Origin of the sequence: Myroides sp. DW712, assembly GCF_046557355.1 — a bacterium.
In the GTDB taxonomy this organism is placed as follows: domain Bacteria; phylum Bacteroidota; class Bacteroidia; order Flavobacteriales; family Flavobacteriaceae; genus Flavobacterium.
Window position 1 is genome coordinate 57672 of sequence record NZ_JBKFDO010000013.1, and the last position, 55607, is coordinate 113278.

47 protein-coding genes, 4 tRNA genes and 2 pseudogenes (1 of these 53 only partly in view) are annotated in these 55607 nt (G+C 37.4%); 33 read left to right on the top strand and 20 right to left on the bottom strand.

The annotated features are described in order from the left end of the window. From ACLJX0_RS11350 to hmpA, 6 genes are all read left to right on the top strand, one after another. On the top strand, positions 1-883 hold the 3' portion of the coding sequence (locus tag ACLJX0_RS11350; protein ID WP_410880565.1) for an Atu1372/SO_1960 family protein. The gene continues 263 nt to the left of window position 1, outside the view; only the last 883 of its 1146 coding nucleotides appear in the window; its start codon lies beyond the left edge, outside the window; it ends in the stop codon at positions 881-883. Between the two features lie 405 nt (positions 884-1288). Then, entirely contained in the window at positions 1289-2260 is a 972-nt protein-coding gene (locus ACLJX0_RS11355) for a hypothetical protein (RefSeq protein WP_410880567.1), read from the top strand. Between the two features lie 6 nt (positions 2261-2266). After that, entirely contained in the window at positions 2267-2935 is a 669-nt protein-coding gene (locus ACLJX0_RS11360) for a hypothetical protein (RefSeq protein ID WP_410880569.1), read from the top strand. 14 nt (positions 2936-2949) lie between these two features. Beyond that, entirely contained in the window at positions 2950-3378 is a 429-nt protein-coding gene (locus ACLJX0_RS11365; protein WP_410880571.1) for a GNAT family N-acetyltransferase, read from the top strand. A gap of 98 nt (positions 3379-3476) precedes the next feature. Beyond that, entirely contained in the window at positions 3477-3914 is a 438-nt protein-coding gene (locus ACLJX0_RS11370; RefSeq protein ID WP_410880573.1) for an RrF2 family transcriptional regulator, read from the top strand. 144 nt (positions 3915-4058) lie between these two features. Continuing rightward, positions 4059-5258 (top strand): NO-inducible flavohemoprotein, encoded by a 1200-nt coding sequence (gene hmpA, locus ACLJX0_RS11375; protein ID WP_410880575.1) that lies wholly within the window; start codon positions 4059-4061, stop codon positions 5256-5258. A 104-nt stretch (positions 5259-5362) separates the two neighbouring features. Here hmpA and ACLJX0_RS11380 read toward each other — a convergent pair whose 3' ends face one another. From ACLJX0_RS11380 to ACLJX0_RS11390, 3 genes are read right to left on the bottom strand one after another with little or no spacing between them, the layout of a single operon-like run. Continuing rightward, positions 5363-6952 (bottom strand): MFS transporter, encoded by a 1590-nt coding sequence (locus ACLJX0_RS11380; protein ID WP_410880576.1) that lies wholly within the window; start codon positions 6950-6952, stop codon positions 5363-5365. Further along, positions 6949-8001, bottom strand: a complete 1053-nt coding sequence (locus ACLJX0_RS11385; protein ID WP_410880578.1) for an HlyD family secretion protein — start codon at positions 7999-8001, stop codon at positions 6949-6951. The genes ACLJX0_RS11380 and ACLJX0_RS11385 overlap by 4 nt, the downstream gene beginning before the upstream one ends. Positions 8002-8007: 6 nt before the next feature. Further along, complete coding sequence (locus tag ACLJX0_RS11390; RefSeq protein ID WP_410880580.1) at positions 8008-9336, bottom strand: TolC family protein; 1329 nt, start codon at positions 9334-9336, stop codon at positions 8008-8010. Between the two features lie 91 nt (positions 9337-9427). Between ACLJX0_RS11390 and ACLJX0_RS11395 the strand changes: the two genes are divergently transcribed. After that, positions 9428-10237 carry a helix-turn-helix domain-containing protein gene (locus ACLJX0_RS11395; protein WP_410880582.1) on the top strand — a complete coding sequence of 270 codons (810 nt, stop codon included), beginning with the start codon at positions 9428-9430 and terminating at the stop codon, positions 10235-10237. Between the two features lie 107 nt (positions 10238-10344). Here ACLJX0_RS11395 and ACLJX0_RS11400 read toward each other — a convergent pair whose 3' ends face one another. Further along, positions 10345-10758 carry a PH domain-containing protein gene (locus ACLJX0_RS11400; RefSeq protein ID WP_410880584.1) on the bottom strand — a complete coding sequence of 138 codons (414 nt, stop codon included), beginning with the start codon at positions 10756-10758 and terminating at the stop codon, positions 10345-10347. A gap of 202 nt (positions 10759-10960) precedes the next feature. Here ACLJX0_RS11400 and glyA point away from each other — a divergent pair, with 202 nt between their 5' ends. The 4 genes from glyA to ACLJX0_RS11420 all read left to right on the top strand — a co-directional run bounded on the left by glyA (position 10961) and on the right by ACLJX0_RS11420 (position 14744). Further along, on the top strand, positions 10961-12244 hold the full coding sequence (gene glyA, locus ACLJX0_RS11405) for a serine hydroxymethyltransferase (RefSeq protein WP_410880586.1): 1284 nt from the start codon (positions 10961-10963) through the stop codon (positions 12242-12244). A gap of 274 nt (positions 12245-12518) precedes the next feature. Then, complete coding sequence (locus tag ACLJX0_RS11410; RefSeq protein ID WP_410880588.1) at positions 12519-13670, top strand: DegT/DnrJ/EryC1/StrS family aminotransferase; 1152 nt, start codon at positions 12519-12521, stop codon at positions 13668-13670. Positions 13671-13715: 45 nt separating this feature from the next. Then, on the top strand, positions 13716-14558 hold the full coding sequence (gene pdxY, locus ACLJX0_RS11415) for a pyridoxal kinase (protein ID WP_410880590.1): 843 nt from the start codon (positions 13716-13718) through the stop codon (positions 14556-14558). A gap of 116 nt (positions 14559-14674) precedes the next feature. Continuing rightward, positions 14675-14744, top strand: a tRNA-OTHER gene (locus ACLJX0_RS11420). Between the two features lie 95 nt (positions 14745-14839). On the opposite strand, the gene ACLJX0_RS11425 is transcribed toward ACLJX0_RS11420, so the two are convergent. The 3 genes from ACLJX0_RS11425 to ACLJX0_RS11435 form a co-directional block, all read right to left on the bottom strand. Then, positions 14840-14920 (bottom strand) — tRNA-Tyr (locus ACLJX0_RS11425). Between the two features lie 40 nt (positions 14921-14960). Then, positions 14961-15041 (bottom strand) — tRNA-Tyr (locus tag ACLJX0_RS11430). Positions 15042-15093: 52 nt separating this feature from the next. Next, a tRNA-Tyr gene (locus ACLJX0_RS11435) sits at positions 15094-15174 on the bottom strand. A gap of 315 nt (positions 15175-15489) precedes the next feature. On the opposite strand from ACLJX0_RS11435, the pseudogene ACLJX0_RS11440 reads away from it, so the two are divergent. Next, a pseudogene (locus ACLJX0_RS11440) lies at positions 15490-16089 on the top strand (GrpB family protein). 12 nt (positions 16090-16101) lie between these two features. Beyond that, complete coding sequence (locus tag ACLJX0_RS11445) at positions 16102-16944, top strand: GNAT family N-acetyltransferase (RefSeq protein WP_410880592.1); 843 nt, start codon at positions 16102-16104, stop codon at positions 16942-16944. Between the two features lie 21 nt (positions 16945-16965). On the opposite strand, the gene ACLJX0_RS11450 is transcribed toward ACLJX0_RS11445, so the two are convergent. Together ACLJX0_RS11450 and ACLJX0_RS11455 are read right to left on the bottom strand one after the other, a co-directional pair. After that, positions 16966-17523 (bottom strand): GNAT family N-acetyltransferase, encoded by a 558-nt coding sequence (locus ACLJX0_RS11450; RefSeq protein ID WP_410880594.1) that lies wholly within the window; start codon positions 17521-17523, stop codon positions 16966-16968. 75 nt (positions 17524-17598) lie between these two features. Next, positions 17599-18390 carry a carbon-nitrogen hydrolase family protein gene (locus ACLJX0_RS11455; RefSeq protein ID WP_410880596.1) on the bottom strand — a complete coding sequence of 264 codons (792 nt, stop codon included), beginning with the start codon at positions 18388-18390 and terminating at the stop codon, positions 17599-17601. 436 nt (positions 18391-18826) lie between these two features. On the opposite strand from ACLJX0_RS11455, the gene ACLJX0_RS11460 reads away from it, so the two are divergent. Further along, complete coding sequence (locus ACLJX0_RS11460) at positions 18827-19483, top strand: DNA-binding response regulator (RefSeq protein ID WP_410880598.1); 657 nt, start codon at positions 18827-18829, stop codon at positions 19481-19483. 261 nt (positions 19484-19744) lie between these two features. Here the strand turns inward: ACLJX0_RS11460 and ACLJX0_RS11465 are convergent, their stop codons facing one another. Continuing rightward, on the bottom strand, positions 19745-21736 hold the full coding sequence (locus ACLJX0_RS11465; RefSeq protein ID WP_410880600.1) for an ATP-binding protein: 1992 nt from the start codon (positions 21734-21736) through the stop codon (positions 19745-19747). Between the two features lie 91 nt (positions 21737-21827). Beyond that, complete coding sequence (locus tag ACLJX0_RS11470; protein ID WP_410880602.1) at positions 21828-22130, bottom strand: hypothetical protein; 303 nt, start codon at positions 22128-22130, stop codon at positions 21828-21830. 193 nt (positions 22131-22323) lie between these two features. On the opposite strand from ACLJX0_RS11470, the gene ACLJX0_RS11475 reads away from it, so the two are divergent. From ACLJX0_RS11475 to ACLJX0_RS11485, 3 genes are all read left to right on the top strand, one after another. Next, positions 22324-22968, top strand: coding sequence for a response regulator (locus ACLJX0_RS11475; protein WP_410880604.1), 645 nt, complete (start codon positions 22324-22326; stop codon positions 22966-22968). 81 nt (positions 22969-23049) lie between these two features. Beyond that, positions 23050-23379 carry a DMT family transporter gene (locus ACLJX0_RS11480; protein WP_410880606.1) on the top strand — a complete coding sequence of 110 codons (330 nt, stop codon included), beginning with the start codon at positions 23050-23052 and terminating at the stop codon, positions 23377-23379. An 81-nt stretch (positions 23380-23460) separates the two neighbouring features. Then, on the top strand, positions 23461-23964 hold the full coding sequence (locus tag ACLJX0_RS11485) for an META domain-containing protein (RefSeq protein ID WP_410880607.1): 504 nt from the start codon (positions 23461-23463) through the stop codon (positions 23962-23964). Positions 23965-24021: 57 nt separating this feature from the next. Here ACLJX0_RS11485 and ACLJX0_RS11490 read toward each other — a convergent pair whose 3' ends face one another. Next, the gene (locus ACLJX0_RS11490) at positions 24022-25488 is read right to left on the bottom strand and encodes a TonB-dependent receptor (RefSeq protein WP_410880609.1); all 1467 of its coding nucleotides are present in this window, start codon (positions 25486-25488) and stop codon (positions 24022-24024) included. Between the two features lie 83 nt (positions 25489-25571). Between ACLJX0_RS11490 and ACLJX0_RS11495 the strand changes: the two genes are divergently transcribed. From ACLJX0_RS11495 to ACLJX0_RS11505, 3 genes are read left to right on the top strand one after another with little or no spacing between them, the layout of a single operon-like run. Beyond that, complete coding sequence (locus ACLJX0_RS11495) at positions 25572-26339, top strand: MBL fold metallo-hydrolase (RefSeq protein ID WP_410880611.1); 768 nt, start codon at positions 25572-25574, stop codon at positions 26337-26339. Positions 26340-26341: 2 nt separating this feature from the next. Beyond that, positions 26342-26836 (top strand): hydrolase, encoded by a 495-nt coding sequence (locus ACLJX0_RS11500; protein WP_410880613.1) that lies wholly within the window; start codon positions 26342-26344, stop codon positions 26834-26836. Positions 26837-26846: 10 nt separating this feature from the next. Continuing rightward, positions 26847-27383 carry a hypothetical protein gene (locus ACLJX0_RS11505; protein WP_410880615.1) on the top strand — a complete coding sequence of 179 codons (537 nt, stop codon included), beginning with the start codon at positions 26847-26849 and terminating at the stop codon, positions 27381-27383. 34 nt (positions 27384-27417) lie between these two features. On the opposite strand, the gene ACLJX0_RS11510 is transcribed toward ACLJX0_RS11505, so the two are convergent. Together ACLJX0_RS11510 and ACLJX0_RS11515 are read right to left on the bottom strand one after the other, a co-directional pair. After that, positions 27418-28080, bottom strand: a complete 663-nt coding sequence (locus ACLJX0_RS11510) for a CatA-like O-acetyltransferase (protein ID WP_410880616.1) — start codon at positions 28078-28080, stop codon at positions 27418-27420. Position 28081: 1 nt separating this feature from the next. Continuing rightward, entirely contained in the window at positions 28082-28849 is a 768-nt protein-coding gene (locus ACLJX0_RS11515) for an enhanced serine sensitivity protein SseB (protein WP_410880618.1), read from the bottom strand. 179 nt (positions 28850-29028) lie between these two features. Here ACLJX0_RS11515 and ACLJX0_RS11520 point away from each other — a divergent pair, with 179 nt between their 5' ends. Together ACLJX0_RS11520 and guaB are read left to right on the top strand one after the other, a co-directional pair. Then, entirely contained in the window at positions 29029-29895 is an 867-nt protein-coding gene (locus ACLJX0_RS11520) for a hydroxymethylglutaryl-CoA lyase (protein ID WP_410880620.1), read from the top strand. Between the two features lie 58 nt (positions 29896-29953). Continuing rightward, entirely contained in the window at positions 29954-31426 is a 1473-nt protein-coding gene (gene guaB / locus ACLJX0_RS11525) for an IMP dehydrogenase (RefSeq protein ID WP_410880622.1), read from the top strand. Positions 31427-31552: 126 nt separating this feature from the next. Here the strand turns inward: guaB and ACLJX0_RS11530 are convergent, their stop codons facing one another. After that, positions 31553-32155 carry a hypothetical protein gene (locus ACLJX0_RS11530; protein ID WP_410880624.1) on the bottom strand — a complete coding sequence of 201 codons (603 nt, stop codon included), beginning with the start codon at positions 32153-32155 and terminating at the stop codon, positions 31553-31555. A gap of 109 nt (positions 32156-32264) precedes the next feature. Between ACLJX0_RS11530 and ACLJX0_RS11535 the strand changes: the two genes are divergently transcribed. Further along, complete coding sequence (locus ACLJX0_RS11535; RefSeq protein ID WP_410880626.1) at positions 32265-33113, top strand: alpha/beta hydrolase family protein; 849 nt, start codon at positions 32265-32267, stop codon at positions 33111-33113. Between the two features lie 30 nt (positions 33114-33143). On the opposite strand, the gene ACLJX0_RS11540 is transcribed toward ACLJX0_RS11535, so the two are convergent. Genes ACLJX0_RS11540 through ACLJX0_RS11555 form a run of 4 tightly spaced genes read right to left on the bottom strand, consistent with a single transcriptional unit; the run spans position 33144 to position 35812 of the window. Further along, positions 33144-33815 carry a response regulator transcription factor gene (locus ACLJX0_RS11540; protein WP_410880628.1) on the bottom strand — a complete coding sequence of 224 codons (672 nt, stop codon included), beginning with the start codon at positions 33813-33815 and terminating at the stop codon, positions 33144-33146. After that, positions 33812-34489 (bottom strand): sensor histidine kinase, encoded by a 678-nt coding sequence (locus tag ACLJX0_RS11545; RefSeq protein WP_410880630.1) that lies wholly within the window; start codon positions 34487-34489, stop codon positions 33812-33814. Before ACLJX0_RS11545 ends, ACLJX0_RS11540 begins: the two co-directional genes overlap by 4 nt. Positions 34490-34542: 53 nt before the next feature. Next, positions 34543-35193, bottom strand: a complete 651-nt coding sequence (locus ACLJX0_RS11550) for a hypothetical protein (protein ID WP_410880632.1) — start codon at positions 35191-35193, stop codon at positions 34543-34545. Positions 35194-35203: 10 nt separating this feature from the next. Then, positions 35204-35812, bottom strand: coding sequence for a hypothetical protein (locus tag ACLJX0_RS11555; RefSeq protein WP_410880634.1), 609 nt, complete (start codon positions 35810-35812; stop codon positions 35204-35206). A gap of 691 nt (positions 35813-36503) precedes the next feature. Between ACLJX0_RS11555 and ACLJX0_RS11560 the strand changes: the two genes are divergently transcribed. Both ACLJX0_RS11560 and ACLJX0_RS11565 read left to right on the top strand, forming a co-directional pair. Continuing rightward, positions 36504-37307: a DNA alkylation repair protein gene (locus ACLJX0_RS11560; RefSeq protein ID WP_410880636.1), complete on the top strand. Its 804-nt coding sequence runs from the start codon at positions 36504-36506 to the stop codon at positions 37305-37307. A gap of 81 nt (positions 37308-37388) precedes the next feature. Continuing rightward, positions 37389-38516, top strand: a complete 1128-nt coding sequence (locus ACLJX0_RS11565) for an FAD-dependent monooxygenase (protein WP_410880638.1) — start codon at positions 37389-37391, stop codon at positions 38514-38516. A gap of 54 nt (positions 38517-38570) precedes the next feature. Here the strand turns inward: ACLJX0_RS11565 and ACLJX0_RS11570 are convergent, their stop codons facing one another. Then, positions 38571-39851 (bottom strand): aminotransferase class I/II-fold pyridoxal phosphate-dependent enzyme, encoded by a 1281-nt coding sequence (locus ACLJX0_RS11570; protein WP_410880639.1) that lies wholly within the window; start codon positions 39849-39851, stop codon positions 38571-38573. 737 nt (positions 39852-40588) lie between these two features. On the opposite strand from ACLJX0_RS11570, the gene ACLJX0_RS11575 reads away from it, so the two are divergent. The 8 genes and pseudogenes from ACLJX0_RS11575 to ACLJX0_RS11610 all read left to right on the top strand — a co-directional run. Beyond that, positions 40589-44506, top strand: a complete 3918-nt coding sequence (locus ACLJX0_RS11575; protein ID WP_410880641.1) for a hypothetical protein — start codon at positions 40589-40591, stop codon at positions 44504-44506. A gap of 35 nt (positions 44507-44541) precedes the next feature. After that, positions 44542-49479: a beta strand repeat-containing protein gene (locus ACLJX0_RS11580; protein WP_410880643.1), complete on the top strand. Its 4938-nt coding sequence runs from the start codon at positions 44542-44544 to the stop codon at positions 49477-49479. 35 nt (positions 49480-49514) lie between these two features. After that, on the top strand, positions 49515-51023 hold the full coding sequence (locus tag ACLJX0_RS11585) for a hypothetical protein (protein ID WP_410880645.1): 1509 nt from the start codon (positions 49515-49517) through the stop codon (positions 51021-51023). 374 nt (positions 51024-51397) lie between these two features. Further along, positions 51398-51997, top strand: a complete 600-nt coding sequence (locus ACLJX0_RS11590) for a PKD domain-containing protein (RefSeq protein WP_410880647.1) — start codon at positions 51398-51400, stop codon at positions 51995-51997. A 97-nt stretch (positions 51998-52094) separates the two neighbouring features. Then, positions 52095-52829 (top strand): hypothetical protein, encoded by a 735-nt coding sequence (locus ACLJX0_RS11595; RefSeq protein WP_410880649.1) that lies wholly within the window; start codon positions 52095-52097, stop codon positions 52827-52829. Positions 52830-52849: 20 nt separating this feature from the next. Then, positions 52850-53614, top strand: a complete 765-nt coding sequence (locus ACLJX0_RS11600) for a hypothetical protein (RefSeq protein WP_410880651.1) — start codon at positions 52850-52852, stop codon at positions 53612-53614. A gap of 59 nt (positions 53615-53673) precedes the next feature. Next, positions 53674-54441 (top strand): hypothetical protein, encoded by a 768-nt coding sequence (locus tag ACLJX0_RS11605; protein ID WP_410880653.1) that lies wholly within the window; start codon positions 53674-53676, stop codon positions 54439-54441. Positions 54442-55041: 600 nt separating this feature from the next. After that, positions 55042-55607: pseudogene (locus ACLJX0_RS11610) on the top strand (hypothetical protein); the annotation flags it as partial.

The window sequence follows — 55607 nt, forward strand, 5'->3', positions numbered from 1 at the left end:
GATTGCCTTTGGATCACCAGTGTACTTTGGAAACATTAGTACAGGGATGAGTGCTTTTTTTACACAAACCATCGATTTATGGACCCAACGCGCTTTAGAAGAAATGCCTGCTACTGTCTTTATGTCTGGGGGGAGCGGTGCAGCCAATGAATTGGCCTTACAGTCGTTTTGGAATACGTTATCGGTTCACGGCATGGTATTGATTCCTAACGGTATTCAGGGATTTGAAACCATAGATCGAACGAAAACGCAAGGTAATTCTGTATTGGGAATTACAAGTCCAACTTCTATTGACAAAGGTAATAGACCCACAAAAGAAGAGCGTTTATTAGCGCAAAACCAAGGAGAGAAACTAGCGCGTATTGCTCAGAAATTAAAAGGGATTAGAAGTGTAGAGCCGCTCACTCAAACTCAAGAATCAGCAATTGATTTCGATCAGTTGTTGAAAGACAAAAAGATTGAATTACCCCAATTGCCTAAACCAGTGGGAAATTACGAACTGTATGTACGCAGTGGAAACTTAGTGTTTATTAATCAAGTAGCCTTGAAGGATGGAAAGATATTCAATCCTGGAAAATTAGGGATGGATGTTACGGAAGAGCAAGTAAAGGAAGCAACAAAAGTGACTATGCTCAATGTTTTGGCTATTTTGAAAGAGGCTGTAGGTGGAGACTTGAATAAAGTACAACGTTGCGTGCAGTTAATCGGAGCGTTTAATACGGTGGATACCTATACTCAACACGCGGCATTGATGAATCCTGCATCTGATTTAGTTGTTGAGGTCTTGGACGAAAAGGGAAAACACACGCGAAATATTGGAGGAGCAAGTTCGTTGCCGTTGGGATCAAGTGTATCGATTCAAGCGGTTTTTGAGGTGGAATAGTAAGATTTGGTGAGGGTTTGTTGAGGGTTTGGTGAGATTAGGTGAGGGTTTGGTGTTCGATGTTCGATGAATTTATGCTATGCTACGATTTTCACTTCATTACGATTTTCTTTCTCCATTTTTGTCTTTAACTTTTGTGAGGTTCACACCGTTGTTTAAGTTCTTCTTTTATAAGAAAATTATTCTTTGTAAAAGATAATTTTACCAAAAGCCGAAAACCAAACAACAAAGCACAAAGAGCAACCAACAAACAACAAAAATCAAAGAACAACCAACAAAAAAATAAAAAAATACACCCTCATTTTCCAATATATTGTATTTTTGGAAAGAGAAAATACGAGTATTGCGTTTCGCGCTCCTTCATCACCACCTTACACGAAAAAACGTCAACAAAAAATTACTGCTATGCGTACATTCTTTGGCCTATTTTGGCTACTTTTTTTCCTGTATTTCATTTTTGCTCATCCTGCTATAATTTATTATGGGAGCGAATATCCCAACCATTATCTAGCGCATGAAAATCCAACCACTTCGTTGATTTTATTGGGTATGAGCCTAATCCTGTGGGGGGGAATTTTTCTTGTATTATTGCGTATTATCTATAGATACACGCTTCAATCGAAGTGGAACATCAACAAAATCAATCAAAAAGGGAAGCGACTAGAGGCGCGTATTGTACACGCGAGTTCCAGTGTGGTTTTTCAAGGAAATGAAGCAGTGAAAGCGTTGGATTTAGCCTTGCTTAATTTGGAGGAGGAACCGATTCAATACAAGATGGAAGTACGAGATAGCCGACCCGAACAACGGCGATTTACGGAGGGGAAGACGATTTATCTTCGCGTAGATCCCACCTTTACCCAACAACCCTATGTCATTGTTGAAGGAACCAGAGGAAAAGTAAATCTTATCTTTTTTATCCTGTGGTTGCTTTTGCTTGGTGGAGTTTTCTATTACTATGTTTTTTCGTATCAATTGGAAAGTAATGGATATGGTTGGCGCTTTCTCTCTATTGCGCATCCGTTAGTGAGTAGTGCTTTGTTTTTAATCCTATTTAGTGGAATTTTCTATCTTGTTTTTAAATTTTTGATTTTAAAGAAGATGAATATCGGTGTATCAAGTACGGCACTGAAGTTTAAAGGGAAACGTGCGCTAGCACAGATATTACAACGTAAACAAACGGGAACTTATATCAACGAACAACCAGAAGTTGAATTTACTGTGGCTTATGTGGATGATAGGGGAGTGGAGCAACAGGCGAAAATCAAAAAAATAGTAGCGTTGATTGATTTAGGAGCGATTCACTTGCAAAAGGAAGATGTCATTTTCTACGATCCACAAGATAAGACGAAAGTAAGGTTTGAAGCAGACTTAAAATAATGGATAATGGATAAGATGAAGAGAACTAGTTTAAAATGGAGCGTTTTCTTGCTGTTATTGGTTGGGATGAGCTCTTGTGCGGATTTTATGCAATCCATTGAAGAAACAAAAACAGGTAAAGTAGCGGTAGAAACACCTAAGGTAGCGGAGGAGGTCGCTCAGGAACCGTTGGAGGAAGAAGTGGTGGTTGAACCAAAAAAGAAGGTACATTTCGCGGCACATCCAGAGGATTTGATTGCAGCGGAAGAAGCCTTACGCGCCTTGCCACAGTTTGAAAATAAACAAATAAAGGTCTATCAGTCGATTCACTTTTACGATAATTATCGCGTGTTATTGCGCATTCAAAATCCAGATAATCCCGCCTATATTGACGAGTATTACTATATGGATGGCGCTTGGAAAAATCCTACTCCTGTAGTTCTTTCCAAGCATGATAAAATCGAAAGAGATATCGTATCTTTAGATGATATTCCCTTTGCTCACGCACATAATGTGTATAAAGCGCTAAAGGAAAAAGTGGAAGAAATAGGAGGAGACACTTCTGATTTAATGGTTTATGTGATTACGCGAAATAAGCAGGTACGATGGTATCCTCGAACGATTAGCAATGCGCGTTTTAGGTATGCTATTGAATTTAAAAAAGATGGAACATTGCGCTCTTTTGAACAAGAATAAACAAGGTGATACAGATGCAAATACGAAAAATGAAAGTCGAGGACGCAACAGCGATTGCGGATTTGTTAACCCAAATGGGCTATCCTGATACGGCCGCATTTTTACCCGCTAAAATTGAGCGATTAAATCGTTTGGATCAGGAGAGGCTGTTAGTCGTGGAGCTGGAGGGGCGAATTGTAGCCTTTATTTCCTTGCATATCATTCCTCAATTAGCAGTACAAGGTGACTTTATGCGTATCAGTTATTTTGCTGTGGATACCGCAGTGAGAAGCCAAGGTATAGGGAAAACGGTGGAGGAGTATGTTTCAGCTTTGGCGAGACAAATGGGATGTGATCGCATTGAACTTCACAGCCACCATAGACGAACAAAAGCGCATGACTTCTACTTTCGCCAAGGATATGAAGAGGTATCAAAGTACTTGGTTAAATACCTAAAAGAGTAAGATCAGAGAACAAAGGCAATTCTATAGGATATAACAAGAATGCGGAAGAATTGTCATACCTTTGTTGGGATATAGAGTACACTACAAGATAAAAAGTTATGGGGATTTTTTCAAAAACTTGTGAATATGCATTACGAGCTGTTTTATACATTGCCAAACGAAGTGAGCAAGGGTATAAATCGGGAATTAAGGAAATTGCACAAGAAGTGAATTCTCCTGAACATTTTTTAGCTAAAATTCTTCAAAAACTTAGCAGAGAAGGTCTTATTCAGTCCACGAAAGGACCTAATGGTGGATTTTATCTCGAAAAAGAGGATTTTAATCGCCCCTTAGCCGAAATTGTTGAAGCGGTAGAAGGAAAAGAACTCTTTGTGGGTTGTGCGATGGGACTGAGCTACTGTTCTGAAACCAATCCATGTCCGTTACATAATGATTTTAAACACATTAGAGACAATTTAGCGCATGTGCTGAAAACAACTACTATTGGTCAATTCAATCTTGGTTTGATTGAAGGAAAATTTACCCTAAATAAATAAAAAAAGAAGTAGAAAATAAAGTTGTGTTTTATTTGAATAAAAGAGTTAATTGTCTTTTATTTGTAAACGGATAGGAGAAACCTATTCGAGGTATGAGCAAATAGAAGATAAAAACCTCTTTTTATCTGAATAAAAAAAGTAAACATGACATCCAATCAAAAAGAATTAGTCAAAGCGACTATTCCTGTTCTAAGGGAGCATGGGGTAGTATTAACCAAACATTTTTATCAACGCATGTTCCAGTATAATCCTGAACTACAACATGTGTTCAACAGAGGAAATCAACAGAATGACAAGCAACAAACAGCTTTAGCTATGGCGGTGTTGGCTTATGCGGAGCATATCGATGATCCCAGTGTTTTGTTTCCTGTAGTAAATTCCATCGGACATAAACATGTTAGTTTGGACATACGTCCAGAGCATTACGCTATTGTAGGCAAGCATTTAATTGCTTCTATTCAAGAAGTATTAGGAGATTTAGCGACGACGGATTTACTTGAGGCTTGGGCAGTAGCCTATCAAGAATTAGCTGATTTAATGAGCGGTCACGAGCAGAATATCTACAAGGAAAAAGTAAGTGAAAAAGGTGGCTGGACGGGATGGAGACCGTTTGTTGTGAAAGAAAAAGTAGTAGAATCGAGTGAGATTACGTCTTTTTATCTTTATCCTGCGGATCAAGGGCCTGTAGCTGATTTCAAACCAGGACAATATATCAGTTTGCGTATGTTTTTACCCGAATTGAATCTGTTACAACCAAGACAGTACAGTATTTCTTGTGCACCAAATGGGGTGTATTATCGCATCTCTGTGAAGAGAGAACGTGGAAGTGAACACCCAGATGGATTAATTAGCAACCGTTTACACCAAGTTATTCAACCAGGGGATTTGGTTGATTTATCTTCGCCTTCTGGTGTTTTTGTCTTACAAGAAGATTCTCCAAAAACTAAAGTATTTATTAGTGGTGGAGTAGGGCAAACACCTTTATTGGCGATGTTGGAATCTATTACACAACGAGAAAAGCAAACGGCTGTGAAATGGATCCACGGTTGTAGAGGAGAAGAAGTGCACGCTTTTAAACAACGCGTGACAGAATTAGAAAAAGGTTATCCTCATTTAAAACAACATATTTTTTATGATAGCACAGATGAATCTTCAACCACTACTTACAAAGGGTGGGTAGAACTAGCACAAATTGAAGATGATATCCTGTCGCATGAGGCAGAATACTACATTTGCGGTCCACGAGGATTTATCGAAAAACACTATCAGTATTTAGTAGAACAAAAAGTAGATAAAACTGCAATCTTTTTTGAGGAGTTTGGGCCTGCCTCTGTACAGGTGTAAGTAGTGATGGGGAGATGGGGATTGTTGTTTGGCTTTTGTTTGATTAACATTCTTTAGCAAACCCCGCCCAATCTCCCCAAACCCTCACCCAATCTCCCCCCCAATCAATAAGGAATAAAATTCTTACTCAATCGGGCGAGTATTTTCTTGGTTGGTTTACTTAAGAGTACCACTAGAATAACACCCAGTAAACCCAAAATCGCCCAGCTATAAAAATCCATAGAAGCGCGGGCATTAATCTGCTGAATAATATGGTTGTTGTATAGCTTGGTAGCTAGCTGCATGCCTAAGGCAGAATCTTTTCCATCGGAGATCACTTGCTGATGAAAGTGCTGTAGGGTTTGGTCATTCAGCGGATTAATCGAAGAAATATAGTCTGCTGTTCGGTTGTAATGAACACTTTTATTGAACAGCTGAAAATAGTTCGTTAAGCCGATTGTAACTGAAAAGCTCAAAAAACGGAAGCTAATTCCTAAAAACGAAACAGCATTTGCAATTGCAGGTGGAATGGAAGCTACAGTATAAACGATGAGCGGAATGTGAAGGGCTGCTAAGGCCATCCCTTGAATAAAAAAGGGTAGGATGAAGTGATTGGGATCCCCTTGACTCGAAAACAAAAAGTACACCTGGATGTGATAGATGAGTAAAAGTCCGAAGCCTCCTAAAACCAATTGTTTGATTGCTGTTCCTTGAAGCAATAAACGCGAGGTAATAAGCAACCCTAGAAACGTTCCTGAGAGATTACTGATATAGATAGGTGTTAGGTGAATGGACTCTACGTCAAGGCTTGTTTGCAAATAGGTATAGGCAAATCCCGTTGTCCCCTTGAAAAAGTAGTACACCATAAGCAGGAGTATGCCCAAGCAAAAATCCTTATAACGAAATACACCTAAATGGATAAACGGACGTTTGAGGCGTTGTTGTCTCAATACAAATAGTACCAGTGATACGAGTGTTATTCCTGTTAATCCTTGGATCAGCGTATCTTCGAGGTAGTTAAATTTTTGTCCATACACAAAGATGTAACCAATGGAACAAATGATGATGCTAAAGTAAATATAACTAATCCAATCCACTTGATATAGCGGGAGTCGTGGTTTTAAGTGTATATTATTTGTGGTAAATAGCAGTAAAACAGTTCCTGGTATCTGGCATAAAATAAGTACATACCACAAGAATTCGAAAGAGAACGATTGCAAAATATAGCTACACAGTATGGCACAAAGAGGAACGCATACCAACAGCGTGCCATAAAAAATAGTATAGCCTAACACACGAGCTCTTGCTGCTTGAAAACGAGGAAACATCAAGTTTAAGCAAATGCTACAAAATAGTGCGCATACGATACCTTGAATAAAACGACAGAGTAGCAATACAGCTAGATCTCGTGTTAAGGCACAAATGATATAGGTTATGGCGTTGATAGTTACCCCTAAAATAAGGTATTGATGGAGACTGAAGTACTTGACGAGTCGGTCGTCCAAAGGCAAAAAACAAACCAGAGCTCCATACATCAGCAACACAGAATATTGTACATCTGCGGCTTCTATTCCGTAGTAGCTCATCGTTTCAAGGGCGTTACTGTAGTAAAACGCAAAGACGGCTAAAGCGGGAAATAGAAGCAGAAAGATGGTAATTCGGATGAGGTAATCAGGAACCCAAGTTTTAAAAGTTGGGAGTGGAATAGGTCTCATAATTTATCAATATAAACATTCGCATTCATTCCTGCGGATAGGTTAGCAAGGGTGGATAAATCTTCCGTTAGTTTAATTTTCACAGGGATACGCTGAATAATACGCACAAAGTTTCCTGTGGCGTTATCTGGTGGTAAAAGGGAGTAACGAGAACCTGTAGCAGGAGCAATGGATTCGATTATCCCTTGAAATTCGCGATCAGGAAAGGCATCAAGCGTTACACGTGCCACTTGTCCCACGTGGAATTTGCCAATTTGAGTTTCTTTAAAATTAGCGACAATCCATTTGCCACTTTCCTCATTAACAATATAGGAAAGCGTTTGTCCGGCTTGAATTAGTTGTCCTTCTTGAATCGTTTTTTTGCCAATTCGCCCCGTATAAGGTGCGCGAATAACAGTATACCCCAAATTGAGTTCATCCTTAGCTAAAGATGCTTCTCTCTTTTTAATTTCTGCACTTGCTGCATTTTTTTGGGTTCGGATATCTTCAATCTTAGCTAAGGCTACTTGATGACTATTTTGAGCAACCTGATATTCAGATCGTGCAATATCAAGGGCTGTTTTGATATTATCAAACTGTTGCTGTGTAGTTGATTCTTCTGCGAGTAAATTGGCATAACGCGTATATTCTTGTTGTTGTCGCGTTAATTTTGCTTGGGCCACGTTAATCTGTTCTTGGGTCACTTGGGCCTGATTCATAAGCGTGTTAATATTGGAATCTAGAATCTCCAACTGGGCTTCGGCCTGCTGAAGAGAAGCTTGTGTTTCAGATTGGTTGGCTATATAATCGCGACGATCGAGAAGAAGCAAAGTATCTCCAGCCTGAACCAACTGATTCTCATCAAAGTAAATACGCTGAATATAGCCACTTACTTTGCTATTTATTGGATTGACGTATTGCTCTACTTGAGCATCATTGGTTGACTCGTACTGAATATATGCTATCCCTGCAAGTAAACCATAAAGCGTTAAGCCCCCCAAGATAACAAGGGCTAAAATTTGGGTGCCTTTCAAGATTAATTGATCTGTTTTTGTTGTATGTTTTTTCATGATTTTCTATATATTTCCGATTGTTTTTTGGATTTGATAGTATTCAATTTTGGCATTAATCTTTGCACTTGTAAGATTAAATTGCGCTTGTAAAACTTGTGTTTCTGCATCGAGTAAGTCGAGGAGTAACGCTTGTTGATTGAAGTAACTATTGCGTAAAATGCGCAGTGTTTCTGTGGTTTGGCTGATGGTTTTTTCTGCCAAAGCAATGCGGTCTAAACTTTCTTGATATTGAACAAAATACCGTTGAAGTTCATTTTTAATTTGATCGATTTTCTCTTCTTTTTCTACCTGTTGTTGTTGAATCAATATTTTTTGTTTGCTTTTTTGATGCTGAATGTGGTATAGATTCGATAGCGGAATACTCAATTTTAATCCTACTTGACCTAAGCCATATAAGGCCTGTGTATATGGATAGGATTTGTTTTGAGGAAAGGAAAAACCATAATCAGCAAAAAGCGAAAGTTTGGGTAAAATACGCGCTTGTATTTGTTTCAGTACTAAAGTTCCTTGCTCCAAATGTTGATCTGCCAGTTGAAGAGCATAGGCTTGTTCTAACGCTTGATTCAAGTTTTCGTCATAAGACGCCAATTCTGGTAATGTGTCTAAATCGGGATACAAGGGAGTTAGAATTTCTGTTTCAGTTCTTCCCATCATCAAATTGAGCTGTTGACGAAGTAAAACTAAGTTGTTCTCAATCTCTTTGAGCAACATTTGGTGATTGGACAAGGTGACCTCTGCCCGTAATACGTCACTTTTCAAAATAGTTCCGTTTTGGTATAAACTGATAATGTCACGTAGCTGTTTCTCATCTTGAGCGATCTCTTTGATGACAAGCTCTTTGTAATGTTGATGCAACACTAGCGCATAAAACAATTTTGTGCTCTCTATTTTGGCCTCTGCGGTTGATTTTAAAAGTTGCGTATTGATCGTTTGAAGCCCCACTTTTTCTATTTGAATGGCTCGATTCTTTTGGTTGCCTTCATACAACAGCAAATCCGCAGATAAAGAGGTACCATATTGCGTAGCATGTAGTGGAACTACTGTGGGTTGATGGAGAAAACCATCTTTATATAAGGGCATGTCCGACCGTTTGCTATAGCTACCTTCTAGCTTAATTGATGGTAAGCGACTGCTTTCGATCTGTTTAATATCTTCTTGTTTTTCAGTTGCCTGTAAACGAATAATGGCTAGTTTTTTGTACTGTGCTTCGGTATATTGCCATACTTTTTCAAGGTCAAATGCATCGGTTTGGATTGTATGTTCTTGTCCTTGTATCGATTGATAACTCAACGGTAAAAGGAAGAGCAAAGTGAGGTATTTAGTTCGTTTCATAGTCTTCATACATTTAGTTGATACAAAATTAAATTAGAATGATTCTAAGTGTTTTATATAACTAGCCAATATTTTACTTATTTTAGCCATTATGAAAATCTTACAAGACGCTGAACGTGATATTGATCAATTTCCCCAAAGTATTTATATTATGCGGGAGCAGTTGGAACATCGCTTTCCTCCACATAAGCACAATAAAAGTCAAATTTTATTAGTATCTGGAGGGATTGCTTATTTGAAAACGAAGGAGAGAGAATACTATATTCCCGCTCAACACTATGTTTGGATTCCCAAGGGAATGGTACATAATGTCAAGTCGAATACGTCGGAAATTGTGTTGTTGAATATTTATTTTTACGAAGAGGAGGAAGATCAACAGTACCATTTTATGCAAGAATTGGGTATTTATCCGGTGAGTCATTTAATGTATGAGATGCTGGTATATGCTAGACAGTGGAAGGGGATTATTCAACCTGCTACCTGGGCGTATGAATTCCTTACGACGATGAAGCATTATATTATGCAAGATCCGGGTCAACCTTTTTCCATTCAACTTCCAACAACAGAAGATCGACAGATGATTGCTATCACGGAGTTTATGCATGAGAATGTTGGAGAAGCGTTGACTTTAACCCGTTTAGCCGATACTTTTGGGTATAGCGTACGTTCGTTGACGCGTTTGTTCAAAACGCACTTAGCCATTTCCTTTTTGCAATACCTCAAGATGTTACGCATGATTAAAGCAATGGAACTGTTAATGGAAACCAATAAAAATGTAAGCGAAGTAGCCTTTGAGGTGGGCTATTCTAGTCTGGCTGCTTTTAGTAATACCTTCCAACAGCTGGTGAATGTACGACCAAGTGATTTTCAATTGACCGTACGGAATAAAAAGGTGGAGTAAGGGAGGCGGGTTATGGGTGTAGATGCCTAGCTAATAAGATAAATTGACACTGTACCAAAAAATACGCAACAAAGACCCAAAGCCAAACATCAAAAGCCAAAGATCACCTAATCTACGTATTCAATTTCAGGATTGAGCTCCTGTATATGTGCAATAAACTCTTTTTTATTTTTAGGAGAAATGAGTTGACTGTCATATTTGTTATAATGAATCTCCAAGCGATCGATAGATAGGGCGGGTGCACTTAACACACTGTTAGATTCGGTTATCTTCCGAATGTTGTTTAGGGCTATTTTTTCACGTACAAGAAAACCTCCTTGGATGTACAGTGTTCCTTGCTTGCCATCAATTTCATAATAGGTTTGGAAATACGAATGAAGCAACAGTGCAGTGGTAAATAGTGCAACAAGCCAGCTGATCCAACTTCCTTCCCCAATAGCGGCGAGTATACACAATAGGGGAGTTCCAATAAAGATAATACCAATTAAAACAGAGACTTTACTGTTGTATCTTCTTTTCATTTTTTGGTTCGGTTTAAGTAAGCAAGCCAAAGATAACCAAGTTTTTGATGTGAGCATGAAGATGATAAACAAAACTGGACTACTACCTATTCTTAATCTGTGTGATTTACATCCTCCATCTAACCTGTACTTTTGTGACCAAATAAAACAAGTACATCATTTTTTACTTGTTGAGGTTTAACTACAATCTAATACAACAAACATGGACAACAACATCAACAACAAACTTTTATTCGAATTAATTAAAAGAGAAGAGACGCGACAACGAGAGTCTTTGGAGCTCATTGCTTCTGAAAACTTTGTTAGTCCCGAAGTCTTGCGTGCCAATGGATCAGTTTTAACGAACAAATACGCAGAAGGTTATCCAGGGCGACGGTATTATGGAGGATGTGAATATGTGGATATCGTAGAGAATATGGCGATTGAAAGTATCAAAACCATCTTTGGTGCAACCTATGCTAATGTCCAACCTCACTCGGGTTCCCAAGCTAATTTTGCTGTTTTCTCTGCTTGTTTACAACCAGGAGATAAGATTCTCGGATTTGATCTAACTCACGGGGGACATCTTACCCATGGATCGGCTGTTAATTTCTCGGGTAAATTGTATCAACCTGTTTTTTATGGAGTTAATCAAGAAACAGGGCTCTTGGATTATGAAGCGATTCAACGTATTGCTCTTGAAGAAAAACCCAAGATGATTATTGCAGGAGCTAGTGCGTACTCCAGAGCGATAGACTATAAGCAATTCCGTGTCATTGCGGATAGTGTCAATGCTATTTTACTGGCGGATATGGCACATCCTGCAGGATTAATAGCCAAGGGGTTATTGAGTGACCCTGTTGCACACTGTCACATCGTAACAACAACAACGCATAAGACACTTCGCGGGCCAAGAGGAGGAGTAATTTTAATGGGACATGATTTTGAAAATCCCCTCAAATTAAAATCCCCAAAAGGAGAAATTCGCCTTATGTCCTCTCTTTTAGATTCGGCTGTTTTTCCTGGAAATCAAGGCGGACCGCTGATGCATACGATAGCAGCAAAAGCAGTAGCTTTTAATGAAATCTTGACGGATGATTTTACGAGCTATGCTCAACAAATCCAAAAGAACAGTCGCGCCATGGCAGAGGCATTTTTAGATAGAGGCTATACCATTGTTTCAGGTGGAACTGATAATCACCTGATGCTTGTTGACTTGAGCAATAAGGGAATCACAGGAAAGGAAGCAGAAGTTATTTTGGAGAATGCGGGAGTTACGCTTAATAAAAATATGATTCCGTATGATCAGCAGTCTAATGCAGTGACATCTGGAATTCGCTTGGGAACACCTGCAATTACAACTCGTGGACTCAAACAAAAAGAGATGTATCTCATTGTTGATTGGATTGATGAAGTTCTGAAAAATAAAGATAATGCCTTGAAACACCGCCAGATTAAAGAAGAAGTACAGCAGTTGATGCAACAGTATCCCATGTTTGTACGATAAAAAAGGAGTGTTTGAATAGAAATTCCTCGTCTGATTTGTTATTTTGTTATACCCCGTAATGCTGGATTACGGGGTATTTTTATTGCAAAAGCAGGGGGTTACGTCTAAAGATAAAAACTATCTGGACTATTAATAAGTTTAAAACTGGTGTAGTGGCATAATCCAAATAGGTGTTACTTTTGACCTATAAAATAGAAATACAACTGGTTAAAAGTAGACATTAATGCTGTCATGCGTTAGAGTATTTCAACTGATAATTTAAATAGAGCAAGTCATGGATACCATTCAAATGGTCGATTTAAAAAGACAATACCGCAGCATTCAACCCGAAATAGATGCGGCTATCAAAGAAGTAATAGAAAGTGCAACTTTCATCAATGGGCCTGCTGTATCAAATTTTGCTGTGCAATTGGCGGCCTATACAAAGGCAAAACATGTGATTCCTTGTGCGAATGGAACGGATGCGTTGCAGATTGCACTAATGGCGATGGATTTACAACCAGGAGACGAGGTGATTACTCCTTCATTTACGTTTATAGCTACGGTAGAAGTGGTAGCATTATTAGGATTGACCCCAGTATTTGTTGATGTAGATCCTGATACATTTACGATTAATATGGAAAGCTTAGAACAGGCCATAACATCGAAAACTAAGGTAATTATCCCTGTACATTTATATGGACAATGTTCCAATATGCAACCGATTATGGAGCTAGCACAAGCCCATGATATTGCTGTTATTGAGGACAATGCTCAAAGTATTGGAGGACATTATCAAACCGAAAGTGAACGTAGAAAAACAGGAACCATAGGAACTGTGAGCTGTGTGTCTTTTTTTCCTTCTAAAAATTTAGGTGCCTATGGAGATGGAGGTGTAATTATGACGAACTCCGATGAATTAGCAGTTAAAATGAAAAAAATATGCAACCACGGATCAGAACGTCGTTATTATCACGAAATTATTGGCGTTAATAGCCGATTAGATAGTATACAAGCGGCTATTTTAAATGTAAAACTCAAGTATTTGGATCAGTATTGTGATAAGCGAAGAGCAGTAGCAGCTTTTTACAATCGCACATTTGCAAATCACAAGCATATCCAAACGCCTTTCGAGCCCACGTATAGCCATCATGTGTACCATCAATATACGCTTATACTTGAAGGAGTAGATCGAGATGCTGTACATCAAGTGATGGCAGAACGCGGTATACCAACGATGATTTACTATCCAGTTCCTTGTCATCAACAAGAGATGTTTAAAGCTTTGCAAGAGCGTCAGTATGATTTACCCCATACAGAGTATTTAGTTTCGCGTGTTTTATCGCTACCCATTCATACAGAATTGACAGCAGAAGAATTGGTGTTTATCAGTACACAATTGATTGAAGCTATCGAAGAAGTAAAGAAAAAACAAGCAATTACCTGAAAATAATTCAAAGAAAGAAAGTTTAATCTTTTTTGTATAGGTGTTATGATGCAGAAAAAAACAATTGTCATTCACAGTAAAGTAGCCTATGGTTATGTGGGAAGCAATACAACCTCCCTCGTTTTACAACTAGCAGGACAGGATGTTATTGCTGTTCCAACCGTTGTATTATCTAATCGATATGGACTGCCAACCGTAGGAGGAGGACTCTTACCAGAAACCTTATTTCAAGAAGTGTTAGATGGAATTTTGAAGTTGGATATACTCGATGAGGTGTCTACCATCTTAACAGGATATATTGGATCGGCTGCACTGGTAAAACGAACGGCGGATTTTATTGCTCAGATTAAAAAAAGCCATCCAGATATGGTGTATATATGTGATCCCGTAATGGGAGATCAGCCCCAAGGATTATATGTCAACCAAGAAGTCCCCAACGCTATTGTGCAGTATTTACTGCCTTTAGCGGATGTGTTGACGCCTAACCAATTTGAAATGGAAACCATTTTACAACAAAAGATTAGCACGGAAAAACAAGTGATAGACGCCATAGCCAAACATCATATCCTTCAACACAAAGATATTTTGGTTACGGGGTGTCGATTTGAAGAGGCTGCAGATATACTCCAGATTGTTGTCAAACAAAAGGAGTTTTATGATCGAATAGCAACACCTTATGTACCTGTGGATCCACCAGGTACGGGAGAACTCTTTGCGGCAGTTGTCTTGTTATTAAAATGTAGTGTATATGACGCTTATAGTGACTGTGCAAGAGAAGCAAGCATGTTGATTAATCATGTGCTACAGCAGATGTTGGAAGAGGAGAGAAAAGAGTTTGATTTACGAGATATCGTAGCAGTACACCAGCAATTTCAGTTGATTTATTGAGGGGGCAAGGGTAAATATTTGGAAAATAGTTAATTTTTTCGTATGTTGTAGGAAGATGGAAGATAGGTGGTTTGCTTTAAACTGATAACTGTACACTGTTAACCGTTAACTAATAAGGTTCCGTGGCCGATTGGGAGGCCTGATTACGCAATAATCAGTAGATTGGTTCGAATCCAGTCGGAACCTCGAAATGGAGATAAAGAAAGAAAAGTATAAGGGTTGTGCATTAACCCTTAAACAAAAAAAAGCCTTCTAGTGAACACTAGAAGGCTTTTTTGATGTGGGGAGAGCAGGATTCGAACCTGCGAAGGTTTCCCAACGGATTTACAGTCCGTCCTCGTTGGCCGCTTGAGTATCTCCCCTCCTTATATTGTTAAACTAAAATAGCATAGGTATGTTTTGTGGGGAGAGCAGGATTCGAACCTGCGAAGGTTTCCCAACGGATTTACAGTCCGTCCTCGTTGGCCGCTTGAGTATCTCCCCCTCCGGTATTTTTAATTTTAGCTTAACAATAATGTATAAGATCGTTTGTGTGTGGGGAGAGCAGGATTCGAACCTGCGAAGGTTTCCCAACGGATTTACAGTCCGTCCTCGTTGGCCGCTTGAGTATCTCCCCTTTCAGCGTATGCCTCAGTTCTGATGAATTAGAACGGTGCAAAGATAGCGCTGTTTTGTTAATCTGCAAGAGATTTGTCTCTTTTTTTTGCCTGTGACTAGCGCTATCGGTATTAACTAATTGGTTATAAAAAACTAAGCTTTTATTTTTTTTCTAATCTTTTTTTCTAAAACTATAAAATCAACAGTATTGACTCTCTTTTAGTTTGTTCAATCTTACAAATTGTACATAAATTAGGGGAATTGGTCTGGTTGATTTTTATTGTTTTATTTACATTTGTTTATTCGATATGTAAACCCATAAAAGAATTGAACCATGATTTTACCCTTTGAATCCTATAATCCTGCATGGAAAGATAAGTTTAAACATATTAAGCGTGATTTAAGCCTTTATCTGCAAAAGTTGAACCCACAAATCGAGCATATTGGTAGTACTTCCGTAGAAGGGTTATCTGCTAAACCAATTATTGACATTATGATCGGTGTTCGCGATGAGGAAGAATTAAATCAGGTTTCTTCTTTATTAGCGGGAAAAGAATACGTGTATTATGAAAAATATAATGCTGACATGCCCTAGCGTCGATTTTTTGTTTTGTTAACCGAAAAACCAGCCACTTTAGGACTACCCGAAATCATCGGTGAACAAGGTGTTATTGATGAGAAAATGCAGCAGTATGATTGGCGTGTGGCTCATATTCATGTTATTCCTACAAGTTCAATGCACTGGACGCGTCACTTGGCGTTTAGAGACTATTTGTGTACCCATTCAGAAATAAAAGCAGAATATCAGGCTTTAAAACAACAATTGGTGCAATTGCAATGGGAGGATGGCAATGATTATAATGCTGGGAAGGATGAGTTTATTCAAAGAGAAGAACAAAAGGCTTTGCAGTGGTATAAAGAAAATAAGAAGTAGAACTATAAAAAAATGAAACAAATAGCATTAAGCCAAGTCAATATTGAGGATATTGTACTAGTGTTGAATGAATCTTTTGCAGATTATATCATTCCCTTACAACTCACGGTAGAACAATTGAAAAATAAGATTGAAAGCGAGAATATTCAGCTGAATCTTTCCGTGGGTATTATGGATCAAGAAAAACTGGTGGGGTTTATGCTCCACGCGTTAAATACAATTGATGGTCAATTAACGGCCTATAATGCAGCCACAGGTGTTGTGTCATCACATAGAGGGCAGGGAATTGTTGCTTTGATGTATGCGTGGTTGTTGGAACAATTGAAACCCTTAGCGGTGCAACAACTCGTATTAGAAGTTATTGAAGGCAATTATGCTGCGATTCGAACCTATGAGAAAATGGGATATCACACAGCAAGAAAACTAATCTGTTTCGAAGGGGAAACAGACGTAATAAAGCATAAAGAAGTTGGGGAAATTCGCACATTGCCAGATTTTGATTGGCCAGCGTTTCAATCGTTTTGGGATATTCAACCCGCTTGGCAATATACGATAACAGCCTTAGAAAATAGTAAGTCGCGTTGCCATATACTAGGTGCTTTTAAAAAGGAAAAATTAGTTGGGTATCTTATTTTTAACCCGACGTCAAAACGTGTATTACAGCTGGCTGTAGAATCCAATCAACGAAGAAAGGGTATTGCCTCTCAATTGATACACGAAATGCAGCAAATAACCAAGGCTAGAGCAGTATATGTTTACAATATTGATGATCGCGATATGGCAGTAGCTGCTTTTTTTAAACATCTTGATCTAACCAGTGATCTAGCTCAATTCGAAATGAGAAGAGCCTTTTAATTCACTGTAAATTTGTAGGTGTTAGCGTATTGAATACTCTCGTTTTAGTAGTGAAAAAAGCTCACCATCTACAAATTTTCCTTTTTCAAAAAAATAATCTCGTAATACTCCTTCCGCTTGTAAACCCACTTTCTCAAGTAATTTGCGAGACGAAATATTCGCTGGGTCGATAAAGGCTTCGATGCGATTTAATTCAAATTTTGTAAATCCAAATGGAATAATGGCTGCGATAGCTTCTGTCATAATTCCATTGCGCCAAAAATTAGGGTGCAATTCATAACCTATCTCAGCTCGAGCATTTTCTATAGAAAAATTGTGAAAACCACAGGTCCCAATCAATTGATCTGGGCGTTCTTGTAGGGTAATGGCCCAACGAATCGCCTCTTGATTTTGGTAGCGCTCTTGCCAAGCGAGGAGTAGCTCATGCGCTTCTTCAATCGATTGAAACGTCGGTAAATCGTAAAAATCAGTGACTTCATCTTTAGAAAAATAGTCAAATAGAGCTGGAGCATCTGTAAAATGAAGCGCTCTCAGTAGAAGTCGATCGGTTTGGATGGTAGGAAATTCCTTGAAAAACATGAACTGAATGGAGTTAAAATAAAATTTAAAACGTAAAAGTAAGAAATAAAAAGCGAGCCACAAGATTCGCTTTTGCTATAAGGTAATGTTGTATTTTTCGTGCTCAGATTGAAAATCTTTGGTAATTAAGCTGCCAAAATTAGGGTGATTGACTTCTTGAAGGTTGATAGTAACTAAGGTAAGACTTTCTTCTTGCCCCGCTTTGGCGAGTATTTGCCCATCGGGATTGACAATTTGGCTTTCCCCTCGGTAAGATTCTAACTCGTCTTCAAAATATTCTTCACCAATGCGATTACAACTGATATAAAAGCATTGGTTCTCTAAGGCTCTAATCGGAATAATAGTAGGGGTTACGGAGCCACCAAAACAGGAGGAATGACAAATCACCTCTACTTCTTGTAGCTTTAGGAGTGCCGTTTGTTGAGGAAACCAACAATCAAAACAAATGGATAAACCAATTTTTGCTTGATTGCTAGGATATACAACGGCTGTATCACCGGCTTGAAAGAAGCGTTTTTCATAATCGGGTAGGTGGATTTTTCGATATGAGGCAACCAAGCCTTGTGCACCAACAAGAATGGAAGTGTTGTAGAGTATACCTTGATCAAGTTCGGGAATGGTACCTGAAATATAACCATTGCCCGTTTCGGCTAATATATGCGCTAAATATTGTACCGTCGGACTATGGCGAAGATCTTCTGCAAAAGGCAGAATTTCCTCTTTCGTATCCATGGCATAGCCCGTGGTAAAAAATTCAGGTAAAACTAGTAAATCAAAAGTTTCCTGTTTAATCTTTGCTGCAATATAATCTAGATTTGCCTGTCTGTCACGCCAAATCACGGCATATTGAAAAAAACCTACTCGCATCGTTTTCTAGTATAATTAAAATGGTAAATTTGTGTCAAAGATAGCTATATTTTTTATTGGATGGGACTTGATTTGTCTGGTTTAGCACTGAGAAATACAGCGGCACATCCACGATAATACTCTTTTAAATAGCAGGAACAACAACGCTAATCTACTGTATAACTAAGCTTACAACTATTTTTTCGGACGTGAAAAAATAATAATTAATATTGTGGTAAATATTTGCCATCTTCCTAGGATATAAAATAGTTTAATTAGGTATTTTTCACAACTAAAGGTTTCTATCCTGTGATAATCAGTTAAATAAATGGTTATTTAATTTGATATTTTGGATTATTTTTAAGGATTATTTATTTTTGGAAGCGTAAATGTTGAAATGCTGTAAATTTTATCTAATTTTGCTTCAAAACCTTCTTATTGATAATTACTTCATCCTATGAATTTATATAATCCTGTATTTCTCGTTATTGATGACCATCCGATGATTTTAACTAGCTATATTCGTTTACTTCGAGAAAATTTTTTAGAGAGTACTTTTTACGCAAGTGAATCTATTCCCAAAGCTTTAACGTATATCGATGAATTAGCGAGTATTGATATGCTGATTATTGATTATAATCTGGCAAAGAACTTCGATATCCAGTTGCGAATTTCTGATGGCCAAAAATTAGCGTTGTATGCGAAAGAGAAATTTCCCAAAGCAAAAATTATCATGATTACAGGACATGAAGAGGCACTACTTATTTATAGTATCCACAAAAAGGTAAGACCAGATGGCTTATTAATGAAGGCTGATGTTACAGATGAATTGCTGATTGAAACTATTCGCCAATGTATGATAGGACAGGTGGTATATAGCCAAGGAGTAAAGAATGTGCTGAGTCTATTGGCCAAGCGTCAATTGATGCAGCAAGAACAGTATATTGAAATTCTTATGCTGTTGGACAAAGGTTATAAAGTTCAAGAAATCTGCGAAATTGTATTTAAAAGCCAAAGTACCCTGCAACGCATGTTAACAACGTTGAAAAAAGAGTTTGAGGTGAATGACTTATCGGAACTGTTGAAACAGGTGAAGCTACAGGGTTTTATCTAATTTTAAGAAATCAACGGGGATGATGGAAACAAAATGAATACTCAACTTTCATTTTTGTTAAAAATAGCAATAGAAGTTTTGAATAAAGAGGGCTTATGAGTACTTTAGTTCATGATAAAATCATACAGAACATTTGTTAGGGGCTTTCAGCTGTATATACACCCTCTTTGAGAGGATACCGCTAAAGTAAACAAATGAATAAACATGAGTATCTATTGATTAATTTAGGTAAATAGGGATTGGTTGTGGGGACACCAATCCCTATTTTACTTTTGATAGGATTATCTCTACTAGAGTGCCCTTTTTAGGCGTAGATGTAATGGTAAGAATTCCATTCATTTGATTAACACGGTGCTGAATATTCTTTAATCCAATGCCTTTTTTTACTTCACTTACTTTGAATCCAATACCATTGTCTTGAATTTTGATATGGTAATTGGAGGTAGATTCCACTATAGAAATAATCGCTCGAGTGGCTTGTGCATGTTTGATGATATTTTGAATGGATTCTTGAATAATGCGGTATATATTCATTTTCGTTTCATAGTCAAAGGTACTCCAATCAAAATTACGCGAAATTAGCAAGGTAAAGCTAGGTGATGTAGTGGAGTTCTTCTCCAATAAATTTTCTAAAATAGGAGTAAAACTACCTAGGTTTAATGATTGATCCTGTAAATTATGAGATATTCTTCGAATTTGTTGCTGGGCTTCTTCTATTTCAGAAGCAATTAATTGACGATTTTCTGGCTGACCTTCATTCGATAACATAAGGCGAATATTAAATAGCGTATTGATAATTCCGTCGTGTAACTCCGTACTAATACGCGTTCGCTCATCCAATAGAGTTTTCTTAGCAATTTCTTCTTGTTGTAAAATGAGCTTGTAGATTAATTCGCGGTCATTTTGTTGATGCTGTTCAAACAAAAGCCGCTTTTGGATCATCTTCTGTTTAAATACAATGTAGATTAATACGGATAAGAGTATCCCTAATATAGATAAAATACTGAACACGCTAAGACGTTGTGAAAGCATTTCATTTCTTGCTTCTAATTGAGCGGTCTCATATTCAATACGGGCAAATTTCGTTCTGTTTTCAATTTGTAAGGCCTTCAAACTATCGTTAATCTCATAATAGCGTTGGGCGTATTTTTTTGCGTTTTTTTGATCATATAAGCTCAGGTAACGCAAATTAGTTAAAGCGGTGTTTCGTGCCTTGTATTCTTCCGAGGTTTTAAAGCCTTTTTTCCAATATTCGATGGCTTTGGCTGTGTCTTTTTTTGCTAAATAAAGTTCACCTAAGCGACTATAACTCGAAATTAATCCTTGTGGAATTTGTAAACTATCACGTATTTTAAACGCTTCAAAAACTAAGTGTTCCGCTTTTTTAAGCTGATCGGTCTTGATGTACGTTAAGGCCAAGTTGTTGAGAAGCATCGCGTGATAATTCGATCCCTTCAAACTTTTATCAACAAAAGTTAGTCCTTCTAAAAAAGCTTTTTCTGCTTTTTCATATTCCCTTAGATTGTTATGTAAATAGCCGATATTGCTGTAAATTCCCAATTTAGAGTAGGCAGTATGTTCTTTGGTAGGTAAGGAATTAATCAGGTCTAATACCTGTTGGTTGTAGAGAATGGCTTCTTCTTTTTGAGAATTTTGATCTAATATGCTTGCCACGGTAGAGTAAGCCTCAATAAGCAATTTTTTGTCACTATAGTGGTTGAGGTTTTTTAGAGCATTGAAGGCTTCCACTTCAGCTTGGTTGAAAAGCCCTTCTTCAAAGAGAATAATCGCCATCGATTTTTGCATCATACCAATGTGCAAGGTGTCCTTTTTGACCTGGTAAAATTTAACCGCATAAGAGTAAGAGGCATAAGCACTATCTAACTTTACAATGTCTTCATAATAGTCTCCTAAGTAGTAATAGGCTTGGGCAATATGAGCGGTATCCTTATCTTTTTTGGATAAATCCAACAAATTTTGAGTAATGCGCAAGTACAAATCAAGATGCCTGAGGTTATAAGCGGTATTGGCTGTCTCAAACAAGAGCTCTCGGTGTGAAGCATTGTTAGTTGTACTAACCAAATGCGTATAGATGGAATCCAATAGCTGTTGTTTGGCCTTTGTGGAAAGACTATCACCTTCTAAGGTTGCTAATCGTGTTGAAATGGCGGAATGTCTTGCTGTAAAAGGTTCCTCTGAACAGCTGAATAGACAAAGAAAAAGAGATAAAATAAAACAAAATCTGTATGGCATGCGTAGAAGGATGTGAATACAAATTAACTAAAAAAAAAACAATCCCCAATTTCATTTAGTCATTTGGGGATTGTTTTATTTTCATGGTAATTTATTTTCTCTTGTCTTTTAAGATGGCAATATCGCCATTTTCTTGTGCATAGGAAGCGCTATTAATCTTTCTTTTGTCTTTTAAGATTGCAATATCACCGTTGTCAGCCGATCTACTCGTAATGTCTGGTGTTAGAATAGAGTCTTGTGCTATAGTGTTACTCGTTGTGTTAGCTTCCATTGCATTGAACGTATTTCTATTCGAATTGCCGTTTGTAGCTTCAGTTGGCATATTATCTGTTGAACATGAGGCTAAAGCAAGTAAGGCTAAAACAGATACGGAGGTAAGGATAGTTTTTTTCATAAGTATTAAAATTATATTTGTTTTTTTGAAATTTAAATTAAATAATAGGTAAATTGAATGTATATTTAATGTTTTAAAACAATTAAAATCCTTTTTTGGGATAAAATCCTCTGATTGTCTAACAAACATATTTATATTTTGCTTGGTAGAAGTACAGTAAAAGTATACAATATGTTAACAAAAATAAAGTATTTTGAGCTTTACTCTTTTAATAATTGATGATCATCAAATGATTGTTGATTGGTATAAATACGTTTTACAGCAGGTATATCAAGATGCTATAATATTGAGTGCTACTGTAGTAGAAGAGGGATTAGAGCATGTAAATCAGTGTGAAAAACTTGATTTAGTAGTAGTAGATTACAATTTAGGAAAAAGGGATACAGCAATGCAGATTACGAATGGAGTGGAATTTGTTGCACATGTAAAAAAAAAATTTCCCCAAGTTGACGTGATATTGATTACAGGTCATGAGGGAACTCTAGTCCTGTATACCATCCATAAAAAAATTGTTCCTCAAGCTCTTTTGTTGAAAATTGATGTAACAGAAGGCTTACTCAAAAAAGCCTTACAGGTCGTTGGTTCAGGTGAACGCTTCTATAGTTTACATGCTAATGAAGCATTGAAAGAAGTTTACAAGAAAGAAGCGTTGCTCCAAGAACAAAATGTACAAATTTTATTGCTTTTGGATCGCGGCTTTAAAATTAAGGAAATCAGTGAGACTTTGTTTTTAAGTGAAAGTGCAGTTAATAAGCGTATAGCAGGATTAAAGCAGGTATTTGACGTCATGGATAATGGCGGATTGGTCAAGAAAGTGAAAGAAGAAGGATTTATTTAATAGCAATATTTTGCAATAAATTTTTATCATAGGATAAAATAATATAAATTTTATAAACCGACTTTTGCAAAAAATATAAAAATGAATTGGATTTTTTTAATTATTGGAGGATTTTTCGAGGTCGGATTTACCTATTGTCTTGGAAAAGCCAACGAAAGTAAAGGTACAGAAGCGATGTGGTGGTATGTTGGTTTTTTTATTGCCTTGATTATGAGTATGGCCTTATTGATGAAGGCTACGCAAACCCTTCCTTTGGGAACAGCTTATGCAGTTTGGACTGGAATCGGAGCGGTAGGAACTGTATTAGTTGGGATTTTAGTCTTTAATGATCCTTCAACATTTTGGCGTATGTTCTTTATTGCTACTCTAATCGGTTCTATTATTGGTCTAAAAGTAGTATCGGTATCTTAATAAATTAGGAGCTTTTTAAGGTGTTTTTGTAATTAATATTTATATTTGTTTTGTATAATGAAATATTTAAAAATTGCAAAAATGAAAAGAATCAAATTTTTAACCCTAGGATTACTGTTCATAACAGTAGCTGCTTGTAATGAGAAAAAAAGTGCAGAAAAAGCACTTGAAGCAGAAAATGCTGCAGTAGAAACGACTGTTACGACAAAGATGAACTTAGTTGGAAGTTGGGAGTTAATCGCTATTCATACAACAGATACCGCAGATAAAGAACTAGAAGATTTATTTCCTGGTAAAAAGCCAACCTTAAATTTTGAAGGTAATGCTATGGTACACGGTACAGATGGGTGTAACAATATTACTGGGGAATATGAAATGAAAGAGAACAATGGAATTGCCATTGGTGATAAATTAGCTGCTACGCGTATGTTCTGTGAAGGAGTAGCTGATTTTGCTTTTACTAAAGGTTTAACTGAAGTAACAAGCTATGAAATTACAGAAAGTGCGTTACTCTTTAAGAACGGTGACCAAGTAGTTATGGAGTTCAAACAAATTACTCCAGTAATTGACCAAGAAGTAAAGTAAAAAAATAAAGCATACAAAAAGCGACGCCAGTAGCGTCGCTTTTTTTGTTTATCTAGTTTAGCTGTGAACTTCTTCTTTCGCTTGAGCATAACCAAAAAGTTGTTTCTCTTTAATCATGCTGGCAATACCTTCTGGTAGTTTTTCTTCCCATCCAGGCGCATTCTCCTGAAGGGAACGAAGTACATCGCGAGAAAAAATATCCAAGTTTTTTGGTTCGTAATTTGTTATGTCAACAATTTGATTGTTTTTCTTAAAGAATTTATATAATTCTTTGATGTGTAAATCGACTTTTAAATTGGTTGAATCTAAAAGAGTACCCGCTTCATCATGCATAGGGTACAAGTATATGCGCATTTGATTGCGGAATAATTTACCCAGGGCTTCTAACATACCTCCTGTTAAATTGGCGTAATATTTCTCCTCAAAAATATTTAGTAAACTACTAACTCCCATAGAAAGTGCAATTTTTTCTGTGGTATATTTAGAAAAATAAGCCGTCAGTTTATAGTATTCTTGAAAGTTTGAAATCATTACAGTTTGTCCCAAAGAGCATAATAAATCCGCACGATGTAAGAAGTCATTTTCATCTAGATTTCCCTCCATAAGCAAATTGGAAAGCGTAATCTCAAAAATAACAGTTGTATCTTGACGTTGTAACTGATTCTCGTTGATAAAAGACTCTAATGCCTTTTTGTACATATCCATATTGACTAAGGTAACGGGCCTAAAACTACCGCGTAATGCCAATATGTTTTTGCGGTATAATTCATTAGCCGCAAGGCGACTTTGACCATCAGGACCAAACATCACTGCTTCCGTCATGCCATTTTTAACGAGTAATAAACTCATTAATCGATTATCAATCGTAGCAAATAAATGCCCTGTAAAGCTAATACTGTCAATTTCAATTTGATCTCGATCCAAGTGGTCGTATAAACAACTGATTAATTTTTTGGGATCATGATGTTGATAATAGGCTCCATAAATTAAGTTTACACCTAAGATACCCAAAGTTTCTTGTTGTAGTTTTGAATCCGTTTCTTTAAACTGAATGTGTAGAATAATTTTGCTATACGGCTCGTGAGGTGCCGTTTGAAAAATAATACCTACCCAACCATGGCCTTTATTTTTTTTCGCGTAATCTATAGTTGCTACGGTATTGGCGTAGCTAAAAAAGGTCTTGGTAGGGTTCTCAGCGCGTGGAATACGATCTTCAATTTTTTTTGTTTCATAATCCAACATTTTATTCAAGCGACTCTCCGTTACATAACGTCCATCATCTTCCACACTGTAAATCGCATCACTGAATGACTTGTCATAGGCAGACATCGCTTTAGCAATGGTACGAGAGGATCCTCCTGCTCTAAAAAAATGACGCACAGTCTCTTGGCCAGCTCCAATTTCGGCAAATGTTCCATAAATGTTGTGATTCATGTTAATGCGGAGCGCTTTATCCGAAATAGCCGGTTGCTGCTCTATCATTCGGTCTCCCTCTAGTACTAAATCTTCTGCAAAATATTCCATCTGTAAGCTTTTGAAACAAAGTAACAAATTCTATACAACAAAAAAAAAGATAAAGTGTACTTTTGTATAAAAAGCAATAGGTTTTGGAAATACGATTTTTAGGAACGGGAACTTCACAGGGAGTGCCTGTAATAGCAATAGATCATCCAGTAGGGAATAGCTTGGATAAACGCGATTATAGATTGCGAACATCTGCTTTGATTACTTGGGATGATTTGACCCTTTTAATTGATTGTGGTCCCGATTTTAGGTATCAAATGCTACAGGCGAAATGCAAGCATATTGATGCGATTCTCTTTACACACGAACATGCCGATCACATCGCTGGTTTAGATGAAATTCGCCCCCTAACATTTCTTCATGGTCCCATGCCAATCTATGCCTCAGAGCGCGTCATGCACGCGCTGGAAAAACGATACGAATATATCTTTACCACTGAAAATCGCTATCCGGGAGCACCTAGTGTACAACAACATATCATAGCGCCAGATCAGGTGTTTTACGTCAAAGGAAAACCGATTATTCCTCTGTCCATTCAACATGGGGACTTACCTATTTTTGGGTTCCGACTGAATGATTTAGTGTATATTACCGATGCGAAATACATCGCTGAAAGTGAAATAGAAAAGATAAAAGGATGTAAGGTTTTGGTGGTGAATGCCTTGCGTATCAAAGAACATCCTACACATTTTAATCTAGAGGAAGCCTTGGCATTTATTGAAAAAATCAATCCTTGTCAGGCTTATTTGATTCATATTTCACAAGATTTAGGTTTTTGCGCAGAAGTGGAAAAGATATTGCCAAAAAATGTATCTTTGGCCTACGATGAACAACAAATAAAACTACCCTAAGCATGAGACATAAAGTCTTTTTTTACCTTTTTGTTTTCTCTATACTAATCATAGCGCTTTTGTACAACACCAATCGCAATATGATGAAATCAGAAGAGAAGAAAATTGAAATAGCCCACAAACGCATTGCAATTGTTCGAGATTCACTAAAATTAGTATCGAAAGAATTAAATGAAGCTCAGTATTTTTCATTGGGATACAATGATGATGCCCAAGAATACTTTGATTATAAAACACTTGACCAAGATGTAAATAAAATTCGTGAGGAAATTTTAGCATTAAATCACATAGAAGGTGGAAATCCACTTGTTCCTTATGGTGCAATGAATGGTCAAAAATGTGTGATTAATAAAGTGCAATTTATTAATCATCGATGGATTATAGCAGACTTTTATTCTGGCGCGATTCACGGTGAGGTACTAATTAAGTATTTCTATAATCCAGAACAGCCTACTAACTTCTCCACGATAGAAACGGTTTTGTATTCAACACACTAAAAAAATAAATATGCGACAAATTGGACTAGTACTAGGTATACTTTTATCTGTTAGTTTAGTTTCTTGTGATTTTATTCTCAAGGATAAGAATCCAGCGTCAGAACAAGATAAAACAGTCTCTACAGATGGTGGAACAACCGTTGTTGGCGAGGAAGATGGTTTTGGATGTGCTTATTCTGCAGGATATCGATACAGTTATTTGATGGCAGACTGCATCCGCGTGTTTGAACAAGGATTTCGTTTGAATCCCATTGAAGATGAAGGAAGTTTAGAAAATGATTTAGAAAATAACGAAGTAAGTTGCTTTGTGCTTTTTGCTAAAGATGGGAAAGAAGTGGAAATCTTCTTGCCACAACAAGAGAAAAGTATAGTTTTGGAAAGTGATAGAACAAAAGGAATCTATTTTAAAGACGGATGGCAACTCAATACCGAAAAGGGAATGGTACTGCGATATAAAGATGAAATTAAATTTACAGCAGCTAAAACAATAGATTTGCAATTAATCCATCCCGATCAAGTAATCGAAGGAACAGAAGAGCTTTTTTAATCGGAAGTAATTTTTACTATTCACCTTTATTATTTTAAACCAACCAACGCTCTACATCGTTTGCAATTGCTTCTATATCACGTAAGAACATCGCTGTATGGTAACCATCAGCAATCGCGTGGTTGACGTAAATTGACAAGGGAATGAGAGTCCTTTCTTGTTCTTGGTAGAATTTTCCAAAGCGAATGATTGGTTTTAAGAAATCAGTATCTTCCGTGGTATCTTGACTAATACTTTCGAAACTTATCCAAGGAACACAAGAAATAGGTACAAAATTACCAGGTAAACCGGGTTTAACTTTTAGCCCTTTTACATTTTTATAGTGTTGAATATCCGCTACAATATTTTGATGAAACACAGCAAAATCTGGACTGTATTCACTCCATACATCAGAGAAGGTGTGGTCGTCTTCATGGAAAAGCGTAAATTGAGGAGTTACGTAGCTCCAAACGCCTAATTGCCCCTCGTGTATCGCAGTGCGTAGTGCCTCGCTGTTGTTTAGTGCACACATAATAACATAAAGAAAGGTAGGAAAGAATTTGTAGTTTTTCTCTTTATATCGTGCCATCAACAGACTAATGTCAATCTTTATACTTACCGTGTATTTTGTCTTTAGTACGTTACGATAGTAGTCGTAATAAGGGGTTCGACTCCACGTTTCTTTATCTATAGGCGTAAATATAGCAGGTTGATTCATTTTACTTGGTATAAAAAGGTTGATCATGGTTGTAGAAATAATCGCTAAAATTGCCATTTTTCTCCAAACGGATGATGTCAATATACTCGTGTTTCTTGAGGTGTGGTTTACATAAATTGGAAATCACATCGGCAATTTCTTTAAATTCAGCCCCGTTTTTAATGTCACATTCTATCGCAAAAAGATAGTGTGGCTTTTGATCAATACGCGCATTAAACATCCAACCCAAATAAGCGGAGGAAATAATGGGAATAGAAGAAAAGGTCGTCTTTAAATCCGCTAATAATGCTTGAGGTTCCACTTCGGGCTTGCCAATTTGTACCTCCATCTGGATATGGGCGACATTGTCTTTGATTACATTGAAAATAGAGCCGTTGAGCATATCGGCAATTTCATTGGGAACGAGTTCTTTGTACACCTTAGAAAAAGGATTAACAAGGATGTTATGCCCCATGGCAAGTTCTAGAAAAGCGCGACCATTTACTTTCATATAGCTCATCTCTTCCTGAATTGCCCCTTGATCATAGATGTGTTTCGGATCAGTAAAAATGGGAATTTGTTGATTTTCAAAAGTGATAATCGGCGCATTAGCATTGAAACTGTTGGCTTGGTGATTATCATTGTATCCTTTTTTTACCAGTACGTAAATGTCGCTTTTTAGAAATTTTTCGTAAAACAACGCGCGGTATTCTTTAATCGTACCCGCTTTTTCAATGATATCAGCTAAGGATAAATTTTTGTTAATCGCGGTATCAGTAGATTGAGTCATAGTCTATTTGTCTTATCCTTCAAACTTACAATTAATTCTACGGTATTTCTTTAAAATATTCTTAAAGATTTCTATCTTAATCAACAGGGGGACGCAGAACAATAACGGAATTTTGTTTTTTTTTTAATTTTCGAATTTGTTTTTGAGAATTTCCGGCTTTCTTCTATCTTTGGTGCACTATGAAACCAACCGTAAAAATTATAGAATGTCCTCGCGACGCCATGCAAGGCATTAAAATGTTTATACCAACAGAAAAAAAAGTACAATACATACAGGCTTTATTGCGGGTAGGTTTTGATACCATTGACTTTGGTAGTTTTGTATCTGCAAAAGCAATTCCGCAAATGCAAGATACAACGGAAGTCTTAGCTCAATTGGATTTGAGTAAAACACAAAGTAAATTATTGGCTATTATTGCCAATACGAGAGGCGCGGAAGAGGCTGCTCAACACAAAGAAATTCAGTATTTAGGTTTTCCTTTTTCTATTTCCGAGAATTTTCAAATGCGCAATACGCATAAAACGATTGCAGAATCGTTAATTACCCTCGAAGAAATTTTAGCCATTGCTACTAAAACGGATAAGGAAGTAGTAGCGTATTTATCAATGGGATTTGGTAATCCGTATGGAGACCCTTGGAATGTGGATATCGTTGGTGAATGGACAGAGCGTTTGTCGAAAATGGGGGTACACATTCTTTCGTTGTCTGATACCGTAGGAAGTTCAACACCAGAAGTCATTGATTATCTATACAGTAATTTGATTCCCGCTTATCCAAATATTGAATTTGGTGCGCATTTACACACGACGCCAGACTCGTGGTTTGAGAAGATTGATGCCGCTTATAAAGCAGGATGCTTGCGCTATGATGGGGCAATCAAAGGCTATGGAGGTTGTCCAATGGCGAAAGATGACTTGACGGGAAATATGCCAACCGAAAAAATGTTGAGCTACTTTACTGCTAATAAGATAGATACCAACTTAAGTGCCATGTCATTTGAAAGCGCTTACAACGAAGCGTTAAAAGTTTTTAATTTTTACCACTAGGATTTTTTTAGCTGAATAAAAAAAACTAAATTTGCGTGCAATTCAACTACAATTGCACATGAAAGCACACACAACAAAAATCATCGGTCAAGGATTAACTTACGATGATGTTCTTTTAGTTCCAAATTATTCGGAAGTTTTACCCCGTGAGGTAAGTTTAAAAACAAAATTCTCAAGAAATATTACACTGAATGTTCCCATAGTATCTGCGGCGATGGATACGGTAACAGAAAGTGAAATGGCTATTGCTATTGCTCGTGAAGGAGGAATAGGAGTAATCCATAAAAATATGACCATTGAAGAGCAAGCCAAAGAAGTACGCAAAGTAAAAAGAGCTGAATCAGGGATGATTATTGATCCAGTGACTTTACCTTTAACGGCTACGGTGGGTGATGCAAAGAAAGCAATGGCAGAATACAGCATTGGCGGTATTCCTGTTGTAGATGAAATGGGTATTTTAAAGGGAATTATTACCAATAGGGATATGCGTTTTGAAAAAGAAAATGCAAAACCAATTACGGAAGTAATGACCAAAGATAACCTAGTTACTGCAGCAGAAGGAACAACCTTAGAACAAGCAGAAGGTATTTTACAAGAAAATAAAATTGAAAAATTACCAGTAGTTAATGCAGACTATAAATTAGTTGGTTTAATTACGTTTAGAGATATTACAAAATTAACGCTTAAGCCCAACGCAAATAAAGATCAATTCGGTCGTTTACGTGTAGCGGCAGCTTTAGGGGTTACTCATGATACAGTAGAACGCGCAACAGCTTTGGTAAAAGCAGGTGTAGATGCTTTAATTATTGATACAGCCCACGGACATACTCAAGGGGTTGTAGGTGTGTTACAAGCAGTGAAACAAGCATTTCCAGAAATTGACGTTGTAGTTGGTAACATCGCTACACCTGAAGCAGCTTTATACTTAGCAGAAGCAGGAGCAGATGCAGTGAAAGTTGGAATCGGACCAGGGTCTATCTGTACTACTCGTGTTGTGGCTGGGGTAGGATTTCCTCAATTTTCAGCAATTATGGAAGTGGCTGCAGCTTTAAAAGGAACAGGTGTTCCTGTCATTGGAGATGGTGGTTTACGCTATACAGGCGATATTCCGAAAGCAATCGGTGCAGGTGCTGATTGTGTGATGTTAGGATCTATGTTAGCTGGAACAAAAGAATCTCCTGGAGAAACAATCATCTTTGAAGGAAGAAAATTCAAAGCATATCGCGGAATGGGATCAGTGGCAGCCATGAAACAAGGGTCTAAAGATCGCTATTTTCAAGATGTTGAAGACGATGTGAAAAAATTAGTTCCAGAAGGAATAGAAGGACGCGTTCCGTACAAAGGAGAATTGAACGAAAGTATGTTACAATTTATCGGAGGTTTACGCGCTGGTATGGGATACTGCGGTGCGAAAGATATTCCAACGCTACAGGAAGTAGCTCGCTTTGTGCAATTAACGGCTTCAGGAATTGGAGAAAGTCATCCACATAATATTACAATTACCAAATCAGCTCCTAACTATTCTAGATAGTAAGCTAATCTAAATAATGAAAAGCTATAACAGTAGTGTTATAGCTTTTTCGTGTGCAATAAAAAAACGCCTCCAGCATGGGGCGTTTTTTGTTTTTTCACCAAAGTGACTTGGGAACTCCTTAGGTTACTCTTTCTTCTTTTCTGCTTCTTCAAACAGTTTCATTATCGTTTCCTGTTGTTGTAACATGCTTTCTTGAATAGAGCGCATCATATCCATCATGCTATCACTACCAAACGAATCATCCTCATCTTCGTCATTATTGAAGAAATCTGTGAGGGAAGGTACGCCTGTGCTTTGGTTGTTGGTTGAAAAAGGAGCTGTCGCATTAGCAATTTCCAAATACTTCTGTCTCGTTGCATTTTCGTGTATTTTAACGGAAAACGGACGAATGCCTTGGGAATTATATTCGCTTTTTTTCTGAGAGGAACCTCGTTCATCTTTAAATTCAGTGGTCAGACTAATGATCTCTTGTTTGGCATTGCGTTTTATATTAGAGAAACGCAAGTGAGCCACTTTCTCAGCATTAATTTCTTTTTCAATTTGTTCCAAATCGGCTGCTGTCGTTTCTTTCGTTATTTCGTAGGCGAAAGTTTTGTTTTTTATTGTAACTTGTTCTTTCTCCTGTGCATGGGTGTCCAGTGAAATAAAACATACACTGATACTCAGTACAGCTACATAACAAATTCTAGCAAAAGACAGCGGACTAAAAGAATTTAAAAGTTTCATATTCCTAATTTAAACGTTAATTCAATTGGTTTGTTTGAGCTAAATTAAAATATTTAGTTTTAAGATTGTTTTAAAGCCGTAGTATTAATTGTTAAAATACAGTAAAAAAATGAAAGAATTACAACACACAATATCGATTATCCCAAATGGAACTCCATCTTCTATTTTAGCTGATTGTTATGTAGAATCAGCTGGTGAAAAACGACCTTTAGTGGTTTTCTGCCACGGCTATAAAGGGTTTAAAGATTGGGGAGCTTGGAATTTGGTGATGCAAACTTTCGCAAAAGCCGGATTTGTAGCGGTAAAATTTAATTTTTCACTTAATGGTACTTCCCTTGACCAACCCCAAGAATTTGTAGATTTAGATGCATTTGCAAGAAATACTTATACTCAAGAACAAAAGGATATTGCAGCTGTTTTAGCGCATTATTCGAAGGAAGCATACGTAGACGAAACAAGTGTATTTTTACTCGGACATAGTAGAGGAGGGGGAGCTGTCATCTTACAAGGGTATTACAACGAACTGGTTAGGGGAATCGTATCCTGGGCAGGGGTTGCAGATTTCAAAAAGCGATTCCCTCAACGTGATAATTTTGAACAATGGGAAAAAGAAGGTGTTTTTTATAGTTTGAATGGACGCACGAAACAACAAATGCCCCATTATTTTACGTTTTGGGAAGATTTTGTAGCTCATGAACAAGAATTGACGATTCAATATGCGGCTCAAAATCTTAAAAAGCCCGTATTGCTAGTTAATGGTACGGAAGATCAGGCTGTTAGTGTAAAAGAGGCTGAATTGCTTCACCTCTGGATTAAAACGTCGGAGTTATTTATTGTGGAAGGAGCTGACCACGTATTTGGTGCCAGACATCCACATGAATCCACAGTACTCCCAGAAGATTTAGCCAAAGTAGTTGCCCAAACGATTGCTTTTATGAAACAACAGCTTGCCCCCTAAATGCAATCAAACAAGGACGAAAAGTTTCGTTTAATACAGGGATAGTTCATCTAGGGTAATCAATTTATTTTGAACGGCATAAACAATGAGTCCCACTACATTCTTTGCACCTGTTTTGAGGAATAGGCTGTTTTTATGTCCTTCTACTGTTTTAAGCGAAATAAATAAAAGATCAGCGATTTCTTTACCCGTTTTTTGTTTAGCAATCAGGTGGAGTACTTCGATTTCCCGTTCTGTTAAAGCCAGTTTTAAATCAGTTGTTAGGGGTTGATTCTTAAGTAGCATTTGCTCGCGTAAATGCTCAAATTGAGCAGGTAATAAATAAAAACCTTTGTTGTAAACTTCGTGAATGACTTCAATCAAAGCGCTTGGTTTCATATTTTTAGGTAAAAAAGCAGCAAACCCTGTTTTAACGATAAAACTAATTAAACTGTCGTTATAATGCGAAGATAATAAGATTACAGGTATTTGAATTTCTAAGGTACGTAAGTGCTTAAGTAGTTCCAATCCATCCATATCACCGAGGCGATAGTCGAAGATAAAAATATCCGGTAAGGTTGTGTTTTCTTGGAGCCCATGCAAAAAAGTAGCTCCGCTATTATAGGTGTTTTTTATTTCAATAGAAGGATCTTGTTGTAAGAAGTTCGATAGTAAATCTGTGATGAGTACTTCATCATCCAGAAGGGTTACTTGTATCATCATGCGGTAGTTTTTTGTGGGAGTATAAACAAGAACGCGGTTCCTGTAGGTATTTGTTTCTTGTATTTGAATGAGGCTTTGACTAAAGTAGCCCTAATTTGAATGTTTTGTAAACCCAGCCCTATTTGATTGGAAGGGGATTGAAAACCTTTACCATTATCGCGCATAACAAAGGCAATGGCCTTTTCAGAGAGTCGCAATTGAAATTGAATCTGACTGGCTTCAGCATGTTTGTAAATATTACTCATTAATTCTTGTATAATGCGAAGTAGGTGCATTTTTTGTTCAACGGTTAGTTCAAAAGAAGGGCGTTTGTCAATATGCAATTGAATGGTATAGAAAATATTCCACTGTTGAAACAAGTCTTTAATTAGATTATCAAGAGTCGCATAATCCAGTAAAGGTGGATTTAAATCGTGTGAAATGCGTCGGGTTAGCTGTATGGTTTTTTGAATACTATCAATGAATTGTTCCTCACTTTGCCCCGCCTGCGATTGTAAGAATAATAGATTCAATTCATTAATAACAGAATCGTGTAAATCGCTGCCAATTCGCTGTCGTTCTTTTTCTTGAATGTCAATAGAGGAACGTTGTAGTTTTTTTTTGTGTTTTAGGTTTAATTGATTGATTTTTTGCTGATTATCTAGGTGTTTTTTGTGGTTTAATTTTAACAACATAAGAAAAGCAGTACTAATAACCATAATAAGGACTAGCCCAATAATAAACCAAATTATAATTGTATTTTCTCTTTGCCAGATGTGCTGCATACTACTTTCGTATTTATAATGTAAAACAATAAGTTGATCATGATATTTAGAAACCAAAATAAAAATATGTTTTCAGATCTTCCGTTAATGAGTAAGTTAAGAGGAAGATAGTACAGGCAGGAGAAAGCGGCATAGAGGAGTAAGGTTGAATTAAGCAGGAAAAAAGCGGGGTTATAATTTTTCCAATCTTGCTGTAAGAGCATAAAACAATAGCGTAAGGCTAATAAAAAAAGCGATAGGTTTGCAATAAATCGAGTGTAGGATTCTACTTGCGTTGGCAGATGAAAGTTAATCGTACTCAGTTCATATATTAGGCAAATAAAAGCGGGGATAGAAATGAGATAGTAGTATTTGTTGGCGTTTATTAGTCGGTACATAAAAGAGAACCAACCCAATTCAATCACACCAAAAATGGGAATTAAAATTAAATTATTTTGATAATTTCTTCCTAAATACTCACCTAATAAATAAAAGAGCAAACTTGTTGTCAGGTAACCTAACAAGGCAAATTTTAACGCAGTAAAAGGTGTTTTAGTTCCAGCATAAAGTATGAGGATACTTAAAACTGCTGGAACTAAATAAGTAATATAGGTTACAAAATTAAAAATGGTCATTTTTTGTCTGCTATATGTTCCAGACCATTATTTTCTCATAGAGTGCAAAGTTGTTTACAATGAATGAAGGTTTAAATGGAGGAATAGGTTTACACGTGTTTAAAAAACTGTCGGTATTATTCAGTTGCGTCAGAATTAAATCGGGAGCACCATTATTGATGGCTAAATTCACTTTGATAGGGGTGTTCTCTTCAAAATCTTCATTGGGAATCCAGAAAAGTTGAAAAAGCTCAGGAGCTTGTAAAACCTCATCGCGCATAGTTTTATTTTCCCAATTCATTATGCGTTCTTCCGCTTCTGTTTTTAATACAGGTCCTTTAAAGGAATTGGTTTTCCCTCCAATACAGCTGTATAATTGACAGGGAACATGCATAGAATCTGTAAATGAGGCGGGTACATCTAATGAACTAGGAATAAAATGCATATATAGTGTATCCATATAGCATCCCATATAGGCATGAATATCGTCTGTATCTACAATACCGCGTAAAAAATAAAAGGTACTATCTTCGAAATCAGCAATTTCGATTAGTTTTTTTCGATCATCAGCAAGGTTCGCCCAATTGACTATACTTTGGTAAACCCAATGTAAAGGTGTTAGTGTTTGTGAATGTTTCATAAAAAATAGTTTTTACTTGAATAATTTTTCTAATGAAATCCTTTTAAATAAGCGAACGATGATTTATGACAGTAAACAAATATAAGTTAATTTTTATTATTGTTTTGATAAATTTTGTCAAAAATATACAGGTGCTTTTTTGAATTAGTGAATTTAACTACTAAAAAAATGTATGGTATGGGTAATCATACGCTTTTGGGTTTTGTTTCGATAGTTTCTAGAAGAGTGTAAAACCCTGTTTTTTAAAAATAGGGGTTTTCCATGGCATGAATTCCACTTATAGCTTCTACTTTTGTTTGAGAAAGATAGATAAATAGGTAAACGAAGATGTGATAGTGTTTGTTTTTATCTACCAAAGAGCGAATAAAATCTATATTTCAATTGATTAAAGTCCCCACAACAATTTTAATATCTTAAATGAAAGACGCTGTAGTGTTTTACTATAGCGTTTTTTTATTTGGCTTTTGTTTTTCGAGTTTTTCGTTAGTTGATCATTAATACAACTATTTTTTTTACTAAGATAATTCAGTGCAAAAGAATCATCGTTCTATGGATTGTAGACATGAACAAAAAAACAAAAAGCAAACAACAAACAACAAAGAACAAAAAAACATAGGGGACAAATTTATGCGGTATTGTCCAAATGGGAAAAGTTGCTAATCTTTGTGGCACAATTGGAAAGTAAAACGCGATGGACAAGACTAAGAGAAAAGGATCAAAAACGATACAGAGTATTCCCCCCGAGATTTTAGCACAGTTAAATCAAGGAGTGATAGAAACTGCAAATTTAGTAGAATGGCTGGCAATAGACGTAAATAAAATGCTGGCTATTGTGTTGGAACAAGGAGGGAAAACGAGTTATCTAGTTCCTGTTTTACAAGCATTAGAGGCGATAAAAAAGCCCACCGTTACATTAAAAAATGCAACTATTGGGCAGGTTTTACTTACTCAAGCTTCTGAAGCTGAGGATGAAGAACTCTTTTCTTTTTTGGCAGAACATCCAGCGGATATGCCTCGTTGTTGGGCGACGTATATGATAGGTGGAAATCCGAAATTGAGTCCTACAGCACAGTTACAGGCAATTCAGCCTTTTGCAGCAGATACGCATTTTGGCGTTCGAGAGACGGCTTGGATGGCAGTGCGTCCCACAATTATAGCTAACCTATCGCTTAGTTTAGCAGTTTTAGAACCCTGGACGTTACACGCTGATGCGAATGTGCGTCGTTTTGCTACTGAATCAACACGTCCAAGAGGTGTTTGGTGTGCACCAATTGAACTATTGAAAACTACACCTGAATTGGGGTTGCCCTTATTGGAAAACCTGCGCAATGATCCCGAAAAATACGTCCAAGATAGTGTTGGTAATTGGTTGAATGACGCCAGTAAAAGTCGACCTGATTTTGTGCAAAATCTATGTGATAGATGGCTAGAAGAAAGTAAAACGAAAGCAACAGCTTATATTGTCAAAAAAGCCTTGCGAACGATTAACAGTTAACGGTTGACGGTTGACGGTTGACTGTGCACTGTTCCTTGTTTTCCATTATCTTTACTATGTCAAATGAAAAAATAGCGTAGTATGCAAGTAGCGATAGTAGGAGCAGGTATTGGAGGTTTAACATTGGCGATTGCTTTAAAGAAAGCGGGTATTTCCTTTGTGGTGTATGAAGCAGCAGCTGAAATTAAACCTGTAGGGGCGGGGATTGCGCTTGCAAATAATGCGATGCAGGTGTATCGTCATTTGGGTGTTGCAGAACAATTGAATCACAAAGGGACGCGTATTTCTACAGTGAGGCTGACAGATATGGATTTACGTGTGTTGGATCAAACTTCACTACTTTCTTTTGAAGAATACTATCAGTTGGCAAATATTGCCATTCATCGCAGCGATTTACACCGCGTTTTACTCGATGCAGTAGGAGAAGAGTGCGTTGAACTCAACAAGCGCTTGCAGTACATTACACACCGTCCTAAAGGAGGTTATACCCTTAAATTTACGGATCAAACAACGATGCAGCACGAATTTGTAATTGGAGCTGATGGGTTACGTTCTCAAGTTAGACAATTGTTGTTTGGCGAATATCCATTACGCGATGCACATCAAATGTGTTGGCGAGGCGTACTTCCTTTTGAATTGCCTGAGGGCTATGCGCATGTAGCGATAGAAAGCTGGGGAAAGGGCAAGCGCATGGGATTTGTAGAATTAGACAACCAACAAGTGTATTGGTATTTTTTGGTGGATGAAACGCTGTATCAACGGGCTACCGACGTGGAGCTTTATCTCGCAGGATGTCCACTGTGGGTACAGCGAATGATACAGCAAACCCCCAAAGAAAATATTCACTTGGATAAAATATACGACCTCCAACCTTTTTCGGGCTGGTATAAAGAAAAGGCTTGTCTTATTGGAGATGCCGCTCATGCTACAACACCGAATTTAGGACAAGGTGCTTGTCAGGCGATTGAAGATGTATATGTGATTAGTCGTTTACTTGAGCACTATTCCTTAGAAGAAGCTTTGAGCAGATTTCCTGCTATTCGGCAAGCAAAAGCCCATCGCATTGTACGCGAAAGTTGGGCCTTAGGAAAAATGGCACAATGGCGAAATCCTTTTTTGGTTGGGGTGCGCAACTTGTCTTTTCTTTTGTTACCTGCCTGGATGAAGAAAAAGCAAATGAAAAAAATGTTTACTTTAGATTCGTTATAACGTTCTTGGTATAAAAATAAAAAAACAGCTCTACTGGGAGCTGTTTTTTAGCTGTTATTCTACGGATTGTGCTTGGTTTTTTAGCTGTAATTTGGAGCTTATATATTCAAACACATTCAGCGCTTTATCTAGGTGTTCTTTGGTGTGGGTTGCCATTAAGCTCATGCGAATGCGAGAGTCTTTTAATGATACGGCTGGATACATAATGGGATTGGTGTACACGCCATTTTCCAGTAACAATTTACCTGCTTGACTATTTTTGTACACATCGCCAATTTTAACAGGTATAATAGCAGAATCAGTTGCCCCGATCTCCAGACCAATGTCGCGCAATCCTTTTTTGTAATATTCCACGTTATTCCATAATTGCTTTTGCCAATGCGGTTCCTCGTCGATGAGTTCGATAGCTCGGCTTACTCCTACGATGGCAGGTGTGGCTGCGGCAGAAAAGGCGTATTGTCTCGATTGGAATTGAAGATAGGAAATCAAATCTGGATTATTGGCCACGAGATATCCACCTACGTTGGCAAAAGTTTTACTAAACGTCCCCGTAATGATGTCAACCTGATCCAAAACGTCATAGTATTCCATGGCTCCACGGCCTGTTTCGCCTAGTACTCCAATACCATGCGCGTCATCCACTAAAAGTACACCGCCATATTTTTTGGTAATTTCAAGAATTTCTTTGAGTTTGGCAATATCTCCATCTTGTGAATATACCCCATCGATAATAACCATTTTGGTTCGGTAGGCATCTTGAGAAGCCGCTAAAATGCGCTCTAGGGCTTCTGTATTGTTGTGTAAGAAGCGCTTAACAGTGGTTCCCATAATTCCTTCATACACACTGGCGTGAACCGCCATATCTACAATAGCAATATCCTCTTTTTTTAGCAAACACAAAAGAGAAGCACTGTTGGAGGTATAACCTGTTGTATATACAATGGAAGATCCTTTGGGGCGTTTGAAAAAAGCAGAAATCTTGTCTTCTAATTCTCGGTGGTAATCAAAATATCCTCCAATTAAAGGAGAAGCCCCTGCCCCTGTACCATATTTTTCTATCCCATTAATTACCGCTTTTTTAATTTCTGGATGTTGGGTAAAACCTAAATAATCGTTGCAAACAAAGCTAATATAGTCTCCTTTTTTGATGTAACCATCTTCTTCTAATCCAATCTCAGGTCCACAACCCGAAGTCGCCAACAAGCGATAGTTCATAAATTCATTTTCACGCAGGTAATTTAGATACCCTTCGTGCTTATTTGCTCTTTGATAAATGTCTAAATCGGGGATGTTTTCAAAATCTTTAAAACTCGCTTTCGTAAAGTCCATATGCATACCATATTTTATAGGTTAATACAGCTAAAAATAGATTAATTTCCTTTGGTAGAGAAATATTTAGCCTTTAAAATTACAAAAGGAAGTAATTTTTGATAAATAAAGATTTATTTATCTACATATTGAGAATTACTTCGTATTACTTGTCATACTATTTTTAATATTCAATCAATCATTGAAGATTTTCTAAGTCGCTTTCTGTGGTGTTTTTTATGCATTTTTCTCGCGTTTTCTGTCTATTATTCTGGTCTAAAAGGAAGCTTTGCCTTTGTGCTAAAATTAATTTTTGTCGTTTTTTCACTGTTTATATTAGTAAAATAGATAAGATAATTGGCTTTAATTGAGGAAATATTGGTATTAGTAGTAATCTTATTAATTGTTGTGTTTTATGTAAAATATAATATAATTAACTTATCTTTATGGTAAAAAATCGGGATATGTGATTTTTTTAAATAAAAAAAGATAAAAATGTATTTTTATTTTAATTCTGTTATGAAAAAGATTGGAGCTCATGCTATTTTTATACTCGTAGTTAGCGCAATGTTAACTGGTGAAAGGCTGGAAAGAAGGAGTCAGGATGCTGTTTGAATAAGTTGGAGTTAGATAAAAAAGAAGAAGAAGAAATAAAGTAGGAGAACTCGTAGGGAATAATCATGTTTAATAGTTGTATTATCCTAAAAAACAGGGGCTGCTTTAGGTTGTAAAAAGGAGATATAATTAAGATAATCAAGTTGTTTATGAAAAAAAATGTACTTTCAGTTGCATTACTTATGATGTCAGGTTTTACGTTTGCCCAAGTGGGGATTGGAACTGCAAATCCAAATCCGGCTGCACTTTTAGATGTAGAGGCAATGTCAGGAAGTTTTAAAGGGGTTTTAATTCCGAGAATTCCTTTAGAGTCGTTAGATTCAAAAGCATTCATACAAGGTGGTAAAGTGCCTAATAGCTTATTGGTCTTTAATACTACAGTGAATAGTGAATTAAAACCTGGGTATTACTTTTGGTTTGACACGCGTTGGGTGCGCTTAATTAGCGCTACGGATGATTTCTTAGAAGATGTAGCGAAAAATGAAGAGTTAGCAGTCGATCTAACTAACCAAACTTTATTTTTACGCGATAGCAAAAATAGGGTGGTAGCAGTGCCTTTACAAGAAATCAATCTATTAACCACATTTACTCCTAATGGACAAGGAAAATACACCTATACTTCAGAAAATCAAACACAAACAGAGATTGATGTACCAGCAGATGTGATTCAAAATATTGCACATATTCTGGGGGATACAAATGTGACAAATGAAATTCTTCAAGCTATTAGTGCCAATGCGAAGAGTTTAACTGGTGATGACATTATTACGGTTTCAGGGGGAGAAAAAGCCGTATTGGTTCCTACAACCTTGCGTATTGCTGATCATAGTATTACGACAGATAAAATCAAACCAGGAGGATCGAAAAACCTTTTAATAACGGATGCATCAGGGGAAGTACATTGGGTGAATGCCACGCATGAGGTTATCCAAGAACTTGTGACTCAAAATGAAAAGGTTACTCTATTAGTAGATGGAGACGATGGAACTTTTACCTATTATAATGAAAATGGTATTGATGCCAATGGTCAACTGATTCCTGGAAGTGGTATTCGCTTTGATGCAAATACATTAAACATTAAAGAAAGAGAAGGAGCAGCAGGAAAAGGGATTTACGATTTTTACGATGGAGCTACCTCCTTACAAAATCCGTTAATGACTATTAGTACACGAGCGAGCGCTATTGTGTATGACAATAATTCCACCGTGATTCAGGGAGATAATTTGCAAGAAGTAGTCAATAATATTATTGCAAAAGTAGAAGTAGCCCAAGGAAATTTAGCAGCCCTAAAAGGGAATGGGATTCTCGTGAACGGTCAATCGCAAGTAACGGATGCCGTACTACGAGAAATGACACTAACTATTGCAGATGGAGCGATAACTGAAGGAAAAATAGCCGATAATGCGGTAACTTCCTATAAGATTAAAAACAAAGCTGTGACCACTGAAAAAGTGGCTCCAGGTTCTGATAAGTATATTTTAGTTACGAAAAATGGGCAAGCACAATGGGTACCTGCTACGGATGCAATTATACAAGAAGTAGTATCCCTCAATGAGGTCATTACGCTGATTGAAGACAATGGAGATGGAACCTATTCGTACTATAATGAGGAAGCAATTGATGCTAATGGCCAACCCATCAAGGCAAAGGAAATGCTCATCGATGCCAATACGCTAACTATTGATGAAACTGCGAATGGTACCTATGTATTTAAGGATGGAACTTTTGCTCAAACGGGAGTGCCTTTAGCGACCATTGACATTGCGGGAACTGTAGTGGAAAATATTACAGAGATTTTGCAGGATAGTGTTGTGCAAACCAATGTTTACAATACAGTAGCAGCACAAGGAAAAGCGGTAACAGCTGCAGATACTTCGCTTCAAATTGTCAATGGAGAGCAGGCTGCTTTACATGCGATGCAGCTTTCTGTGGCTAATGAAGGTATTACCACAGCGAAGATAAAACCTGGCGCTGATAAGCACTTATTAGTAACCAAAGACGGTATCGTACAATGGGTACCTATTAGTGATGACGTCATTGGAGAAGTGGTTTCGTTCAATGAAAAAGTGACGATTTTGGACACCAGTGCAGCCAATGGAACTTTTGTTTACTATAACGAAGAAGATATTGATGCCGATGGTCAACTCGTTGGACCAGGGGTTTCCTTTGATGCCAATACTTTAAAAATAGAAGAGCAACCTGGGGGAAGTGGTGTGTATGTGTTTTACGATGGTAAAACCAGTCTTACAGCGCCTTTAATGACGATTGATATTGCGGGAACAGTTATTGAAAATATAACGGAAATTTTAACTGATACAACTGTTCAAAACGATATTTATACTACGGTAGCGGCTAAAGGAAAAGCAGTAACCTCACCCAATGGGTCTATTGCGTTGGGGGGAACTCCCAATCAAGCGGTCTTGAATAACTTAGAGTTAACCCTTGCAAATGAAGGGGTGACCACGCCAACGATTGCACCAAAAGCAGTAACAGTTGAGAAAATTCAAGGAGGGGTAAAAGGACAACTCTTGGTAACTTCCGCCGATGGGGTAGCGCAATGGATTGGCGCAACGGACGATTCAATTAAGGAAATCTTAGCTTCTAATCAGGCGATTACAGAGTTAATTGATAATCAAGATGGTACCTTTACCTATTTTAATGAAGCCGATTATGATATACATGGAGATCGTTTACCAGGGGCTATAGGCACAACGTTCAATGCCAATACTCTTACCGTTAGGGAAGTTACAGAAAGACCTTCGGGAAGAGGAACGGGAATTTTTGAATTTTACGATTTATCCCAAGATGAGCCAATTGCCACACTAAGTGTGACTGCTAGTGTGATTGAGAATATAACTGAAATTCTCGGACAAGATGAGGTACAAAATCAAATTTTTGCTACCATTGCAGGCAAGGGCAAGCAAATGAATAGCAATGATGGTTCCTTGGCAATCACAGGCGGAGAAAAATCCGTACTCCACCAAGTGACAATCAATATAAATCAAGAAGGAGTAAAAACAGAACATATCGCTACTGGAGCCGTAAGAACTGATAAAATTGCATCAACTGGATCAGGAATAGGCAGCGTATTAACGGCGGATGGCCTAGGGCAAACGAGCTTTATCTCACCTACAGAAACAGTAAAACCAGCGATGCAAGGTGATTTGGCAGGTGAAGATGGTGTTATCAACCTTGTTGGAGGCGGAGAAAATGTGTTGTTTGGCGATGCAAATAAGAAAGTGACGATTACGTTGAATCCAGGTGGAATAACTGGAACCCATATTGGTTCAGAAACAGTTGAAAACCAAAATATCAAAAATAAAACAATCCAGGCGCAAAAACTTGACGCTACAGGAGCTACTGCGGGGCATGTCGCTACAGTAAATGCCAATGGTAGCGTTAGCTATCAGCCCGTTACAGGTGAGAATATTGCCAATAAAGGCAATATCACAGGAGATGAGATTATTGCTGTGAATGATGGTACAGCTAAAGTATTAGGTCATGTGGGCTTGAGCGTAAATAATCAATCCATTACCGCTGATAAGTTAGATGCAAGCGGTCAAACTGCCGGATATGTTGCGACTGTAAATGCAGATGGTACAGTGAGTTACCAAGCGGTGAATACAGCAAACATAACCGAAAAAGGAACCATTTCCACAGATGGCATCGTCAGTGTAGATAACGGTACGGATAAGGTATTAGGAGATGTTGTACTGGGTATTAACGACGGCAGTATTACCAATGAAAAAATTGGAGCTGGTGCAATAACAGTGGATAAAATTTTAGCAGGAGAAGATTTGCCGAAACGAGTGATGGTAACGGATGACAATGGAGTGGTAAAATGGGGAGAACTCGATGATATTGTAACAGATGCTGCAGGAAACCTTACCACAGATGACATTGTGGAATTACAAGGCGGAGATGGAGTAAATAGTCTCTTTAACGACGTTAAATTGGGGATTAAAGCTGGAAGTATTACCAATGCTCAAATCAAAGACCAAACCATTGAAATTGAAAAATTAAATAGTGCGGGTTCAGCTGCAGGTATGGTGATGGTACAGTACTAACCGCGGATGGCAATGGAAACGTAACCTTTACTAGTTTGAATCAAGTGGCACTAACTCAAGGCCAAGCCGTTTCTTCTGATGATGGTTCAATTTCAGTTCCTATTGGGAATAGAGCAACGTTACAACCGCTTGATTTGGCTGTCGCTCAAGAGGGAATTCAAACTGCTCACCTTGCGCCTAAAGCAGTAACGGAAGATAAAATAGGAACGAATAAAGCGTCTGGATTAGTCCTTACGTCTAATGGAGAAGGAGGCGCTGAATTTAAAACCTTAGGTCAAGTAATTGGAGATAATGGAAAACCGATTGTCGGATCTGCGTCTATCGAGGTACAAGGAGGCGATCATGCAGCTTTAGCCGATGTAACACTGGATGTGGTAACAGGTGGAATTACGGCTGATAAATTGGCAACTGATGCAGTAACTACGGCAAAAATTAAAAATCAAGCCGTTACCGCTGCTAAAATAAGCGGAGCAGGTGCACGTCAATTGTTGGGGACTGATGCTAGTGGTGTGGTGAAGTGGATGGATGCCAATGACCAAATTTTGATAGAGATTTTGAGTTCCAACGAAAAACCAACCGTTTTAACTGATCATAATGACGGAACATTTACTTATTTCAACGAAAATCAGGTGGATAACCAAGGCAATGTAAAACCAAATGCTGTTGGGGTGACATTTAATGCCAATACCTTGAGTATTGATAGCAGCACACCTGGAATTTATATTTTTAAAGATAAAGCAAGTGATACACCGTTAGCTACCATCAATACCCGTGCAAAATCAATTATTTTTGATAATAGTACGATTGAATATACCAATGTGGAAGAAGCGGTTACCGAAATTACAGCGCGAATTGAAGCCCTTGAAGAGCTGGAAATTGATAAAGCTCCCCTCTCTGGAGATGGAATTTTAATCAATGGTAACCCAAGCGAAGCAGATGCTGTTTTCAAAGCACTAGAATTGAGCATTGCCAATGAGGCTGTTACAACCGCTAAGATGAAAGGCGGAGCCGCTAAGCAAATCTTAGTGACTAATGACGCTGGAAAAGCCCAGTGGGTAGATGCAACCGATGCCATTATTGAAGATATTGTTCATACACAAGAGCGCATTACACTTTTACAGGATAATGGAAATGGCTCTTTTACTTATTTTAATGAAAATGATGTAGATCAAAATGGAACAATAATAGGAACAGGAATTCCGTTCGACGCCAATACATTGCGTATCAATACAACCGAATCAGGAGTATATGAATTCTATGATAAAGCAACGGACCAACCCTTAGCCATCATTGATGTAGAAGCAGATATTATTGAGAAAATTTCAGAAATTCTTACGGATATAAATGTTAAGCAGGAGATTTTTAATACGGTAGCAACCCAAGGTAAGACAGTAGCTCACGACGGCTCCATTGTTGTAGTAGGGGGAGAAAAAGCAGCGTTGAATGAAATGACAATTTCTCTTAAAAATCAAGGGGTAACTACAGCAAAGATTAAAGATTTAGCTGTTACAGAAGATAAATTATTTGCTGGTACAGGAAAAGAGAGTTTTATTCCCGTTGTTCAAGGCGATGGATCGGTAAAATACCAACCAATGACCGCTGTTGTTCAAGGAAAAAATTTGGGAGTTGATAGTTCATTAGAACTTAGTGGTGATGGTTCTAAAGCAGTATTGCAAAAAATAGATTTAAAAGTAAAAGAAGACGGAATTGGCAGTGAGCATATTCAAAGTCATGCTGTAACGGCCGCTAAGATTGGTACGACTGGTGCAGAACTCGGTGCGGTATTAACAGCAGATGGTTCTGGAAATGCTGCTTTTGTTGCCGTAGATGAGGCGATTGGAACAGCAATGAATGGCGATGTAGTAGGATCGACAGCAATTCATATCGAAGGGGGAGAAAATGTACTCTTTGGGGATGAAAATAAAAAAGTAGTTGTAAAAATTAAAGATGGTGGTGTAAAAGGAACCCATATTGCAGCGGAAACAATCAAAAATTTAAACTTAGCAGATGCAACGATTGAAGCAGGTAAATTAACTGCTGGAACAGGAGTAAATAACCGCGTAGCAGTGGCGAATACGCAAGGAACAGTAAGCTATCAAGCTTTATCAACAGATTTACTTACACAAAAGGGAACCATTCATTCAGATGGAACGATTTCTGTAACAGAAGATGGGGTTGATAAAGTATTGGCAGATGTAACTTTGGGAATCCATGATACCTCAATAAAAGCAACTAAGTTACACGGAGGCAATGCTACTCCAGGAGCGGTAGCCACCGTAGGGGCCAATGGCGTTACGGTGAGCTACCAGCCTTTAACTGCTTCGTTAATCACAAATAAAGGTACAATTGCAACAGACGGAATTGTTACTGTTGATAATGGGGTAGATAAAGTGTTGGCTAATTTGAAGTTAGGGATTAAGGAAAAAGGTATTACAACAGCTCAATTGGCTGATGGTGCAGTGCAAAATGCACAGTTAGCTACACAATCAGTAACAACAGATAAGATTTCAGCTGAGGGGATTTCGGCTGCAAGTGTTTTAGTAACCAGAGGAGATGGAGAAGTTGTTTGGGGTGAACTAGGTGATATCGTTACAGATACAGCTGGGAATCTTACAACGGATGATATTATTACCCTTACAGGTGGTGATGGAACCAATACTTTATTAAAAGATGTAACCTTAGGTATTGCCAATCAGAGTATTACGCGAGATAAATTGAGTTCAAAAGAAAATGGAGCCAATGTACAAGCCGATCGCCTTTTGGTAACAGATGGAGAAGGAGGCTTTGATTATGTGTTAAAAGATGCAGTACAGGCAGGTGGTGAAGACCTTTTATTGGGTTCAGCACTTACCTTCACCAATAATACAAATGGATTAAATGTCGTACTAGCTCCAACATCTATAGATGTAAAAGAAGGAGGAATTACAACGGGTAAATTACAAGATGGGGCGGTAACAGTAGCAAAAATGAGTGCTGGTACTGCAGCTGAAAACAGCGTTTTAACTGCACAAGCCAATGGTACTGTAGCGTATAAAGAACTGAATTCGACTGTTTTTGATGGAGAAGGAGCAGCGTTATCTGCTGATGAATCAATCACAGTGACAGCAGATAATAAAGCGTTGTTAGAAGCAACAACGATTGCTGTGGCTGAAGAGGGAATTAATACCCAACACTTGAAAGCCAATGCTGTTACAGCAGCTAAAATCAGTTCTAAAGTAAATAATACGAATGCAGCAAATGGCGCAATACTAACAGCAGATGGTAGTGGAAATACCGCTTTTCAATCGCTACAAACGTTAGCTACAACTCATGGCAAAGCTATTACAGCAACTGATGGTTCTATTGAAGTGGCAGATAATAAAGCCGCTTTACAAGAATTAAACCTTGCAATTGCAGAGGGAGGAGTGAAAACAACTCACTTAGCAGCACGAAATGTTACTGCGGATAAAATTGGTTCTCAAGATAAAGAAGAAGGATTAATTTTAATTACTGATGGTCAAGGAGGAGCAGAATTCCAAAATCTTAATGACGTTGTTTCTGAAGTTGGAAAAACCTTAGGAGGAGGAACGGGTATTACGATTACAGGAGCTGGTGCAGCGCATGCGTTGTTAGGTGATGCTACGGTCAATATTAAAGATGGTGGAGTGAATGAAATGCAGTTGGCTGATGATGCAGTGACCACAAGAAAAATAGCCAAAAAAAATGTAACCATTGAGAAAATGAGTTCCAAATCGGGGGATTCAAACACCCCTGCAGGACAAGTACTAGCTTCGGATGGAAGAGGAGGAATTGTTTTTGCTTCAGGTGGAAACACAACCTCAGGAGAATTAAAAGGATCTGTATCCATCAATGTGACGAATGGAATTGGGGCTGCGTTACAAGATGCAACGATTACTGTCAAAGAGAAGGGAATCAAAGCGGCTCAACTCGATGATGATGCGGTGACAACAGAAAAAATTATAGATGCTGCAATTACCACTTCTAAAATTGAAAATAGTGCGATTAAAAGCAATAAAATTGATAGTAATGCGGTAGAATCTAGTCATATAGCTTCTGATGCAATTATTCAAAGAACCATTGCTAATAATGCGGTTACAACCGATAAAATTAACAATTTAGCGGTAACCAATGCCAAGATTGCCAATGCGACCATTACGGGAGGTAAACTTGAAAATGCTACGATTCAAACGGAGAAGTTAGCCAATGGTGCGGTAACAACAGAAAAAATCTCTGCAGGTAACGCACAAAGGGGGCATGTATTGACAGTAGAATCCAATGGACAAGTAGCTTTTAAAGCACCAACAGGACAAGATATTTCTAAAGGGGATTTAAAAGGCGATGCAAGTATTGATGTTCAATATGGAGAAGATGCAGTATTGCGCGATGTTAATATAAAGGTGAAAGATTTTGGAATTAAATCCCAGCATTTGGCTGGTGGTGCAGTTGGTTCGGGTGAATTAGCAGATGATGCAGTAGATTCGGAACATATTAAAAGTAATGCAGTAGAGACCAAACACATTGAAGACAAGGCAGTGACTGCAGAAAAGATTAGCTCTGTGGATGAAGACGATGATGATACTCCAGAAGGATATGTTTTGACTTCAGACGGGAATGGAGGAAGTGAATTTAGACCTGCTTCAGCAACAGAAAAAGCGGCAATGCCTAAGTTCTTTTATGCTCCATCCTTTTATGTGACTGTTGTTCCTGGACAACGAAATGTGAGCTATAATGTATATAATATTTACAGCGAACAATTTGGATCTCCTAAAGTGAAAAATAGTGGTGCTGGATCGGCAACCTTGCCTGTTCTGCAAGCGAATGAACTGAATTACTTTATTTTGTACTATGATGAAGACGTACTTTATGATGTGGAAATTAGCGATGATGGAAACTTAACGTATTCTGTAGATGATGATGTTGAAGTGAATGTCGATACCTATTTTAATATTGTATTTGGAGTAAAAGAAGAGTAAGAAAGTTCTATTTTTAATTTGGTAAAAGGAAAAGCATGATGAAAAATAAATTAGGCCTAGCACTCACACTTTTGATTTCAATTTTGGTCTCCCATATTGTCCTAGCCCAACAAGCGCGACAATTTCCATATTTTATCTCTTTAACCGGAGATGAAAAACCCGATGAAATTACAGAATACTTTGGAGTAACGAATATTCCCGTACCCGATGAACGATATTCGGATCGTGGTATTGCTTTGACGTATAAAGTTGGAAACATCGAACAAACTTTTACTGGATTTGCTCTAGATGATATAGAGTTTACTTCTCAGTTTGGAATTATTGTCGAATTTAAGTATGCCATGATTGACGGACATACTTTTAATGGACGTTATGGGGATGGATTGTCGATGTTCTTATATGATAGTAGTAATACCTTAGAGATTGGTGCACATGGGGCAAGTTTAGGATATGCTTATCGAAATAGTGATGAGGGGGGAAGTCTTCCAGGTTTGAATGGAGGTTACCTAGGTGTAGGACTTGATGTATTTGGTGATTTTAAAATGCGTTCTGGAAATAGGTATGAGCGAAAAGAAGGAATTTATTTCGAATGGGACGAACCAGGAAGTCACGTGACAATTCGAGGGGCACAGTATAAAAATAACCGATACAAAGGATATCCTGTTTTGTATACGATTAACTCAGACTTTCGACGCTCTACGAATAGAGCGAAATTAGAATATGATACTGGAGATTATGACTATCACGACGAACAGTTTTCTAAGCGCTTTGATTTGCGACCTGGGTATGATTATAGAGGAAATATAGTGTATAATACGGTTATAGTGAAAGTTGTTCCCAATCACGAAAGAGAAGGTAGTGAGGTAGAAGTGAAGATTAGAAATCAATCTGGAGAGGGGAATATAATTGATAAATTTTTCTATCCCAATACGTTTAAAACCCGAGATCAATTCGGAGACCTCTATGATTTTGAAACACAAATTCCCGAAAAATTTAAAATTGGTTTTGCAGCAGGAACAGGAGGAGCCTTTCAAGTACAGCTGGTTAAGGATGTAAAGGTTACCTTACCTTATCAGCATGAAACGGAAGATGTAAGGGCTATTTTTTGTAGTGGAGAAGGAAATAATGATGGAAGGAAGGTGCGCTTTGACCCGTATGAAAATTCTGATTTTTATAGTGGTTCAGTTGCAAATCCAAGTTCTGGAAATTCCAACTATTTTATTGATTATGATAGTTTTCGCTTTGAAGATGAAGAAGGTTATGATCTAAATGATGGTAATCCATTTGCCTATACACAACCAGGTGTAGGAACGTGGTCCTATGATGGAGAGCGGACAGTTACGTTTACAGCAACAGAGGATAATTTACCAGAGGGAGAGTATTCTGTATACTATTCCGCAAAAGGAGTAATGCGAGATGAGGGACCTTTTGGAGAAGAAGTGTATCGCTCTAGACCAACTAAACTAACTGTAGTTGTTAGTAAATGTAAAAAATTAGTTAATCCATTAATGCCGACGAAACTAAGAATCAAAGAACCTAATTAATTTAATCTGAAACAATAGTTATAATGAAAAGGAACAAAACTCAATTTTGTTCCTTTTTTTATGGTAAAGGAATCGTGCAATAGTACTGATAATAAAGAGTTAATGGGTTTAATATCAGGGGTATGGTGGCGGTTTCTCCTGTTATAGTCCCCAGTATTTACAGGTGAAAAAAAAAGTAATTTTTACAAATAAACCCATTTTAGTATAGCGTTATTCATAGTATAAATGAATAAAAATTAAAATATTATTTGATAATTTAAAAATTGGAACACTTTTTGTATGTGCTATGAAAACTCAATATGAGAATTTTAAATATACAATATTCTCAAAATTGAATATTGTAGGTGAAGATAAACATTTTGAAAAAAATAGTTATGAAAAAAATTTTATTTAGTATAGTGTTGGCTTCCTTTGTGTGTGTAAATGCACAAGACCGCACAACCAATCAGGTAGAACAAAATACGTCAACTTATCTTACTTTTTCCCCTCAGGAGTCCCAACGGATTACTCCAGAGAAGCTAAAAAAGCAACAAGAATTTCAAGAACAGGAACAACAAGCATCTGCTCGCTCTTACCTCGCTTATAGGGGAGCAACTTTACAAGCTAATGCAAGCCGATCTGTTGCCGCTAACTTCAATACAGATATAATTTGTGCAGGGGAGGAAACCGAAATTACAGTACGAATTTATCCGTTACATTTTCCGGTTATAGATTTTTATGCGCATTGGGATTTTGGTGACGGTACACCTATTAAAATTACAGGTGTACACGCTGGATACTTGGGGGAAGTAACTACGCAACATACCTATATGTCAGAAGGAAATTACCGTGTACGAGTGACAATCTATGATTTAAATCAAAATCAGATTATTGGATCTCTAGGGGATACTGCCGAAAAATTAGTAGAAGTGGAGGATTGTAGGTTACCGCTAATGCCTGTTAATCCCAATATACATCTGACACTAGGAAATTAGTGGTTGTAGTAAAAATAAAACAGCGACATAAGCACAACCTACAAGTTGGTATACGTGAAGTTAAAGAAAGGGGATAACTCCAATAAAAAAATAAAAAATGAAATATAGTGTAGTAATAGGATACTTTCTTTTGGGAATAAGTGCTGGGATGTACGCCCAAGTCACCATAGGAAGTTCCGAAATAGTTGAACAAGCGGCTGTTTTAGACCTTAAGAGCCAAGTAGCAGATGCACAAAATAGTACAACGGGCACAGGAGGAATACTCTTGCCTCGAGTATCGTTGAATGATTTGCGTACACTTGAACCTTTTATTAAAGTGACGGATGCTGAATGGATCGAAGAGGCTAAAAGAGAAGCATTAAAGCAAGAACATACGGGCTTAGAGGTATATAACCTGACGGAAAATACGACATTTGCCCCAGGCCCTTATGTGTGGAATGGCATCCAGTGGGAGCAGTTATTCAAAGAAATAAAACCGATTGTGCCTATTCGAATTGCTTTTCCGCTTCCTGCATTTAACCTGCCCTTAATGGCAGATGGGGATTCCAATACGTTAACCGTTGATTTATATAGTATCTATTCCATTAATCTACGTTCCAATCATTTTATTACCAATATGGATGACGACGATAAATTGGATGTGTTGATAAATTATCGTTATCCTTTAACTGATTTGGACTTTGTCGTTACTCATTATGATAAATCTGTCCTTACGATTAATGGTATAAGTGATTCAGGGATTATGTCGTATACGGTACACAATATCAATCCAAGTTCTTCGTCGTTTATGAATATTTACTTGGTCGTGAAAAAAGGTCGTGAAAAAAAATAAGGAGGTAAAGAGAAAAAGTTATGCAAACAAATAAGATATATGATATACTAGTGGTGTTGCTGGTTGTACTAGGAATGGCTCCTGCATTACAAGCACAGGTGACCATTGGATCAGACGAGATCCCAGCGAAAGCAGCTTTGTTGGATTTGAAATCACAATCACCTGATGGAAATAATATTACTTCCACAACTGGTGGCTTACTTCTACCTCGTGTGATGCTTGTAGATCCTGCTACTTTGGAACCCTTTGTAGCAACAACAGATGCCGCTTGGACAAATCCAACACTAAAAAGCGAATTGAGTACAAAACACATCGGATTACAAGTATACAACTTGGCCATAGTCAACGGTTTTACACGGGGTATGTATATTTGGGATGGAGTGACTTGGCAAAAACAAAATCGATCAGGAGCGGATGAACAACAAAATATTAATTACTATTTTACCCTACCTACATTTAATATCGAGTTAGCAGAAACCACAGCCATTCAAACGGTTGACTTATATGCGGAGTACGTTAGACAGTTTACGCGAAGATCCACAGCCGATAATACATTTGTTTCTAATCCAAGCTATGATTTAGATCTATTGCCTATGGTGGGAACAGATAGATTGTATCGCCGAGACGAGTTGAATTACGTCATTACGTATTTTGATGATACGGTTATTGCTCCTACTTCCATTTCAGTTTCTGACGAGGGGAAGTTGACTTTTAAATTGAAATCAGCCACTCCTGCTGTAAGTGCAAATACGTATTTAAATGTATTCTTTCTCGTCAAGAGATAGTTTAGGAAATGTGAGAGAAAACGCGTGAAAAAGGAGAATGTATAAAGAAAATATCAGGTATGAAAGCAAATAAAATATACTATATGGTAGCTATTGCCCTAGGTTTAATAGGAACGACTACTTCATTACAAGCACAAGTGACGATTGGTCTAGACCAAATATCTGCTAGGGCTGCACTTTTAGATGTAAAAACGCAAGCACCGGATGCAAATAATGTGACTTCTAAAACAGGGGGCTTGTTATTACCTCGTGTAATGTTAGTGAATCAAGCAACGCTGGAGCCCTTTGTTTCTACTGCAGAAACCGTATGGACCAATACAACACAAAGAAGTAAGCTGATGAAAGAACACATCGGGTTACAGGTATATAATTTGGCAACAACCAATGGCTTTACCCAAGGAATGTACATCTGGAATGGAACGATTTGGGAAAGACAAGAAGTAGCGGATCCTAGTGTTGCACAAAATGTCAATTACTTTTTTACGCTTCCTTCTTTTACAATTCAGTTAGAAAATAGTACAAATTACCAAACGGTTGACCTATATGCGGAGTATGAAAGACAATTTGCAAAAACAGCCACCAATACGAAGTTTATTGCTAACCCTAGTTATGATTTAGATGTAATTCCGAAAGCAGGAACGGAACGCTTGTACCGACGAGATGAGCTGAATTATGCAATTACCGATTTTGACGATGCTGTGATTTTTCCCCATGATCTTTCTATTTCCAGTGAAGGAAAGTTAACTTTTAAATTGTGGGCTACTAATCCTGTACTGGCTAAGAAAACCTACCTCAATGTATTGTTTATTGTAAAAAAGCAGAAATAGAATGTAAATGATAAGGAAACAACAGATAGCAAATTGATTTTACGTTTCAAATAGGAAAAAAACTACATCGTTATCGCATAATACTACCATATTCCTTTTCAAAGGACAAAAACAGGTAGTAGAATTAGAAAAAGAGAGCCCTAGCTCTCTTTTTTTTGATGTTAATCCTATGTAAATCGATTTTGTATTCCTTTTCCAAGAGCTTGATTCTTGGAAGATAGATGAAAAGGTAGTTTTGAATGCCTTTTCTATTCTCAAGGGTTCATAATTTTCTCTGCTATTTTATTAATTGCGATTATTTAAAATAGGTTTACTTCTTTAAATTTTTAAAAAATTAAGTTTTTTTATTTGAATAGATTATTTTTTTGTTAAAAAAAAGTTAACAAAAAAGTGTTTTTATTGTTTGTAAGTTATTGGTTTGTAGTTGTTTATGTTTTTTGTGTCGAGTTTCGCACTCTTTTTTTAGCTAATATTTGAATATTGAGATTTTTGTGGCACAATAGTTGATTTTTAGAGAATGTTAGTGATTGTTAACATTAAGTCGTTTAAACGAATCACGAGCACGAAAAAACAAATATTGTAATTTAAAAAACAGAGTATATGATTAAGAGAATAGTATGGGCCATGAGTATTATTGGTTTAGGAGCAACAAGTATGCAAGCACAGGAATTAGGATTGAGTATTGGGGGACATGTTCCAGATCCAGCAACAATTTTAGATATTCAATCCAACACTAAAGGGGTATTACTCCCTCGAATTGCCTTACAGGCAAATACGGTCTTAGAAGGAGGAAGTAATCCAACGGGAGTAATTGTCTACAACAATGGAACGGAAATGGCTGCAGGTTTTTACTACTGGGACGGTTCAAAATGGGAGTTGTTAACGGGAGATAGCTATGTTAGCAATCAGTTTGTTGAACTGGAAGAAAAATTGGAGGAACAAATCAACAGCATTATCAATGGAGGTAATACAGAAGAAACAGATGTTAGCTACTTGGTTTCTTTTAATCCAGAAACAAACAAATACGCTTACCTCAAACCTAATACTGAGGGAGGATATGATAAAATTGACTTGGATTTAACTGCTATTGAAACTAATACTTTTTTCAAAACGGTGTCTAAAAAGGTTAATGTCGGTACGGAAGATGAAAAAGATGTGATTACCGC

What these genes read in the sequence shown, in the direction of transcription:
- ACLJX0_RS11355 (WP_410880567.1), top strand. Translation starts at nt 1,289, where the DNA reads ATGCGTACATTCTTTGGCCTATTTTGGCTACTTTTTTTCCTGTATTTC.
- ACLJX0_RS11360 (WP_410880569.1), top strand. Translation starts at nt 2,267, where the DNA reads ATGGATAAGATGAAGAGAACTAGTTTAAAATGGAGCGTTTTCTTGCTG.
- ACLJX0_RS11365 (WP_410880571.1), top strand. Translation starts at nt 2,950, where the DNA reads ATGCAAATACGAAAAATGAAAGTCGAGGACGCAACAGCGATTGCGGAT.
- ACLJX0_RS11370 (WP_410880573.1), top strand. Translation starts at nt 3,477, where the DNA reads ATGGGGATTTTTTCAAAAACTTGTGAATATGCATTACGAGCTGTTTTA.
- hmpA (WP_410880575.1), top strand. Translation starts at nt 4,059, where the DNA reads ATGACATCCAATCAAAAAGAATTAGTCAAAGCGACTATTCCTGTTCTA.
- ACLJX0_RS11380 (WP_410880576.1), bottom strand. Translation starts at nt 6,952, where the DNA reads ATGAGACCTATTCCACTCCCAACTTTTAAAACTTGGGTTCCTGATTAC.
- ACLJX0_RS11385 (WP_410880578.1), bottom strand. Translation starts at nt 8,001, where the DNA reads ATGAAAAAACATACAACAAAAACAGATCAATTAATCTTGAAAGGCACC.
- ACLJX0_RS11390 (WP_410880580.1), bottom strand. Translation starts at nt 9,336, where the DNA reads ATGAAACGAACTAAATACCTCACTTTGCTCTTCCTTTTACCGTTGAGT.
- ACLJX0_RS11395 (WP_410880582.1), top strand. Translation starts at nt 9,428, where the DNA reads ATGAAAATCTTACAAGACGCTGAACGTGATATTGATCAATTTCCCCAA.
- ACLJX0_RS11400 (WP_410880584.1), bottom strand. Translation starts at nt 10,758, where the DNA reads ATGAAAAGAAGATACAACAGTAAAGTCTCTGTTTTAATTGGTATTATC.
- glyA (WP_410880586.1), top strand. Translation starts at nt 10,961, where the DNA reads ATGGACAACAACATCAACAACAAACTTTTATTCGAATTAATTAAAAGA.
- ACLJX0_RS11410 (WP_410880588.1), top strand. Translation starts at nt 12,519, where the DNA reads ATGGATACCATTCAAATGGTCGATTTAAAAAGACAATACCGCAGCATT.
- pdxY (WP_410880590.1), top strand. Translation starts at nt 13,716, where the DNA reads ATGATGCAGAAAAAAACAATTGTCATTCACAGTAAAGTAGCCTATGGT.
- ACLJX0_RS11445 (WP_410880592.1), top strand. Translation starts at nt 16,102, where the DNA reads ATGAAACAAATAGCATTAAGCCAAGTCAATATTGAGGATATTGTACTA.
- ACLJX0_RS11450 (WP_410880594.1), bottom strand. Translation starts at nt 17,523, where the DNA reads ATGTTTTTCAAGGAATTTCCTACCATCCAAACCGATCGACTTCTACTG.
- ACLJX0_RS11455 (WP_410880596.1), bottom strand. Translation starts at nt 18,390, where the DNA reads ATGCGAGTAGGTTTTTTTCAATATGCCGTGATTTGGCGTGACAGACAG.
- ACLJX0_RS11460 (WP_410880598.1), top strand. Translation starts at nt 18,827, where the DNA reads ATGAATTTATATAATCCTGTATTTCTCGTTATTGATGACCATCCGATG.
- ACLJX0_RS11465 (WP_410880600.1), bottom strand. Translation starts at nt 21,736, where the DNA reads ATGCCATACAGATTTTGTTTTATTTTATCTCTTTTTCTTTGTCTATTC.
- ACLJX0_RS11470 (WP_410880602.1), bottom strand. Translation starts at nt 22,130, where the DNA reads ATGAAAAAAACTATCCTTACCTCCGTATCTGTTTTAGCCTTACTTGCT.
- ACLJX0_RS11480 (WP_410880606.1), top strand. Translation starts at nt 23,050, where the DNA reads ATGAATTGGATTTTTTTAATTATTGGAGGATTTTTCGAGGTCGGATTT.
- ACLJX0_RS11485 (WP_410880607.1), top strand. Translation starts at nt 23,461, where the DNA reads ATGAAAAGAATCAAATTTTTAACCCTAGGATTACTGTTCATAACAGTA.
- ACLJX0_RS11490 (WP_410880609.1), bottom strand. Translation starts at nt 25,488, where the DNA reads ATGGAATATTTTGCAGAAGATTTAGTACTAGAGGGAGACCGAATGATA.
- ACLJX0_RS11500 (WP_410880613.1), top strand. Translation starts at nt 26,342, where the DNA reads ATGAGACATAAAGTCTTTTTTTACCTTTTTGTTTTCTCTATACTAATC.
- ACLJX0_RS11505 (WP_410880615.1), top strand. Translation starts at nt 26,847, where the DNA reads ATGCGACAAATTGGACTAGTACTAGGTATACTTTTATCTGTTAGTTTA.
- ACLJX0_RS11510 (WP_410880616.1), bottom strand. Translation starts at nt 28,080, where the DNA reads ATGAATCAACCTGCTATATTTACGCCTATAGATAAAGAAACGTGGAGT.
- ACLJX0_RS11515 (WP_410880618.1), bottom strand. Translation starts at nt 28,849, where the DNA reads ATGACTCAATCTACTGATACCGCGATTAACAAAAATTTATCCTTAGCT.
- ACLJX0_RS11520 (WP_410880620.1), top strand. Translation starts at nt 29,029, where the DNA reads ATGAAACCAACCGTAAAAATTATAGAATGTCCTCGCGACGCCATGCAA.
- guaB (WP_410880622.1), top strand. Translation starts at nt 29,954, where the DNA reads ATGAAAGCACACACAACAAAAATCATCGGTCAAGGATTAACTTACGAT.
- ACLJX0_RS11530 (WP_410880624.1), bottom strand. Translation starts at nt 32,155, where the DNA reads ATGAAACTTTTAAATTCTTTTAGTCCGCTGTCTTTTGCTAGAATTTGT.
- ACLJX0_RS11535 (WP_410880626.1), top strand. Translation starts at nt 32,265, where the DNA reads ATGAAAGAATTACAACACACAATATCGATTATCCCAAATGGAACTCCA.
- ACLJX0_RS11540 (WP_410880628.1), bottom strand. Translation starts at nt 33,815, where the DNA reads ATGATGATACAAGTAACCCTTCTGGATGATGAAGTACTCATCACAGAT.
- ACLJX0_RS11545 (WP_410880630.1), bottom strand. Translation starts at nt 34,489, where the DNA reads ATGTTGTTAAAATTAAACCACAAAAAACACCTAGATAATCAGCAAAAA.
- ACLJX0_RS11550 (WP_410880632.1), bottom strand. Translation starts at nt 35,193, where the DNA reads ATGACCATTTTTAATTTTGTAACCTATATTACTTATTTAGTTCCAGCA.
- ACLJX0_RS11555 (WP_410880634.1), bottom strand. Translation starts at nt 35,812, where the DNA reads ATGAAACATTCACAAACACTAACACCTTTACATTGGGTTTACCAAAGT.
- ACLJX0_RS11560 (WP_410880636.1), top strand. Translation starts at nt 36,504, where the DNA reads ATGGACAAGACTAAGAGAAAAGGATCAAAAACGATACAGAGTATTCCC.
- ACLJX0_RS11565 (WP_410880638.1), top strand. Translation starts at nt 37,389, where the DNA reads ATGCAAGTAGCGATAGTAGGAGCAGGTATTGGAGGTTTAACATTGGCG.
- ACLJX0_RS11570 (WP_410880639.1), bottom strand. Translation starts at nt 39,851, where the DNA reads ATGCATATGGACTTTACGAAAGCGAGTTTTAAAGATTTTGAAAACATC.
- ACLJX0_RS11575 (WP_410880641.1), top strand. Translation starts at nt 40,589, where the DNA reads ATGAAAAAAAATGTACTTTCAGTTGCATTACTTATGATGTCAGGTTTT.
- ACLJX0_RS11585 (WP_410880645.1), top strand. Translation starts at nt 49,515, where the DNA reads ATGATGAAAAATAAATTAGGCCTAGCACTCACACTTTTGATTTCAATT.
- ACLJX0_RS11590 (WP_410880647.1), top strand. Translation starts at nt 51,398, where the DNA reads ATGAAAAAAATTTTATTTAGTATAGTGTTGGCTTCCTTTGTGTGTGTA.
- ACLJX0_RS11595 (WP_410880649.1), top strand. Translation starts at nt 52,095, where the DNA reads ATGAAATATAGTGTAGTAATAGGATACTTTCTTTTGGGAATAAGTGCT.
- ACLJX0_RS11600 (WP_410880651.1), top strand. Translation starts at nt 52,850, where the DNA reads ATGCAAACAAATAAGATATATGATATACTAGTGGTGTTGCTGGTTGTA.
- ACLJX0_RS11605 (WP_410880653.1), top strand. Translation starts at nt 53,674, where the DNA reads ATGAAAGCAAATAAAATATACTATATGGTAGCTATTGCCCTAGGTTTA.